The sequence below is a fragment of the Nocardia terrae genome (assembly GCF_009760405.1).
In the GTDB taxonomy this organism is placed as follows: Bacteria; Actinomycetota; Actinomycetes; order Mycobacteriales; family Mycobacteriaceae; genus Nocardia; species Nocardia terrae.
The window spans coordinates 1-57671 of record NZ_WRPP01000006.1; the positions used below are offsets into that span (position 1 = coordinate 1).

A 57671-nucleotide genomic window follows, 5' to 3' on the forward strand; every position below is an offset into this window, starting at 1 on the left:
CTGCGCCCGGGCGAGGAGAAGCTGGTGTTCAACCGCTTCTGGCGTTCGGACCCCTCGCGCATGCGGCGCTCCGGCGGCACCGGGCTGGGGCTGTCCATCAGCGTCGAGGACGCCAACCTGCACGAGGGCAAGCTCGAGGCGTGGGGCGAGATCGGCGTGGGCGCGAGCTTCCGGCTGACGCTGCCGCTGGTGCGGGGCAAGAAGCTGGGGATCAGCCCATTGTCGTTGGAGCCGCCCAAGATTCGCGGGACGGTGTCGCCGGAACAGCTGGCACTCGACATCGCGAGCTCGGACGCCACGCCCGAGGCCATCGCCTCGGCGGCGGCCGTACTCGAATCCGTGCCTGTCGCAACCGAACCCGAGCCCGCGGCAACCGAATCCGAGGACGGGACGCCGGCGGTCGAAAGCCCCAACGGGGAAGCCGGATTCGAGGCCATCGCACCGGAATTCCCGTCGGCCTCGGCCGCGGACGGGCAGTCATGAGGCAGCCCCTCACCGGCCTGCGACGGGCTCTGCTGGCGGTCGTCTGCCTCGTGACCCTGAGCGCCTGCGCCAGCCTGCCGGACTCCTCGGCGCCGCAGGCGCTCGGCAGCCTCGACCACCAGCCCACCAGCACCGCGCCGACCCCGCCCATCGCCGGGCGGGAACCCGAGCAGCTGCTGCTGGACTTCATGGCCGCCACCGCCGATCCGGCCAACCGGCACCAGGCCGCGCGGCAGTTCCTCTCGCCCGCGGCCAATGTGGCGTGGGACGACGCGGCCGGCACCACCATCGTGGACTCGCAGCCGAACACGCTGCGCGAGAGCCGCAACGGCGACGCCGCCACCTATGTCATCCGGGCGCGCAAGATCGGCGAACTCGCCACCGACGGCTCCTACCGGGCCGCCGACGGCACGCTGGAGACCAAGGTCGACATGGAGAAGATCGACGGCGAGTGGCGGATCAAGGATCTGCCCGCCGGCGTCATCGTGGAGGCCGCCTCGTTCGCCAAGTCCTACCACCGGTATTCGCTGTTCTTCCCCAACCTGGCCGGGACGGCCATGGTGCCCGACCTACGCTGGATCTCCGTGCGCAAGGACCAGCTGGCGCAGCGGCTGCTGAGTCTGCTGGGAGAGGGAACGCAGGCGGCGCTCGCGCCCGCCACCCACAATCCGATGGCCGCACCGGTCGCGCTGCGCGGGCCGATCACCAAGGCCAACGGCGATCCCGAGAACGTGGGCGTCGGTGGCGGCGGTGTGACCGTGGACTTCTCCGGCGCGACCCCGCTCGATCCGCCCACCCGCGACCTGATGGCCGCGCAGGTGGTGCTCACCCTGTCGAGTGCCGACGTCACCGGGCCCTACCTGATCGACGCCGACGGGAAGCCACTCAACGACAAGTTCGCCAACGGCTGGCAGCGTGCGGACGTCGAGGCCAAGAGCTCGGACGCCATCGCGCGAAATCGCGCCGGAATGCACGCCGTGCGCGACGGATCGCTGGTCGCGGTCGCCGACACCGGGATCACGCCCGCGCCCGGCTTCTTCGGCGCCACCCACACCCTGCAGTCGGTGGGCATCTCACCCGACGGGCAGCTGGTGGCCGCGGTCGCCAAGTCCGGCCGCCCCGATCCCGAACCCGAGCGCACCCTGATCATCGGAACCTATGACGGCCAGGGCTTCCCGGTCGCCACCGGCGGCACCTTCACCCGGCCCAGCTGGCCCGCGGACGGCGGTTCGGCCTGGTCGGTGGTGGACGGCGACCGGGTGATCCGGGCCGTCCACGACCGCACCACGGGCAATGTGTCGGTGCAGGACGTCGACATCTCGGAACTGGTGGCGGCGGCGGCCAATTCGTCGTCCCCGCGCACGCCCATCACCGAACTGCGCATCTCGCCGTCGGGCGCGCGGGCCGCGATCATCGCCAACGGCAAGGTGTACGTGGCCGTCGTGGTGCCGCAGCCGAACGGCAAGTTCTCGCTGACCTCGCCGCTGCCGCTGGCCATCGGATTGAGCACGCCCGCGGTGTCGCTGGACTGGCTCACCGACGAGAAGGTCATCGTGGCCCGCGACGGCAATGTGGACCCGGTGGCGGGGGTGCTGGTGGACGGGTCCGAATTCAAGCCGCAGACCTCCCAGAACCTCACCCCGCCGGTGCGGGTGGTGAGCGCCGCGCCCGATCAGGAGTACGTCGCCGACTCGCGCGCGGTGCTGGAGCTGACCCGCAATCCCGAAGGGCGCGAGGACTACTGGCGCGAAGTTCCGGGATTGGGGGCCAACGCGGTACCGGTCCTGCCCGGCTGAGCGCACACTGGGGTGATGGGGGAGCTGCTGGATCTCGTTCTGCCGCGCACCTGCGGTGGATGCGGGCGGGCCGGGACGGGGTGGTGCGCGGACTGCGCGGGCGCGCTGTCCGGGCCGCCGATCCGAATCCGGCCGCGGGCCGATCCCGGGGTGCCGTGCTGGGCGCTGGCGGCCTATCGGGGCGCGCCCAGGGCGGCCGTACTGGCCGTCAAGGAGCATTGCCGGTGGGATCTGACGAAGCCGTTGGGTGTCGCGTTGGCCAGGGGGCTGGATCATTTACGGGACACCGCGCGGCCCCTGATCCTGATTCCCGCGCCCACCAGGCGGTCCGCGGCGCGGCTGCGCGGCGGCGATCCGGTCGCGCGTTCCGCGATCGTCGCGGCGAGTTGGCTACCGGGTTGCCGACCGGTACGAATGTTGCGCATGCGACCAGGTGTGCGTGACTCGGTGGGCCTGGGGCGCAGCGATCGCCAGCACAATCTGCACGGGCGGATCATGGTAGCCACGACCCGGCCACCGGGTGTGCTGTTTCCGGCAAATGCCGAGGTAGTGCTCGTCGATGACGTGTTGACCACCGGCGTCACGATGCGCGAATCGGTGCGTGCGCTGGCTGATGCGGAAGTGACTGTTCGTGCCGTGCTGGTTACTTGCGTCGCTTGATTCTTCGAAATTTGCGTGAACACTGGCGGACAGGTCGCTGGCGCACTAGGTTGGCGATCAGACACCCGAACCGCAAGTTTGGAGGTGGCGCCTCGGACATATGTGCCGAGCGAATCATTCGATCGGCACACGTTTCAATCCCGCCGCACGAGCGGCTTGTGCGGCCAGATCCGGGAGGTACGCGTGACGACTACTTCACGACTCTCAGCGAAGAATGCAGACACCGCGGTGCTGCTCGATGACGACGTCGATCTCGACGACTCGCCCACTCGGGGCACCAATGCGGAGGTCGTGGTCAAGGGCAGGACCCTGGGCGAGGGCGGAGTGCCCGACCATTTCCGAATTCACGTGGCGGACAAGCTCTCTCGCCTGGAGCGTTTCGACCCCACCATTTACCTCTTCGACGTGGAGCTCACCCACGAACGCAACCGTCGTCAACGCAAGAACTGCCAGCGCATAGAGATCACCGCCCGCGGCAAGGGCCCCGTCGTGCGGGCCGAAGCCTGCGCGGACAGCTTCTACGCGGCCCTCGAGCTCGCAGTGGAGAAGCTGGAGAGCCGATTGCGCCGGCTCAAGGACCGCCGCCGCGTCCACCACGGGGACAAGACGCCGATCTCGGTGTCGCAAGCGACCGCGGGCCTGCTCGACGAATCCCTGTTCGCCTCGAACGGGGCCGTCGCCCACGATCATTCGGCCGAGGAGGACAGCGAATCCGCCGGTCCCGGCCATGTCGTGCGCGTCAAGCAGCACCCTGCGATCCCCATGACGGTCGATGACGCCCTCTATCAGATGGAGCTCGTCGGCCATGATTTCTTCATGTTCCAAGACAAGGAGACCGACCGACCGTCGGTCGTCTATCGTCGCCACGCCTTCGACTACGGGCTCATCAGGCTCGCCTAGTCAGCCGTAAAGGGACACCACCTTTTTCGACCGGGGTCTCGGGACAAGACCCCGGTCGCAGTACCGCCTCCCCGCGACTTTGGCGGACGGCTGAGAGCCGTCGGAGTCTCACGCCCGTGCCGGCGGTCGGGTGCCGAATCGATTCTGGCCGTACCCGGTGAGTTACCCCGGGCGCAGCGAAATCAGTGGTCGCGTTCCAAACGAACACAACTTGCTGTGACGCTGTGTATCAGTTAAAACTGGTCTCATGGCTACCAAGGGCGCTCGCCGTGCTGTCATCGTCGCCGGGGCGCGGACCCCGTTCGTGCGGGCATTCACCGACTTCACGCGGATGGACTCCATCGACCTCGCCGACACCGCGGTACGCGGGCTGTTGGAGCGGACGGGTCTGCCGAAACAGGATGTGCAGGCGATCGTCTGGGGCGGGGTGATCCTGCCCAGCGCCGCGCCGAACATCGCGCGTGAGATCGCGCTGGACCTGGGACTGGATCCGGGCTGCGAGGGGTACACCGTCACCCGCGCGTGTGCCTCCGGCCTGCAGGCCGTGGTGTCGGCGGCGGCCGCCATCGAGCGCGGCGAGTACGACATCATGGTCGCCGGCGGCAGTGACTCCACCAGCAATGCCGAGGTGAAACTGCCGCAGAAGCTGGTGCACGCCGCCGCGCCGCTGGCGCTCGGCAAGCCCAAGGCCAAGGACTACCTGTCCGCGGCAACGCAATTGGCGCCGTTCTTCGACCTGGTGCCGCGGCGGCCGCAGATCGCCGAGCGCACCACCGGCGAGGTCATGGGCGAGTCGGCCGAGAAGATGGCTCGCATCCACGGGATTTCGCGGGGCGCGCAGGACATGTTCGCGGCCACCTCGCACCACCGGGCCGCCGCGGCCATCGAATCCGGGCGCTTCGACCGCGAGGTGCTCAGCGTCTCCACACCCGACGGGCGCGCGGTCGCCCGTGACGGCCTCGTGCGACGCGACACCAGCCTGGCCAAATTGTCCAAGCTGGCACCGGTTTTCGAGGCGAACGGCACCGTCACCGCGGGCAACTCCAGCCCGCTCACCGACGGCGCGTCCGCGGTGCTGCTGATGAGCGAGGAGACGGCCCGGGCCCTGGGCTACACGCCCCTCGCGGCCTTCCGCTCCTGGAGCTTCGTCAGCGTCGACCCGCGCGACCAGGTCCTCATCGGCCCCGCCATCTCCATGCCCCGCGCCCTCGACAAGGCCGGAATGTCGCTGGCCGACATCGATTTCGTCGACATTCACGAGGCCTTCGCCGCCCAGACCCTCTCCGTCGTCTCGGCCCTGGCCAGTCACGAATGGGCCAAGACCCGCCTCGACCGCGACACCGCCGTCGGCGAGATCGACCCGGACATCCTGAACGTGCACGGCGGCTCGGTCTCCCTCGGCCACCCGTTCGGGGCCACCGGCGCGCGCATGGTCACCACCATGGCCAACGAACTCGCCCTCACCGGCAAGTCCACGGCCCTGCTCGGCATCTGCGCCGCGGGCGGCATCGGCGCCTCGGCGGTGCTGGAACGCATCTAGCGCCACCTCGGGACGCATTACGGGGGAAGCGCTCCCGCCCTTCCGACATGAATCCCGACCGAAACGGGCCGGGATGGCGGGAGAGATATCGCGCCCCCGGTCCGCAGTAGGCGCGGGCACCGGTCCTGTGCCGCGCGTCGTGGTGGCCGGCGGTCCGGCGGTTCGACGGATCTGCCGAAGCGGTAGCGGCCGTCACCGGGCGGTCGGTTGCCTTTATGCGCCGGTGCGCCGGGTGCGGCTCGATTGTGTCTTCGCGCAGTTCAGGTCACGGTTCGGGTGGCAGGTCCGCGTGTCTTGGTCGCCGCACTGTGTTTCCTTGGTGGTGAACCGGTCTCGAATGGGTATCCCCAGGGGGACGAGACGAGCGGAGGTGGATCATGGTCGGCACGACGATGATCGGTGCCGCGGCGATCGTGATCGCGGCGGGTACCGGTGTCGGCGGAATGGGAAGTGCTGTGGCACTGCCGCTTCCGGCGACCGGGTCGGATGGCGGGCAGACGGTGTCCGACCACGACCTGAATCAGCGACTGCGGGATGCCGGACAGCATGCCGGGGAAAAGGTTCCCGTGTACGGGCTGGTGTATTCGGACGCGGCGGTGTGGACACTGGCCTTCGTGCACGGCGGGCCGACCGACTATTACACCATCGACGGCACCCGGGTGGAGCTCGCCAGACCGGCCGGTGCCACCGTCGCGCAGGGAGACGTGTTCACCGGCACCATCACCATTACCGGCAAGCAGGATTCCGGGGATCCGGTGGTGACCCTGGACGACTTCTCGGTCGTCGGGCACCGTCCGGTCGAGGCACTGCGCTAGACGCGCCCGACCCTCTCGGAATGATTGCAGCCTGAAACACATTCGGGACACAATTTCCTCGTGGGATTCCGGGAGTGGAAGCAGGCGGTATCGCACGGCGACAGTGACCGGGCCATCGCCGCGCGGATGGGAACCAATCAGATGCGGGTCTCCCGGCATCTGAGCGGCGACTCTCCGGTCGCGGAAACGGTCATCGCGTTCAGCCGCACCTACGGTGCGAGTCCGGTCGAAGGGTTGGTCGCGGCCGGGTTCCTGACCCGCGAGGACGTGCAGCGCGCCTCGCTGCTCGAGGCCCTGCGGGAGGCGACCGGCGCGGAGCTGGCCGCCGAGGTGACCCGGCGGCTCGCCGAACCCCGGGACTAGCGGCTCGACTGCTCTGTCGGTCACATGTGATCGACAGAGCACTTTCGCGCGCCCGCATCGCGTCGACCGGGAGAAAGGCCGTTGGCAAACCCGCTTTTCATGGCCTGGGTCACGCGGTTTACTGAGTGCACTCATCTTGGGCAAACGACCAGTTATGTCTAACGTCGGGAGTGGATCCGGTGCGACCGCGATACCCCGCCCTCCACCGGACAAGTTCCCAAAAGATGAACTTTCCTCGAAAGCCGGTGTTATCCATGTCTGTACGCAAGATGGTCGTCTCCTCCGCGATCGCCCTTCCCGTCGCCGCCGCGGTGCTGCTCGCGGGAGCCGGAAATGCTTCCGCCGCAACCGTTTCGAATGACCCCGCCCCCGCGCCCGTGTCGGATGTGCAGCGCGATCCCACCACCGGAATCCCGGTCGACACCCTGAATCTCATGGGTCAGGACGCCGCCATCGGCGCCGGCGTCGGCGCTGTGGCCGGTGGTGTCGCGGGCGGTGTGGCCGGCGGCGTCGTGGGTCTGCCGCTCGGGCTGACCGGGGCGGCGATCGGCGCCGGCGCCGGCGCCGCGGTGGGCGCCGCGGTCGACGGCCCCGCGATGCTGGTCGGCGGCGCGCCGGTCGTGCTTCCGTTCACCGCCGCGAGCATCGTGACCGGTGCGGGCCTCGGCTTCGCCGCCGGTGAGGCCATTCCGGTGGCCGTCGGCGCCGCCGGTGGCGCGCTGGTCGGCGCGGGCGTCGGTGCCGGGATCGGCGCGGGCGTGGGTTACGCGACCGCTCCGCAGCACTGAGGCGTCACCGCTCTTCGGGTCTCTGCCGACGAAACCCCGATCCGCTTGTGCGGGTCGGGGTTTCGCGATTTCAGGGGATGCGTGCAGTCACACCGGTTCGATCAGCTGGACGCCGAGGGTCACGGTGAGGAGTTTGCCGATCAGGCCGCCGGAGTTGGGGCCGACGCCGAAAGCGGTGCGGTCGAAGCTGCCGGTCGCGGTGAAGCCGATGGAGTTGCGGCCGGTGACGGCGTGCGGGCGCAGGCCGTTCCAGGTGGTGGTGAGGGTGAGGGGGTGGGTCTGGCCGGCGTAGGTGACCTGGCCTGTCACGTCGAAGGATTCGCCGATGCGGACCGGGGCCGGGGCGCGGAAGGTCATGGTGGGGCGGTTCTCGACGTCGAGGAAGTCGGCGTTGCGGACGTGCTCGTCGCGCTTGGCGCTCTTGGTCTTGAAGGAGGCCAGGTGGACGGTGGCCTCGATGGCGGCCGCGCCGGAGTCGTCCACGACGAATTCGGTGTCGAAGCGCTGGAATTCGCCGTTGACGCGGAACAACCCGAGTTTGCGCACGGTGAAGCCGATGCTGGACTGGGTGGCGTCGAGGGTCCAGTGGCCGGGGGCGAGGGTGATGGCGGTCGAAGTCGTCATAAGTTGACTGTGGTCCGCTTTCGCCGCCCCAACCAGACCGGCTCGGTCCAGGGACCCCGGGTCCGTGGCTAATGGTCCGCGTGCGGCGTGAACTGTTCCCAGTGGATGGCGGACTCCAGCGGCCGGCGGGTGCGCCAGCCGAAGCGCTCCAGGTCGGGGACCCGCTGGAACTCGTGGACCGGGCCCACACACAGCCAGGCGACCGGCTTCACGCCCGCGGGCAGATCGAGCAGGTCGACCAGGAACGGCTCGTCGTAGAAGCTCACCCAGCCGACGCCAACGCCCTCGGCGGTGGCGGCCAGCCAGAGGTTCTGGATGGCGAGAATGGTCGAGTAGATGCCGGTTTCGGGGACGGTCGCGCGGCCCAGCACATGGGTGCCGCCGCGGGCCTGATTGTGGGTCACCACGATGCCGGTGCCGCTCTCGACGATCCCCTCGATCTTGATGGGGTTGAACGTCTCGGCGCGGTCCTCCGGGAGCGAATCGTGAAACTCCTGGCGCTTCTGCGCTACGTGATCGGCGAATTTGGTGAGGGTCGCCGGATCCCGCAGCACCACGAAGTCCCACGGCATGGAATTCCCGACGCTGGGAGCGCGATGCGCGGCCTCGAGAATTCGCAGCAGCGTCGCGTCGTCCACCACCTCGCCGGAGAATTCGGCGCGGACGTCACGGCGCAATTTGATGGCGTCGTAGACGCTCAGACATTCGGTGGGGCTTTCGGGACCTGCGGAACACACGGGGTCCAGTCAACCAAAACGCCCCCGCTGAATTTTCAGCGGGGGCGTCGGTGCATTTCGGCCGGGAAATCAGCTCGCCATGGCCGGTTCGCGACGGGCGAGCTTGCGGCGACCCTCGCGCAGCGCGGTGCGCAGGCCGCGGCGACGGCCGGTCATCGGGTCGACGGTCGACTCGCCGCCGAAGACCTTCTCCGACTTGGTTTCCGGGGCGTCATCGGTGCCGCGGCGCAGGTACTTGTTGGGCAGCGACAGCTTCATGATGGTGCGCCACGACTTCGCGTACTGCACCGGCAGCGAACCGGTGGTGTAGGGCAGGTCGTACTTCTCGCACAGGGCGCGCACCCGAACCGCGATGTCGGCGTAGTGGTTCGACGGAATATCCGGGAACAGGTGGTGCTCGATCTGGTGCGAGAGGTTGCCGGTCATGAAGTGCATCAGCGGGCCGCCGGAGATATTGGCCGAACCCAGCATCTGCCGCAGGTACCACTCGGGCTTGGTCTCGGTGTCGCAGTCGAACTTGGTGAACTTCTCCGCGCCGTCGGGGAAGTGGCCGCAGAAGATGACCGCGTTGGTCCACACATTGCGAACCACATTGGCGGCCAGGTTCGCGGTCAGCGTGCCCAGGAAGGCCGGGCCGGTGAGCAGCGGGAAGATCAGGTAGTCCTTGGCGGCCTGCTTGCCGATCTTCTTCAGCACGAGTCGGCGGTCCGCCTCGAACTGCTTGCGCTCGGGGGAATCCGGGGCCCACTTCTTCTTGGCGACCTTGCCGAGCTCCAGATGCTGTGCGGCGACTCCGTATTCGAAGAACATCTGCAGCAGCAGGTTGTAGACCGGCTGGCCCAGGTAGAACGGCGACCAGCGCTGATCGCGGGTGACGCGCAGCAGGCCGTAGCCGATGTCGTCGTCCATGCCGAGCACGTTGGTGTACTTGTGGTGCAGGAAGTTGTGGGTGATCTTCCAGTGTTCCGACGGGCCCGCGTTGTCCCATTCCCACTTGGTGGAGTGGATTTCCGGATCGTTCATCCAGTCCCACTGCCCGTGCATCACATTGTGGCCGATCTCCATGTTCTCGATGATCTTGGCGGTGCCCAGCAGGGCGACGCCGGCCAGCCACGCGGGCGGGAAGAGACTCGCGAAAAGCACTGCGCGGCCACTGATCTCGAGGCCGCGCTGGAGACGGATCACATTGCGGATGTAACGGGCATCCTTCTCGCCCAGGGACGATTCGACCTCACGGCGGATGGCGTCTAGCTCCGCCCCGATCGCTTCGACGTCCTCCGGGGTGAGGTGCGCGTATTCCTTGACATCCGAGATCGCCATGCCGGTTACAGTACCGTAAGTTACGGTCCCGTAGGTTGGCTGGAAACGAAACTTTAACGTGTCGAATGCCGCATTGTTTTCGCGACCCGACTCTGCTAGCGGTTGCGGCGAAGCTTACGCGAAAACCAACCGCCCCGTTGCGCTTTGTCGGCGAGCAATGCCTTTTCGGCCCTTGCCTTTTCCTGCAACGCGTCCTTGGCCTCGCGCAGCACCTGCTTCTCGTGCGCGGCCTTCTCCTTCAGCGCCACCTTGGCCTCCTGCATGGCCGAGCGCAGCCCGCGCCGCTCACCCGTCTCGGGGTCCAGACCCCAGTGCGGCTGATGCTCGGCCAGCCACTCGCTCGCGCTGTGCTCGGCCAGCCACTCACTGCCGTTCCACTGCGGCAGCGACGGCAGCGAGATGCCCGCGAACTTGCGCTCCGAGGAGGTCTCCGGCGCGTCGTCCGAGGTCCGCTTGAGCCACTGGTCCGGGAGCGCCAGCTTGTGAATCGTGCGGAACGCCAACAGGTATTGCTTGCCCAGCGAGCCGGTGGTGTACGGCAGGTCGTACTTGTCGCACAGCTCCCGCACCTTCACCGACACCTCGGGGTAGCGGTTGGACGGAATGTCCGGGAACAGGTGATGCTCGATCTGGTAGCTGAGATTGCCGCTCATGAAACCCATGACCGGACCCGCGTCGAAGTTCGCGCTGCCCAGCATCTGCCGCAGGTACCACTCGCCCTGCGTCTCGTTGTCGGCCTGCTCCTTGCCGAACTTCTCCGCGCCGTCGGGGAAATGGCCGCAGAAGATGACCGCGTAAGCCCACAGATTGCGCACCAGGTTCGCGGTGGCATTCGCCTTCAGCGTCGACTTCCAGGCGGGACCGGTGAGCGCCGGATAGATCACGAAATCCTTGGCGACCTGCTTGCCGGCCTTGCGCCAGAACGCCTTGTTCGGTTCGTTGACCAGGTGGCGCGGGGGGAACAGGCCGCTCGGCGGAATGCCCATCTGCTCCTTCTGGGCCGCCAGGTCGTGCAGCGCGATGCCCCACTCGAACAGTGCGGCCAGGATCAGATTCGCGAACGGCTGCACCAGATGGACCGGCCGCCATTCCTCGTCGCGCGTCATGCGCAGGATGCCGAAGCCCAGATCGTCATCCATGTCGAGGATGTTGGTGTACATGTGGTGCGAATAGTTGTGTGCGGCTTTCCACTGCCCGGACGTGCCCGTCATGTCCCACTCCCACGTGGTGGAGTGGATCTCCGGGTCGTTCATCCAATCCCATTGCCCGTGGCTGATGTTGTGCCCGAGCTCCATGTTCTCGATGATCTTGGCGACCGACAGCAGCGCGGTGCCGGTGATCCAGGCCCAGCGCTTCTTGGACGCGAACAGCGTGGCGCGGCCCGCCGCCTCGATAATCCGTTGCGCCGCAATGGTGCGTCGGATGTACTTGGCATCCTTCTCGCCGAGTGACAACTCGACATCGCGGCGAACCGTGTCGAGCTCGCGCCCGAGCGATTCGATATCCGCCTCCGAGAGATGGGCGAACGCCTTGATATCGGTGATGGCCACCGGCGGGTCCTTCCGTGGTTGATCTGCCTCGCACCGCTACCCGCGGCGGGGCGGTCCCGACTGGGACCGCGTTCAGGCTCGATTGCTATCGAGGGTAGCGGTTCTCGCGCGCAATGGTCTCAGCCAGTGTCACGTCACACTTCGACGGTGCAGTCGCCCGCGGCCACTGCGACGCAGGTCTGGATCTTGTCGCCCGCCCGATGCTCCTTGCCGTTGCGCAGATCCCGGGTGTGGCCCTCGGTGAGAGTCACGACACAGGTCTGGCAGATGCCCATGCGGCAGCCGAACGGCATCTGCACGCCCGCACCCTCACCGGCCTGCAGCAGCGTGGTCGCGCCATCGATCTCGGCGGTGCGGCCCGCCTTGGCGAAGGTGACCGTGCCGCCCTCGGCGGTCGCGTTGCGTTCGATCTCGAAGCGCTCCACGTGCAGGTGGTCCGCGAGTCCGGCGGCGGCCCAGTACTTCTCGATCTCGTCGAGCATGGGCAGCGGGCCGCAGGCCCACACCTGGCGCTCACGCCAGTCCGGGACCACCTCGTCCAGTTCGGTGAGTGCGAACTTGCCCTTGTCGCCGGTCAGGTGCACGTGCGCGGTGAAACCCGGTCGGCGGTCGTGCAAATCGCGCAGCTCGTCGCCGAACATGACGTCCTCGGCGGTGCGGGCGGAGTGCACGTGCACCACATCCGGGACCGCATTGCGGCGATCCATGGTGCGCAGCATGGCCATGACGGGGGTGATGCCCGAGCCGGCGGTGAGGAACAGGACCTTGCTCGGGGCCGGATCCGGCAGCACGAACCCGCCCTGCGGGGCGGCCAGCCGCACGATGGTCCCGGCGGGGACGCCGGAGACGATGTGGCTGGACAGGAAGCCCTCCGGCATCGCCTTCACCGCGATGGAGATGAGCCGCTTGCCCCTGTGCGAGCTGTCGCCGCTCCAATCCGGCGGGCAGGTCAGCGAATACGAGCGCCAGTGCCAGCGGCCGTCCACCAGCACGCCGATGCCGATGTACTGGCCCGGCTGGAACTTGAAGTCGAAACCCCAGCCCGGCTTGATCACCAGGGTGGCCGAATCGGCGGTCTCCTTGCGGACCTCCACGATGCGGCCGCGCAACTCGCGCGCGGACCAGAGCGGGTTGATCAGATGCGCGTAGTCGTCGGGCAGCAGGGGAGTGGTGATCCGGGCGGCCGCGCCGCGCAACGTGTCCAGCGGGGTCCGTCCGGCGTTGCCGCCTTCGGCCACGGGGGCCTCCAGCCAATTCCGCAGCCCACGCACGGAGAAGCCACTCTTCGAAGCCATGATCCGGAAACCGTTCCTATCGTCGTACCGCGTCCGTCACAGCTAGGTTACGGCATCGTAGGTTACGGCGCCGGAACTACCTCTCAGGGCTCTCGTGCCCCCGTTTCTTCGAAACGGGGGCACGAATCGAGAATTTGTGAGTTCTGAGCTCAGAGCAGCTCGAGGAGGAACGGGAGTTCCTGGGCGGCGTACCAGGCGAGCTGGTGATCCTCGGCGTCGCCGAGCACGAATTCGGCGTCGGTGTCGCCCATGTCGGCGGCGTCGATCACCTCGACGGCCTTCGACACCTCCGACTCGGCCTCGGCCAGATCCACGTGGATCGAGGCGATGCGGTCGTAGGGGATCGCGGCCGACAGCCGGACCACCGCGTCATCGAGATCCGGGCGCAGGGTCGCGTCGTCGACGTCGGCGGCGATGACCGCGCGCCGGAAGATCGGTCCCTTGGGGGCGGTGTCGGATTCGTCGCCCGCATCGCTGCCGCCCAGATCCGCGGCGGCCTGTTCCTCCGCGAGTAGTCGCAGCGAGGCGCGCGCGGCCTCGGCCATCGCCACCTCGGCGAGTTCTTCGTCGTCGCCGGAGGCGTACGCCTCGCGCAGCGCGGGTGTCACCGCGAAGGCCGTGTCGTTGAGCGCGCGGATCTCCCGGTCGGCGACCAGTTCCCGCAGCATCGGCACGGTGGCCGGGACATAGACCCGCAGCTTCTTCGACACGCGCGACGACTCACTGGACGCAGGCACCGAGCATCTCCTCCATCGACTCGTGCACCGAAGCGGTCAGCACCGCGATGTCGGCCATGGCGTCGCGATCGGCGGTGAGTCCGTAGAACACCCGTCCGTCGTAGGACGTGAGCCCGATGCTCAGAGCCTGAAAGCGCAGCAACGGCGACACCGGATACATCTCCAGCATCCGCGCGCCGCCGATGTACATGGGCTGCTGCGGACCCGGCGCGTTGGTGATCACCAGATTGAACGTGTGCTCTGCAAAAGTACTCGCCGACCGCACGCTCATGGCATGCAGGCTCGCCGGAGCGAATCCGGCCATGTGCACCAGGGTGCGCGCCCGCACCCCGCGCTGATGCCGGGCGTGCGCCTCGGTGGCGTGTTTGATGTGCGACATGCGGATCACCGGATTGGGTTCGCCCACCGGCAGATCCAGCAGCAGCGAGGTGACCTCGCCGGCCGGTTTGAGCTCGCCGTGCGGCCCGTCGGCGTAGACCGACATGGGCACGACCGCCCGCAGCGTGTCGGCCTCGGTGAGCACCTGCCCGCGTGAGAGCAGCCAGTTGCGCAGCGCACCCGTCACCACCGCCAGGATCACATCGTTGATGGAGCAGTCGAAGCGCTTGCGGATCTTGCGGTAGTCCTCGAGATCGGTGCGCACCACCTCGAAGCGGCGATTGCGCGAGGTCCGGGTGTTCAATGGGCTGTCGGGCGCGCCGATGGCCGCGGTGCGGACCATGGACACCAGCTTCTGCACGGCCTTGCCGGTGGCGTCGATCATGGAGAACGCCTCGGCCACGTGGTGGCGGGCCACCTCGAGTCCCTCGCGCGGCTGCGCGGCCAGATGCAGGACCGCGCCGACCAGCAGTTCCAGATCGGCGGGTTCGCGATGCGCGATCCAGGCGTCGTCGGCGACTTCGCGTGGGGCGGTGGAGGTGTCGAGGATCACATGTCCGATCTCGAGCGCGCTGTCGCCGTCCACCAGTGCGGAGTGGGTCTTGGTGAAGATGGCGCAGCGGCCCTCGGACAGGCCCTCGACCAGGTACATCTCCCACAGCGGCCGGGTGTGGTCGAGCGGGCGCGAGGCCAGCCGCGCCACCAGGTCCAGCAGCTGCTCGTCGGTGCCCGGCTCGGGCAGCGCGGAACGCCGGATGTGATAGGTGATGTCGAAGTGGCTGTCGTCCACCCAGACCGGGCGGCCCAGGGCGAACGGGATCTCCCGCACCTTGCGGCGGTAGAGCGGCACCAGCGGCAAGCGCGACTCGACCAGCGACACCAGGCGCTCGTAATCCAGCGGACCGTGCCCGGAATTCCGGGCCGGTGTGGAATTGCGCAGAATTGCCAGGGAGCCGATGTGCATCGGGTTGCTACTGGATTCCAACCGATAGAACGACGCGTCCTGCGGCGTCAGTCTGGTGATCACGCTGCCCGCTACTCCCTAATCACTGCCTGCGCCCGCAGTTTCCCCCTGCCAGGCGTCGGCACATCTACGGCATGAAGCCGTCCCGAGAGGCAAGCTATCGCAATCCGATCACCTGGGGGAATGGATGGGCGGCACTGCCCGAAATCCCACACCGTCGTCGGTGTCCCCTGCTCCGGGCGCGCGAGCGCAGACCATCGCACGCCGGACCCCCTACATGGTACTTCAGGGGTTTCGAAACAGCGTGGGACGCAAAGCCATTCGCTGAGAGGTCGCTGGGAGTCCGGGATCGATCCGCCCGCGGTTCCGCTGTGGGCGGATATCGTCCCCGCTGTCCGAGCATCGGCGCACCTCCGCGCCTATGCTGGGCACCGGATTACCATGGCTAGTGATTGCGCGCCCGCGCGCAGGCTTCCCGCCGTGGTGGGGGCTACCGACAACACCGACCAGAGGACTACAAGACCCGTGCCTGCGCTGAGTTTTTCAAGGTTGCTACGGATTGGTGAAGGTCGCACGGTCAAGCGGCTGGCTGCCCTGGCGGACGAGGTTATCGCCCTCGACGAGGAGTTCACGGCGTTGTCCGACGCCGAGTTGCAGGCCAAGACCGCCGAGTTCCAGCAGCGCTACGCCGACGGCGAGAGCCTCGACGAGCTGCTGCTGGAGGCGTTCGCGACCGCGCGCGAAGCGTCCTGGCGAGTGCTCAACCAGAAGCACTACAAGGTGCAGATCATGGGCGGCGGCGCCCTGCACATCGGCAATGTGGCGGAGATGAAGACCGGTGAGGGCAAGACCCTGACCTGTGTGCTGCCCGCCTACCTCAACGCCATCTCCGGCGAGGGCGTGCACGTCGTCACCGTCAACGACTACCTCGCCAAGCGCGACGCCGAGTGGATGGGCCGCGTGCACCGCTTCCTCGGTCTCGAGGTCGGCGTGATCCTGGGCGGCATGACCCCGGCCGAGCGCCGCGAGGCCTACGCCGCGGACATCACCTACGGCACGAACAACGAGTTCGGCTTCGACTACCTGCGCGACAACATGACCCACTCGCTGGAGGATCTGGTCCAGCGCGGGCACAACTTCGCCATCGTCGACGAGGTCGACTCCATCCTCATCGACGAGGCCCGCACCCCGCTGATCATCTCGGGCCCGGCCGACGCCTCCTCGAAGTGGTACGCGGAGTTCGCGCGCATCGCGCCGCTGCTGAAGAAGGACCTGCACTACGAGGTCGACATCAAGAAGCGCACCATCGGTGTGCACGAGGCCGGCGTCGAGTTCGTCGAGGACCAGCTGGGCATCGACAACCTCTACGAGGCCGCGAACTCGCCGCTGGTGAGCTACCTGAACAACGCCATCAAGGCCAAGGAGCTCTACACCAAGGACAAGGACTACATCGTCCGCAACGGCGAGGTCATCATCGTCGACGAGTTCACCGGCCGCATCCTGGTGGGCCGCCGCTACAACGAGGGCATGCACCAGGCCATCGAGGCCAAGGAAGGCGTCGAGATCCAGCCGGAGAACCAGACGCTGGCCACGATCACGCTGCAGAACTACTTCCGTCTGTACGACAAGCTGTCGGGCATGACCGGTACCGCCGAGACCGAGGCGGCCGAGCTGCACCAGACCTACGGCCTGGGCGTGGTGCCGATCCCGACCAACAAGCCGATGATCCGCCAGGATCAGTCCGACCTGATCTACAAGACCGAAGAGGCCAAGTACGCCGCGGTCGCCGACGACATCCAGGAGAAGCATGAGCAGGGCCAGCCGGTCCTGGTCGGCACCACCTCCGTCGAGCGCTCGGAGTACCTGTCCAAGCTGCTGACCAAGCGCGGCATCGCGCACAACGTGCTGAACGCCAAGTTCCACGAGCAGGAAGCGCAGATCGTCGCCGAGGCCGGTCGCCCGGGCGCGGTCACCGTGGCCACCAATATGGCCGGTCGTGGTACCGACATCGTGTTGGGCGGCAACCCGGACATCATCGCCGACCTGCTGCTGCGCCGGCAGGGCCTGGACCCGGTCGAGACTCCGGACGAGTACGAGGCCCAGTGGCACCCGACCCTGGAACGGGTCAAGGAGCAGGTCGACGAGGACGCCGACACCGTGCGCGACGCGGGCGGCCTGTACGTGCTGGGCACCGAGCGTCACGAGTCGCGGCGCATCGACAACCAGCTGCGCGGTCGTTCCGGCCGTCAGGGCGACCCGGGCGAGTCCCGCTTCTACCTGTCGCTGGGTGACGAGTTGATGCGGCGCTTCAACGGCGCGGCGCTGGAGTCGATCATGACCCGGCTCAACCTGCCCGACGATGTGCCGATCGAGGCCAAGATGGTCTCGCGCGCCATCAAGTCCGCGCAGACCCAGGTCGAGCAGCAGAACTTCGAGATCCGCAAGAACGTCCTCAAGTACGACGAGGTCATGAACCAGCAGCGCAAGGTGATCTACGCCGAGCGCGCCCGCATCCTCAACGGTGAGGACATGGAGGGCCAGGTGCAGGAGATGATCACCGACGTGATCACCGCCTACGTCAATGGCGCCACCGCCGAGGGCTATGTCGAGGACTGGGATCTGGCCAAGCTGTGGGGCGCGCTGAAGACGCTGTACCCCATCGGCATCGACTACAAGGACCTCACCGGCGAGAACGAGAACGGCGAGGTCGGTGAGCTGTCCCGCGAGGAACTGCTGGAAGCCGTCCTCGAGGACGCCCACGCCGCCTACGAGAACCGTGAGAACGAGATCGACGGTCTCGCGGGCGAGGGCAGCATGCGCAAGCTGGAACACCAGATCCTGCTGAGCGTGCTGGACCGCAAGTGGCGCGAGCACCTCTACGAGATGGACTACCTCAAGGAGGGCATCGGCCTGCGCGCCATGGCGCAGCGCGACCCGCTGGTCGAGTACCAGCGCGAGGGCTTCGACATGTTCGCGGCGATGCTCGACGGCCTCAAGGAGGAGTCGGTCGGCTTCCTGTTCAACCTCCAGGTCGAGGTGCAGCAGCCGCAGCCGGTCGGCGTGAACGTGGCCGCGGGCCTGCAGTCGCCGGTCGGCAACCGCCCGCTGCCCACCGAGGAGGACGCGGCCCTGGGCGGCAACGGCAATGGCGCTCCGGCGGCCCTGCGCGCCAAGGGAATCGACGAGTCCGGTCCGCGCGCGCTGTCCTACAGCGGTCCCGACGAGGGCGGTCACGCCGCCATTCGCAGCGACAGCGACGAGTACGGCAACGAGGACCAGGGCGGCACTCGCCGCGAGCGCCGCGAGGCCCAGCGCGCCCAGGGCAAGCAGGATCGCGCCCCGCGCAGCAAACGTCGCCACTAGATAGGCGAAATACGGTGAGCCCCGGGTGTTTTACATCCGGGGCTCTCTCGTTTCCGGCCGCTACCAGCGCTTTTCGCTCGGTCATGAAACAGTCATGATCGATTGGATGAAATGGTTCCAGTCCGGTCGCCGAGGGGTGATCGAGAAGGAAAGAGGAATCACATCATGCGCAAGACCTTCGCTGTGACCGCCATGGCCCTGGGCATCGCCGGATTCGGCACCGCCGTCGCGCACGCCGAGTCCTACTTCGGCGGCAACTACGCCACCATGGACGCGTGTGTCGCGGACGGCTCGAAGGGCTCCTGGACCACCCCGGACGGCGTCTCGATCGACGGCGGCCAGGGCTGGCAGTACAGCTGCGACCCGCAGGCCGACGGCACGGTCAACCTGACCCTGTTCCGCTGATACTCATCGGCTTCCGAAGTGCTCCCGGCGAATTCGCCGGGAGCACTTCTGTTTTCGGATATAGAGCTCGCGCGCATCCGGCCCGCCGGACTCGGGGCCGGCGGTGCCCACCGTGTACCCGTGTTCGGTGAATTCCCAATGCGGGTGACTCAATTCGGGCCACCGGAATCCGGTCGGCCATCCGGTCGCGGCGTGTGGTCGGCAGGTTCGCGGATGCGAAAGATACTGTCGGCCTGAATGTTTCGGTGCCTTGGCGGGGCGGCCGGGATGTCGTGGGGGCGCCCGAGAATCATATTCGCGCTATTTTCACTTCTGGTTCCTGTGAAAAGTGACAGGGGATATCGCGCGAACATCCTTGTGCGTTAGTAAATTACGCGACTCGAGTTTGTGATCTGCGTCATTCAAGGGACATTTTGTGCCAGTTGCGAGACCCGGCTTGGTTGCAGGCTATTAGCTAGTCTAAATTTCGGAGTGTGTGGGAGGAGCGAATGATTTATGGGCGGGAACGAGAACTGATCCAATTGGATCGCATTCTCGAGGCGGCGCGGTCCGGACGCGGTTCCGGACTGGTGCTGTACGGGGATCCCGCCATCGGTAAGACCGCGCTGCTGCGCGCCGCGGTCGAACACGCCACCGGCTTCCGGGTGCTGCGCTGCCAGGGAATTCGGACCGAATCGGAATTGCGGTTCGCGGCTCTGCACGAACTGCTGCTCCCGGTCGCCGACCGGGTGGCGCGACTCGCGCCGACCCAGGCCCGGGCGCTGCGCACGGTGCTCGGCCTGGACAGCGGGCCCGCCGACCCCTTCCTCGTCGGGGCCGCGCTGGTGCGGCTGCTGACCGTGCTGGCCGCCGATCGGCCGGTGCTGCTGGTGGTCGACGAGGCCCGGCTGGTGGATCCGGAGTCGGCGCAGTCGCTGATCTTCGCCATTCGACGCCTGTCCGCGGTGCCGGTCGCGCTGCTGGTCGCGCTGCGCGACGACCCGGCCGACACCGTCTGGCGCGAGCTGCCCGCCCTGCCCGTCACCGGCCTGCCCGACGCCGAGGCGCGCCGGCTGATCGCCGATCGGCACGGACCGCTCGGCGCGCAGCGGCTGGCCCGGATCCTCGCCGTCGCGGGCGGCAACCCGCTCGCCCTGCACGAGTTGCCCGGCGTGGTAGGCGAACTCGGGGGCACCGCGCCCGAACCGATGGCGCTGGGCCCCGGCCTGCGGGCGGCCTTCCGCGATCGCGTGGCGGACCTGCGCGCGGACGTACGGGTCCTGCTGACCGTGGCCGCCACCGAGACGCGCGGCGTGCTCGGCACGGTGACCGATGCCGCCGCCGCGCTCGGGGCCGGACCCACCGCCTGGGAGTACGCCACCGGAGCGGGCCTGCTCGAGATCGGCGACGGCCGGGTGGAACGCACCCACGCGCTGCTGTGCGCCGCCGTCCACGATGCCGCCGCGCCCGCCGAGCGCCGCGCCGCGCAGCTCGCGGTGTCGGCCGCACTGACCGGACTGGACGAGGCTGATCTGCGGATCTGGCATCGGGCCATGGCCTCCGACCGTCCCGACGAACAACTGGCCGCGACGCTGTCCGAGCGGGCCGAGAACTCGGGCCACGGACCGCTGGCGGCCGCCGCCATGTTGCGCCAGGCCGCCGCCATCACGCCCGACCCGGTGCGGGCCGGGGAGCGGCTGGCCATGGCGGGCCGATTCGCCTGGGCCAGTGGCGATATCGCCTCGGCGCGCGGGCTGCTTGACCGCGCCACCAGCCGCTTGGGCACGGAGCGGGCCGCGGTCGCCGGCCGCGGTCTGGCGGGTCTGCTGGAATTCGTCGCGGGCGAACCGGAACGGGCGATCCGGCTGCTGCTGCGCGACGCCGAACTGGTGGATCCGGCCACCGCGGTGAATCTGCGGGTCGACGCCGACCGGGCCCGCTGGGCCGCCGGGCACGGCATCCTCGATCTGGATCCGGCGGAATTCGCCGTGCACGATGGTATTTCGCGCTTCCACACCATGATCCGGCCGCTGCCGCCCGCGCCGCTGGTGCTGCTGTGGGGCCTGGCGGATCAGGCCCTCGAGCCTTACACCCAGGCCGCGGCGCGACTGCGGGGCAGCGCCGCCCCGGCCGCGGTGTCGCTGCTGCCGCAGTTGGCGATCATCCAGTTCGCCAACGGCCGCTTCCCGGCGGCCGAACAGACCCTGGCCGAGGCCTTCGAGCTCGCCACGGCGGGCGGCGTGGAGAACCTGCTGGCGCACTGCTGGTCGCTGCGCACGAAAATCGAAGCGCTGCGCGGCAATTCGGACGAGGTGCTGGAGGCCGCGGAACGGGCGCTGGCGCTGGCGCGGCCCCGCCGGGCCCGCTCGCTGATCGCGTCCGTGCACTGGCATCTCGGCTTCCACGCGCTCAGCATGGGCGATCCGGAGACGGCCTATCTGCGGCTGCGCACGCTCGCGCAACCGGGGAACGACGGCTGCCATCCGACCTATGCGCGGCTGGCCGCACTGGATCTGGTCGAGGCCGCCACCCGGGTGGGCCGCCACGAGGAGGCGCTCGGGTATTACGCGGACATCCGCGACTGGGCCGTGCGCTCCCGCGCCGACTGGGCGGTCTCGGCCGCCTATGCCTGCCGGGCGCTGGTGTGCGCCGATGATCGTGCCGACCACTACTTCCGGCGTGCCCTGGCCGCCCGGCGCAGTCGCCACGACCTGAATCATGTTCGCGTCCAGCTGCTCTATGGCAAGTGGCTGCGCCGCGTGCGCCGGCGTGCGGACGCCGGCGAGCAATTGCGCATGGCCGCCGAGGCTTTCGAGCGCATGGGCGCGAACCAGTGGGCGCTGCGGGCCCGGCAGGAGCTGGAACTCACCGGGCGGCGGGCCTCGCCCGTCACCGCGCACGGTGAGACCTCGGTGCTCACGGCGCAGGAGCTGCGGGTGGCGCGGCTGGCCGCCCAGGGTCTCACCAACCGGGAGATCGGGACCGAACTGTTCCTGAGCCCGCGCACGGTGGGGCATCACCTGTCGCGGGTGTTCGGCAAGCTGGGGCTCAGCGGCAGGGCCGACCTGGTCGACGTCGATTTCGACAATGGCATGCGAATCGTGCGGCCGCGCTGAGGCTCTCGGCGTTCACTCCAGGTGCACCGACTCGCCCCAGTAGCGCGGGTCCCAGTTGATGAGGATCATGCCGGCCACACTGCCCGCGCAGTTCCCGCAGGCGTGGACCTCGATCAGGCTGTCCACATCGGTGTCGCCGGCCAGCACCGCCCGGGTGGAAAGCCACACCGCCCGCAGGTGCAGGGTGGCCGGTCGGCCGCAGCGCACACACTCCGGCAGCCCGGTCGCCGGATCGTTGCGCCCTATCCGGACTTCCGGGGTGACGGGTGCGCCGGGGCCGAGAGCATCATCGAGGAGCGGCGAGAATTCCTTGCGCTCACTGTCTTCCACCTCGGCAGGCTAGCTATTTCCGGCGAGGTCCGCATCCCTTGCGGCGCACGGGATCGGCGGCCCCCTTCGGCGTCGATCCCGGTCGCCGCACGGGATCTCCTCGGGCCGAACCAATCAGCGAAATTTCCGCTGACGCCGAATGGTTTATCACGCGATCTTCTGGGAATGCAATGGAAGGCGTCGGTAGGGCGCCAGTTTTCAAATCCGTCGCTGAATCCGTCGCTGAATCGGTCATCGAATCTGTCATTGGATGAAAGGTTCGGAATCGTATATCCCCCATGTGATCTCGGTCGCACAGACATACAGTTCTCGTATTTGTCCGCCTCTCACACGGCGGGGTAGCTTGCGATGTGCGCGAGATCCCGGTGCTGCATGGCAGAGAACGAGAACAGGCTGAACTTTCTCGCGTCCTGGCCGAGGCTCGCGCGGGTCGTGGCGGCGGAATACTGCTGTCGGGTGAACCGGGGATCGGGAAAACCGCGCTGCTGCGCGATACGGAACTGCGTGCCAACGATTTCCAGGTGATCGCGTGCCGTGGATTTCCCGCCGAATCCGAACTCGATTTCGCCGCCCTGCACGAACTGGTGATTCCGCTGGCGGATCGCATCGCGGAACTGCCCGCCCCGCAGTCCTACGCACTGGGCGCGGCCATCGGCCGCGACCCGGGCCCGGCCGACCGCTTCCTGGTCGGCGCGGCACTGGTGACCCTGCTGGCGCTGGCCGCCGCGGAGCGCCCGGTGCTGCTGGTGGTCGACGACGCCCAGTGGGCGGACGCGGCGACCGCGCACGCCCTCACCTTCGCCCTGCGCCGGCTGAGCGGCAGCAGGGTGGCGCTGCTGGCCGCGGCGCGGGACTGCCCGGCCACCTCGGTGTGGCGGGCGCTGCCGATGCTCGCCGTGGACCGCCTGGCGGACGAGCCCGCGCGGCAGTTGCTCTCGCGGCGGGTGCGGGTACTCGGCGCGCCCCGGGCCGCCCGCATCCTGCGCATGGCCGACGGCAATCCGATGGCCCTGCGGGAACTGCCGATCGAGGCCGAGGAGTTCGCCGGAATCGGCTGGGGCCCGGTCCCGTTCGGCTCCGGGCTGCGCGCCGCCTTCGCCGACCGGCTGGCCGAGCTGAAGGAGCCGGTGCGGACCCTGCTCACGGTGGTGGCCGCGGAGGAGCTGGGCATGCTGGGCATGGTCACCGCGGCCGCGGGCGAGCTCGGCGTCACGGCCGCGGATTGGGAGTCGGCCCTGGACGCGGGGCTGCTGACGGTCATCGACGGCCACGTGGAGCGAAGCAACCGGTTGCTCTGCGGCGCGGCCTACGACGCCGCCACCCCGGCGCACCGCCGTGCCGTCCACCTGGCCCTGGCCGACGCCGTCCCCGGTGCCGAGCATCGCGAGCTGCGCACCTGGCATCTGGCCGCCGTCGTCGACGGGTCGGATGCGGAGTTGGCACAGGCTCTTTCGGCGGGCGCGGAGCGCGTCCACGCGCATGCCGGGGCGCTGGCCGCGGCGGCCGTGCTGCGCCGCGCGGCCGCCATCACCCCCGATCCGGTGGCGGCCGGGGTGCGGCTGGCCACCGCGTCCCGATACGCCTTCGACGGTGGGGATCTGGAATCCGCGCGGCGGCTGCTCGCGCTCGCCGAGATGCGCACACCCCTGGCCGACACCGCGCTGGCGAGCCCCGGCCTGGGCGGTCTGCTCGAGCTCTTCGCCGGCGAACCGGCCGAGGCCTACAACCTGCTGACGCGTGACGCCGCGGCCATCGAGGCGCGCGATCCCGCCGGGGCGGGCGTGCTGCGGCTGCTGACCGAGCGGGTGGGCTGGGTGCTGGGCCGCGACGAGGACCCCGCGGTCGTGCGGGAACTCGACGACCTGGACGCCGCCCCGTCGCCCGCCGCGGCGTCGCGACTGCTGCTGCCCGCCGCGCAACTGGTGGAGTGGGGGCTGGCGGGACGCGCGCTGGAGCCGTATCTGGCGGTGGCGGCGGGTCTGCGCGACAGCGGTACCCCCGCCTCCGCGCTGGGCCTGCTGCCGCAGGTGGCGATTGTGCAATTCGCCTGTGGCCGTTGGGAAGCGGGGGAGCAGACCCTGTCGGAGGCGTTCGACCTGGCGCGCGACGCGGGCGCGGAGAACGTGCTCGCCGAGTGCTGGAGCCTGCGGGCCCGCCTGGCCGCGCAACGCGGCGAGGCGGAGGTGGTCGCCGACAGTGTCGAGCGGTCGCTGGCGATATCGCGGTCGCACGGGATCCCCTCGCTGATCGCGGACGCCTACTGGCACCACGGATTCCACGCGCTCACCACCGGCGACGCCGAGTCCGCCTATCGCCGCCTGCGCGCGCTGTATCTGCCGGGGCACGAGGCCGCGCATCCGACGGTGGCCCGGCTGGCCGCGGTCGACATGGTCGAGGCGGCCTGCCGCGTGGGTCGTTTCGAGGAGGGCGCCGCGCGCGCCGAGGTGATCGCGTCCTGGGCGCGGCATTCCCGGACCCGCTGGGCGCTCGCGGCCGCCTACACCTGCCGCGCCCTGCTGGCCGAGGAGGACAGCGCCGAGCACTACTACCGCCGCGCCCTCGCGGTCGGCGAGGACCGACATACCAGCTTCGGCCGCGCTCGCACCCTCTTGCTCTACGGCAAGTGGCTGCGCCGGGTCCGGCGTCGTCGCGACGCGGCCGAGGAATTGCGCACCGCGGCCGAGTCCTTCGACCACATCGGCGCGACCGCCTGGGCGGCGCGCGCCCGCACCGAGCTCGAGCTCACGGGTACCGGCGCCAAGCCGGCGGGTTCGGCCGCCACGCCGCTCACCGCGCAGGAGTCACAGGTCGCCAAGCTGGCCGCGCAGGGGCTGACCAATCGCGAGATCGGCGCGGAGCTGTTCCTGAGCCCGCGCACGGTCGGGCACCACATGTCCCGCATTCTCGAAAAACTGGGCCTCACCAGCCGTTCCGAATTGCGCGGCGTCGACTTCGACAACGGGATGCGCCTGACCCGGCCGCGCTGATCCGGCTCCCACAGCAGCGAATTGTCGGCAAATTCAGATTCGGGTGAGCTCGAAGATCCGGAACCGGCGCTCGCCCGCGAGCCGCTGCTCCATGGCGTAGCCCGGCCAGAAATCCAGCGCCCGCCGCCAGGCCCGATCGCGATCGCCGCCGGTCAACTGCCGCACCAGGACCGGGAAGTACTCCTCGCGCACCTGGAGCCAGGCGTGGTCGGTGCTGCGCAGATTGGCGGACCAGGCGGGCTGCTCGGGCCGCCCCCAGTTCGAGGCGACGATCAGGAACCGCTTCTCGTCGCCGGGATCGGGAACGTAGAGCAGGGTGACCGTGCGCGGTATCCCGGTCCGGCGGCCGGGCACCGTCAGCTGCAGCGCCGGCAGCCCGGCGACGTCCAGTATTCCCTTGCGGCCCTTGGTTACCCGGCGCGTGAACCGCTCCAGCACGAAGACCGCGGGCGCGATGCGCATGGTCGTGCGGCGACGGGCCAGGCCGCGGCCGAGCCGGGGCAGCGGATTCCAGCGGGCGCGCGCGCCGGGTCGACGACGCCATTCACCGAATGCCATCCACCGATTATGTTGCTACTTCGCCCTCAGGGGGCCCAACGTGCCCGATCCCACTCGTCGGTCCAATCGTGCGGATCGGCCGGCGAGCGGTCCTCGTCGTTCTCCCGCGGCAACTGCGTGGCCTTGTCCCGTGCGGCCTTGGCAATGCGATGCCGCCGCTCGCTGGTCGGCGGCTCTTCGGGGATCTGTTCGCCCATGACGTCCCTTCGTGCCGGTTATGCACAAAAGGTATCGAATGGGCGATTTCTCAGCTACCTCAGGTCTCGGTATTTCCCCGAAACCACGGGTCGTTGGAATTCAGGGCGGTGAGCAACCGGCGAATGGCGGCCACCCGCGCCTCCTTCCCGGGCAGCTGATCCAGCGCGCACTCCGGGTCGGCGGGCGGCCCCAGGTGTGTGCAGCCGCGCGGGCAGTCCTCGATGGCGTCGGCCAGATCCGAGAACGCCTGGATGACATCGTCGGGCGTGATGTGGGCCAGACCGAAAGAGCGGACGCCCGGGGTGTCGATGACCCAGCCGCCGTCGGGCAGCGGCAACGCCACCGACTGGGTCGAGGTATGCCGGCCCTTGCCGACGCCGGAGACCACGCCGACAGCGCGCTCGGCGTCCGGCACCAGCCGGTTCACCAGTGTCGACTTGCCGACCCCGGAGTGCCCGATGAGTGCGGTGAGCTTGTCGTCGAGCAGCTCCAGCACCGGCTCGAGCGGGTCCTCGATGCCGCCGTAGACGATGGTCAGATCCAAATCCTCGAAGGCCGCGGCGAATTCGGATTCGGCCGCCAGATCGTGTTTGGTCAGGCACAGGATCGGTTGCAGCCCACCGACATACGCCGCCACCATGGCGCGTTCCACGAATCCGGTGCGCGGCGGTGGGTCGGCCAGCGCCACCACGATGAACAGCTGCTCGGCATTGGCCACCACCACCCGCTCGAACGGATCGGTGTCATCGGCGGTGCGGCGCAACACCGTTCGCCGATCCGATACCCGCACGATGCGGGCCAGGCTGTCGGGTTTGCCGGACAGGTCGCCGACCAGGTCCACCTGATCGCCGACCACGATCGGGGTGCGACCCAGCTCGCGTGCCCGCATGGCCACCACCGGCCGATCGGGATCGTCGTCGAGCACGCACCCCCAGCGCCCGCGGTCCACCGAAACCACCATGGCCGCTTCGGCATCCAGATGCTGCGGCCGGGTCTTGGTGCGCGGGCGCGAGCCCTTGCCCGGGCGCACCCGGACGTCGGACTCGTCGTACTCCCGGCGCCTCAGCGTCCGGCTCCCGGCTCGCCGTGGCGGTCCACTCCTGACTGGTCGAGCATGCTCTCCCAGAGCTCGACGAAGTTCGGCAGCGTCTTGGCCGTGGTGCCGATGTCCTCGATCTCCACGCCCGGCGTCACGAGGCCGATGATCGCGCCCGCGGTCGCCATGCGGTGATCGGCGTAGGAGCGCCACTGCCCGCCCGCGAGCGGGTTCGGCACGATGGTCAGCCCGTCCTCGGTCTCGGTGACCTTGCCGCCGAGCCGGTTGATCTCGGTGGCGAGGGCCGCCAGCCGGTCGGTCTCGTGCCCGCGCAGGTGCGCGATCCCGCGCAGCCGCGACGGCGAATCCGCCAGCGCCGCAAGGGCGGCCACGGTCGGCGTCAGCTCGCCCACGTCGTGCAGGTCGATGTCGATGCCCGCCAGCCGTTCCGGGCCGCGCACGGTCAGCACGTTGTCGTAGAAGCGCGCCTCCGCGCCCATGCGCACCAGGATCTCGCGGATCACGTCGCCGGGCTGGGTGGTGTACCGCGGCCAGTGCGGAATGCTCACCTCGCCGCCGGTGACGGCCGCGGCCGCCAGGAACGGGGTGGCGTTGGACAGATCGGGCTCGACCTCCCAGTCCACCGCCCGGATCTTGCCCGGCGCGACGGTCCAGGTCTGCGCCTTGCGCGGATCGGTGGGCGCCTCGACGCGAACATCGGCCCGCCGCAACATCTCCACGGTCATCTCGATGTGCGGCATGGACGGCAACTGCCCGCCGTCGTGGTTCACGGTGACGCCCTGCTCGAACCGCGCCGCCGACAGCAGCAGCCCCGACACGAACTGCGAGGAGCCCGACGCGTCGATGGTGACCGGCCCGCCGCGCAGCGCACCCGTGCCGTGTACCACGAAGGGCAGCTGGTTGCCGTCGATGTCGAGGCCCAGCGTCCGCAGCGCGTCCAGGATGGTGCCCAGCGGCCGCACCCGCGCCTGCTCGTCACCGTCGAAGGCCACATCGCCGTGCGCCAGCGCCGCCACCGGCGGCAGGAACCGCATGATGGTGCCCGCCAGCCCGCAATCGACCATGGCACTGGTGAATTCGGCGGGCGGAGTGACCGTGAGCGTCGTGTCCTCGCCCTCGATCGTGGTGCCCATGGCCCGCAGCGCCTCGATCATCAGATTGGTGTCGCGGCTGCGCAGCGCGCCGGTGAGGGTGGACGGCCGATCCGCCAGCGCGGCGAGGATCAGCGCCCGATTGGTGATGGATTTGGACCCGGGCAGGGTCACGGTCGCGTGGACGGGAACTCGGACATGGGGCGCGGGCCAGAAAGTCACAAGCACCATCCTCCCAAACGATCGGGGCGTTGCGGGGCTTGCGTCCCTTTCGGAGGTGCATCGATCCACGCTGGACGTATACGTATATAGGTACGTATACTCACTTCCGTGATCGATCCCTTCAGCCTCGCCATCGGGGGCGCGCTCGTCGGTGGCGGGTGGCTCATCGGCCGATTCGGGTCCCGTAGAACGAAGTCCGAGACCGCGCAGACGCCCGCCGTGTGCGGGTGCGGCCACGACCTGGCCCTGCACGACCGCGAAGCAGGCCACTGTCACGCCGAGACGTTCCGCAAGACCGGCGTCGGCATCAAGGCTTGGTCGCGCTGCAACTGCCAGCGCTACACGGGTCCGACTCCGCTCGAGGAGTTCTTCGCCCCGACTCCGCTGCCGCCGACCCAATAAAAACCCCGAATGCCGGTCTCTCACAAGGAGACCGGCATTCGTGAGCGTCAATTCACTTGGCGCGTCCGTGCACCAGCGGCACGATCTTGCGCAGCAGCTTCATGGTGCGGTCGGTGCGCGTGTAGGACAGCAGCGCCATGCCCGGAATCGTGAAGCGCTGCACCGCGATCGAGTGCGGGCGCGAGAATTCCATGAGGCCCGGCGCGCCGTGGATGCGGCCGATGCCCGAATCGCGGACGCCGCCGAAGGGCAGGCCCGAGATCGCGGCATAGGACAGCACCGAGTTCACCGAGGTGCAGCCGACCTCGAGGCGCCGGGCGATCTCCATGCCCTGCTTCTTGGAGTACACCGCCGAGCCGAGCCCGTACTTGCTCTTGTTGGCCAGCTCCACGGCCTCGTCGACGCCGTTGACCGTGCGAATGGTGACGGTCGGCCCGAAGGTCTCCTCGCACACCGCGTCCGAGGACTCGTCGGTGTCCACCAGCACGACCGGTTCGATATAGGGGCCCTTGACGGATTCGGGGCCGCCGAGCACGGCCTTGCCGCCGCTCTTGATGGCGTCCTCGATGTGCCGGCGCACGATGTCGATCTGGCTGGGCATGGTCATCGGGCCGTAGGCGGCCTTGGCGTCCGAGCCCGGCTTGATGTCGGTGAGGATGCGCTTGACCTCGGCGATGAACTCGTCGGCGACGGACTTGTCCACGTAGACGCGTTCGACGCCCGCGCAGGTCTGGCCGGAGTTGGCGGTCGCGCCCCAAGCGACCGCGTCGGCGGCGGCCTTGATGTCGGCGTCGGCGGCCACGATCACCGCGTCCTTGCCGCCGCACTCGAGCAGCACCGGGGTCAGGGTCTCGGCCGCCGAGGCCATGATCTTCTTGCCGGTCGCGGTGGATCCGGTGAAGGCCAGCTTGTCGACGCCGGACTTGACCAGCGCCGCGCCGGTCGCACCGAAGCCGTTGACGGTGACGAAGACCCCGTCGGGCAGTTCCGGATTCGCCTCGGCGAACGCCGCGGCCACGAAATTGCCGATGCCGGTGGAGAATTCACTCGGCTTGAAGACCACGCAGTTGCCCGCGGCCAGCGCGTAGGCGATCGAGCCGTTGGGCGTGTAGACCGGGTAGTTCCACGGGCCGATGATGCCGACGACGCCGAGCGGGCGGTATTCCAGGTGCGCGGCGAAGTTCGCCATGAACGCGCCCGGCGCGACCTTGCGGGCCTTGAGCACCTTCTCGGCATTGGAGGCGGCCCACTTGATGTGTTCCAGGGCGAGCATCAGTTCGAGGAACGCGTCGTCGAGGGGCTTGCCGTTCTCGGCGTGGATCAGCTCGCACAGCTGATCGGACTTCTCGACCAGCTTGGAACCCCAGCGCAGAATGTGGCGCTTGCGCTCCGCGTAGCTCAACGCGCCCCAGGTGGCGGCGGCGGTACGGGCCTTGGCGACGGCCGCTTGCACCGCAGCCTCATCATCGATCTTGTACGTGGCGAGCGTCTCGCCGGTGGCGGGGTTGACCGAAGTCAGCGTGTCGGCCTGATCGAGCGGGGCGGTTTCGGTTGCAGTCATGATTGGCGGCGATCCCTTGAGGATGAGAGTGTGATGAGACGAACGTCTCACACCACCCAACTGATGTCAATTGCCATCACATTGTGGGCGATTCGGTTTCGGCATGGCTTGGCTGGAGAGTGTCGGACCTCGGTGGCAGCATGGTCGACATGTGCGGTAGGTACGCGACAACGACGAATCCCGCGAAGCTGGCCGTCGAACTCGACGCTATCGACGAGACCGACGACAAGGGTTTCAACCCGAATTACAACGTGGCCCCGACCAATCAGGTGCTCACCGTGGTGGAACGCCACGACCGCGACCACCCGGAGGACCCGGCCACCCTGCGCATCCGGGCCATGCGGTGGGGCCTGATCCCGGTGTGGACCAAGGCCGCCGAGCCCGGCGTGCCGGTCAAGGGCAAGCCGCTGTTCAATGCCCGCGCCGACAAGGCCACCACCACGGCCTCATTCCGAGACGCGGTGAAGAAGCGGCGCTGCCTGGTGCCCATGGACGGCTGGTACGAGTGGGTCACCGAGGCCGATTCGCTCGGAAAGGCCGTCAAGCGGCCGTATTTCATGTCGAAATCCGACGGCGGACGGCTCTATATGGCCGGACTCTGGTCGGTCTGGCGTGATCGCAGCCTGGGTGACGAGGCGAAACCGCTGCTGTCGTGCACGATTCTGACCACCGATTCGGTCGGCGATCTGACCAAGATCCACGACCGCATGCCGCTACCGATGCCGCGCGAGCACTGGGACGCCTGGCTGGACCCGGATCATCCGGCTCCGGAAGAACTGCTGGAAACGCCGTCGCCGGAAGCCGTTTCGGACATCCTCATGCGCGAGGTGCCGTCGCTGGTCAACAGCGTCAAGAACAATGGCCCCGAACTATTGGGCCAGGTAGACGAACAGGCCGGTCAGATCAGCCTGATCTGATCCTTTCCTCCTCATCCATGGCCGTGCCCCGCTGCGGAACGCAGCGGGGCACGGAAGGCTGGAGAGTCGGGATCAGCCGCACTTGACGGTGGGGAGCGGGATGTTCAGCGTGCACTTGAGCGTGTCGGCCGCCGAATCGATCATCTTGGTGATCAGCCCGCCGCCGAGCTTCTCGGCCTTGTCGAGGTGTTCATCCTTCTTCGGCTGCTGCCCGTTGTCCGGTGCTCCCGGGTTGGGGAAGCTCGGGTTGGGTGCGGCGGTCGCGGTGGCGGCCAGTATCGGGGCGGTTCCCAGGGCCAGTGCCAGCGTTCCTGCCGCGACAGCGGTGCGAATGGACAACCTCATCACATCCTCGGGTTCGAATCGGACCTTGCGGACAAAGGGTTCACAACAAGCTCACTGCTCGCTCACAAGTAACTCACAGAAAACCGCCCGAATTGTGAAATGACAGTGCCCCCGTCGCGTCATCGCGGCGGGGGCACTCGCATCTCTGCGACAAAGATGCCGTCTGTTCGGTTGTCGGTCCGGGTCAGAGCGCCGCGGCGTCCGCCTCTTCGACGGCTTCCTTGCGGGCCTGGATGCCGCCCGCGGTCCGCAGCGGCACTTCCTTCCAGAACAGCACCAGGATGAAGCCGATCAGCGCCACGAAGGTGGCCGAGAGGAACACCCGGTCCATGGACTTGGCGAAGCCCTCCTTGAAGGGGTGCGCCAGATCGGGGTTCAGCTTCTGGATGACCGAGCTGTCATTGAGCACCTGGCCGACCGCTCCCGGCGCGGTGGCCGGATTCGACAGCTCCAGGACGACCTTCTTGTCGACCGTGTTGTCGGGGCTCTTCACGGCTTGCTCGGCGGCGACCGAGAAGGAGCTGCCCGGCTGCTTGGCCTCTTCCAGCGAGCTGGTGATGTTCGGGGCCAGCTGCGTGAACAGCACCGACAGGAACACCGCCACACCGAGCGTGCCGCCGATCTGCCGGAAGAAGGTCGCGGCCGCGGTGGACACGCCCATGTCCTTGGGCGGCAGGGCGTTCTGCAGCGCCAGGGTCAGCGGCTGCATCAGGTTGCCCAGGCCGAAGCCGGTGATGGCCATGAAGATCATGACGATCCACAGCTTCGTATCGGCCGAAACCAGGTGCAGCAGGAACAGGCCCGAGGTCAGCAGCGCCGCGCCCACCGGCGGGAAGTACTTGTACCGCCCGGTCTTGGAGATCAGCTGGCCGGCCAGGATCGAGCCGGTCATCATGCCCGCCACCAGCGGCAGCATGAGCAGACCCGCCTTGGTCGGGCTCGCGCCCTGCACCACCTGCAGGTACTGCGGCAGCAGGGTGATGCCGCCGAACATGGCCGCACCGACCACCACCGAGATGACCACGCCGAGGGCGAAGGTGGAGTTCTTGAACATGCGCAGCGGGATCAGCGCCGCGTCGCCCTGCTTGGCCTCGACGGCGATGAAACTCAGTACGCCGATCGCGCCCAGGATGTAGCAGAACAGGGAATGTCCACTGGTCCAACCCCATTCGCGGCCCTGCTCGGCCACCACCAGCAGCGGCACCAGGCCGACGATCAGCGCCGAGATGCCCATCCAGTCGATCGGCACCTTGGTGACGGGACGCTTGGGCAGGTGCAGCACGCGGGTCACCACGGCCAGCGCGATGATGCCGACCGGCACGTTCACCAGGAACACCCAGCGCCAGCCGGTGACGCCCAGGATCTGGTCGGTGCCCGACAGCAGGCCGCCGACGACCGGGCCGACGACGCTCGAGGTGCCGAACACGGCCAGGAAGTAACCCTGGTAGCGGGCGCGCTCACGGGGAGACACGATGTCGCCCATGATCGTCAGCGCCAGCGACATCAGACCGCCCGCGCCCAGGCCCTGGAAGGCCCGGAAGGCGGCCAGCTCGTACATGGAGGTCGCCATCGAGCAGGCCAGCGAGCCGACCACGAAGATGGAGATGGCGGCCAGGTAGAACGGCTTGCGGCCGTACATGTCCGAGAGCTTGCCGTAGAGCGGCGTGGCCAGGGTCGAGGTGATCAGGTAGGCGGTGGTCACCCACGCCTGCGCCGAATAGCCGTGCAGCTCATCGGCGATGGTGCGAATGGAGGTCGACACGATGGTCTGATCCAGGGCGGCCAGCAGCATGCCCATGATCAGGCCGCTCATGATGACCAGGATCTGCTTGTGGGTGAAGCCCGCCGAATTGACTTCGGGCTCCGCCGCTTCGACTTGTGTAGTCACGAATTGCTCTCCGCGGGTGCGTAATAGGACTGAAGGTCTTTGTGGGCCGCGATATCGGCCAGCATGCGCTGCCGGGTCACCTCGTAGCCGTCGACGAAGCGGTGCAGCTGCGTCGAGAAGGTGTCCAGCTCCTCGGGCGTCCAGTCCGCGAGCATCCGGCGCAGCGACTCGTTGCGGCGGGCCCGGATCTGGGTGGCCACCGCCCGTCCGGCGGCGGTCACGTCCAGGACGCTGACGCGTCCGTCGGCCGGGTCGGCGCGGCGTTCGATGAGTCCGCGCTTGACCAGGCTCGCCACCTGCCGGCTGATGGTCGAGGCATCCGAATACAGGGCCTCGGCCAGTGCGCCCGAGCGCACCGGGCCGCTGTGGATCAGCTGGAACAGGATGGCGTAGGCCGCGGGCTCGATCTCGCCCTCGGTAATGGCCGCGATCTGGGCGTTGGTGCGATCGCGCAGTTTGGTGAGCCGGGCGATCTCGTAAGCGATGGCGTCGACAAGGCCGTCGTCGATATCGGTGTGGGTAATCGCCGGGTCATCGTCGGTCACGGTCGGTCTCACCTCCTTGCGTCGGGCAACTTCTTGTAAGCCTCAACTAGTTGTACGACGCAAGTATTCCCATTCAGTTGTGGAAAGGCAAGTTAAATCCGGAGGTTGTGTCTCCGCTCACGCCTGAGCGACGGGAGCGGTCACCGCGTTCGTGAGTCGTACCAGGTCAGCGGGGGCGAGCTCGATTTCGAGCCCGCGCTTGCCCGCACTGCACAGCACCCGATCCCACGCCAGGGCCGACTCGTCGACCACCGTCGGCAGCCGCTTCTTCTGCCCCAGCGGCGAAACCCCGCCCAGCACATAGCCGGTCGTGCGTTCGGCCTTCGCCTTGTCGGCCATGGCGGCCTTCCCGCCGCCCAGCGCCGCGGCCGCCGCCTTCAACGACAGTTTGGTCGGGACCGGCAGCACCGCCACCGCGAGCACCCCCGAACCCAGCTCGATCACCAGCGTCTTGAAAATCTGCTCGGCGGTAACCCCGAGATCCGCGGCCAGCGCCTCGACCGCCTCCGCGCCGTACGAATCACTGCGCGGGTCATGGGTATACGCGTGTACCCGGTGATCCACCTTCGCCTGCACCAATGCCTTGATCGCCGGGGTAGAAGCAGCCATGCGGCTCACCCTAAACGCCCCTCGCAACCCGTTTTTCCAGCGCGCGGGAACAGGTCGACCACCCGGCCTGTTGAACGCGATACGCGCTTCGCAGCAACCGCAGGGCCCACGGTTGCCGGGCGCACGATGTCAATCACGAAGGAGGAGTCGGTGACCGTTCTGGTCGAAGAGCCCCCGGTGCGGACCGGGCCGCCACTGATCCGCAGGGGAGCTTCAGACGTCGCGCCCCCGGCCGGTTTCCTGGCCGAATCCCTGTTCGCGGTAGATTCAATGGCTACGGCGATCGAAGGGATTAGCGTGACGAGCGACGACGAGATGGTCGATCGCCTGCGTGATGACGACTCGGGCAGCGAGGGCATCGACGCCGGTGACGACCAAGGGGTCGACTACGACGAAGTGAGCGAATCCGGTGCCAGGAGCACCGAATCCGCTGCGGAACTGGCCGCGCGGTTCGAGCGTGACGCGCTCCCGCTGCTGGACCAGCTCTACGGCGCGGCGTTGCGCATGACCCGCAACCCGGCCGATGCCGAGGACTTGGTGCAGGAGACCTTCGCCAAGGCGTACCAGGGCTTCAAGTCCTTCCGCGAGGGCACCAACCTGCGGGCCTGGCTGTACCGCATCCTCACCAACACCTACATCAACTCGTATCGGAAGAAGCAGCGCCAGCCCGCGCAGTATCCGACCGACGAGATCACCGACTGGCAGCTGGCCTCCACCGCCGAGCACACCTCGCAGGGTCTGCGCTCGGCGGAGATGGAGGCGCTCGAGGCGCTGCCGGACGACGACATCAAGGCCGCTCTGCAGGAACTGCCCGAGGAATTCCGGATGGCGGTGTACTACGCCGACGTGGAGGGCTTCCCCTACAAGGAAATCGCCGAGATCATGGGAACTCCCATCGGTACCGTCATGTCCCGGCTGCACCGCGGACGCAAGCAGCTCAAGGGACTGCTGGCGGATGTGGCGCGGGAACGCGGATTCAATCGAGACGGGGACAACTCGAACCGCTCTGCGGGGGCTGCTCGTGAGGAGGTAAACCAGTGAGCGACGAGATGGACGATCTGGACTGCTCGGCGGTGCTCGCCGATGTCTGGCTGCTCCTGGACAACGAGTGCGACGCGGCCGTGAAGGACCGGCTGCGCGAGCACATCGACCGCTGCTCGCCGTGCATCGAGGCCTACGGCCTGGAGGAGAAGCTCAAGTCGCTGCTGAACCGCAAGTGCGGTGGCGACCGTGCGCCGGACTCCCTGCGGCAGCGCCTGACGATGGAGATCCGGACCAGCTATAGCGTGGTCGAGTCCCGGGCCGAAAGCGCCGAATAGGACATACCTATATACAACTGAGCGGCACCTGTTCCCGATGGGAACTGGTGCCGCTCAGTAGTTTTCGAGCTTATCGAGCTAGCTCAGGCGTTCGGCCGCTTGCCGTGGTTGGCGGCATTCTTCTTGCGGCCACGCTTCTTACGTCCACGCTTACCCATAGGTAATCTCCCTTCAGTCGTCGCCATTCTTTCATGTGTGGTTGGCTGTACCGTCAGGGGCTACGGGTCCACGAAGCGAGAGGTGTTCATGGCTGAGGAAGTCAAGGCCGAGATGGTGTCGACCGTGCAGGAGATCCTGGTCTCCGTCGGCGACGAGGTGAAGGTCGACGACCCGGTCGTCATGCTCGAGTCGATGAAGATGGAGATCCCCGTCATCGTCGAGACCGCGGGCACCGTCTCCTCGATCAACGTCAAGCCGGGCGACGTCCTCCAGCCGGGCGACCTCATCGCCGTCATCTCCTAGACAGCAGCCCCCCGACCCGCCGCTGACGCATACCGCCCCGACCGCGTGGGAACATACCTTCGACGTGGGAACAGAGGAGCGTGGGTGAATGTCGACACTGAGTGATCTACTGGCCGAACATACCGATCTACCGGGTGCGGCCGTCGACCATTTGCAGCGGGTGGTGGGGGACTGGCAGCTGCTGGCGGATCTGTCGTTCGCGGATCTGCTGCTCTGGGTGGGGACCGGCCCGATCAGCGAGGGCGCGGAGGTGGTGTGCGTGTCGCAGTGCCGGCCCACCACCGCGCCGACCGTGCATCCCGAGGACCTGGTCGGCAGCCTCGCCACCAAAGAGGCGAATCCGCACGTGTTCGAGGCGCTGATGAACGCCGATATCGTGCGCTACGAGACCGACACCGATCTCACCGGCGTCTACCACCCGCATCCCGTGCACGCCGTGCGCGAGGCCATCCCGGTGCGGGTCGGCGACGACATCATCGCGGTGCTGGGCCGCGACACCGATGTGCAGCGCCGCAAGATGCGTTCCAGCCTGGAGATCGCCTACATGTCCTGCGCGGACGACCTGTGCCAGATGGTCGCCGACGGCACCTGGCCCGCGCTCGAGGACCGCACCGGCGCGCATTCCAGCCCGCGCGCGGGCGACGGTTTCATTCGCCTCGACACCGAGGGCACCGTCGTCTACGCCAGCCCCAACGCGCTCTCGGCCTATCACCGCATGGGATTGCAGAACGATCTGGTCGGCCAGGATCTGGCCCTGACCACGCGCTCCCTGATCACCGACCCGTTCGACGCGCAGGAGGTGGTCGGCGATATCCAGGCGGCCCTGGCCGGAAAGGCCGGTCGCCGAATGGAAGTCGAGGCGCGCGGCGCGACCGTGCTGCTGCGCACCCTGGTGCTGCGCCCGCACGGCGAGCTCGCCGGGGCGGCGGTGCTGGTCCGCGATGTCACCGAGGTGAAGCGGCGCGACCGCGCGCTGCTGTCCAAGGACGCGACCATCCGCGAGATCCACCACCGGGTGAAGAACAACCTGCAGACGGTGGCGGCGCTGTTGCGCCTGCAAGCCCGCCGCACCGAGAACGAAGAGGCCCGCCTGGCCTTGACCGAATCGGTCCGCCGCGTCACCTCGATCGCGTCGGTGCACGAAATGTTGTCGATGTCGGTTGACGAAGAGGTCGATCTGGACGAGGTGGTGGACCGCCTGCTGCCGATCATGGCCGACGTGGCGACCGTCCACACCGCCCGCATCAAAGTGCGCCGCGCCGGATCACTGGGCGTCTTCTCCGCCGAACGTGCGACGCCGCTGGTCATGGTGCTGACCGAGCTGGTGCAGAACGCCATCGAGCACGCTTTCGACGCGGGCGAGAACGGTACTGTCACAATCCGTTCCGAGCGTTCGGCGCGCTGGCTCGACGTGATCATCAGTGACGACGGCCGCGGTTTGCCGGACGGTTTCAGCCTGGAGGCTTCCGACCGGTTGGGCCTGCAAATCGTCCGCACACTCGTCACGGCGGAATTGGGCGGTTCGATCGGATTGCATCCGGGAGCCGATGTGGGAACCGACGCCGTCCTGCGCGTTCCCCTGGGACGCCGCTCCGCCCGTTGATCGAAATATATTGCCGGACGCATAAGTTCGGACATAGTGAAAAATCTGTGTCCGAACTTTCGTTCGAAGACGGAAACGCTCTTGGGGGGGTCGGGGGCGAAGCCCCTGAGAGTTACGAGAGTTGTTCTTTACACACATAAGCCCGGCACCTGTATTGGTGCCGGGCCGAATTGCGTTGCGGCCCCGAGGCTGGGATGGGCCGTAACGCCTGTCGTCTTGGCTGCTAGACGACGGTGCGGGTACGCGTGCGCGCGTTGCGGCGCTTCAGCGCGCGACGCTCGTCTTCGCTCATCCCACCCCACACGCCGGCGTCCTGGCCCGACTTCAGGGCCCAGGAAAGGCAGTCAGCGGTGACGGGGCAGCGAGCGCAGACCAGCTTGGCATCGGCAATCTGCGCGAGCGCCGGACCACTGTTTCCCACCGGGAAGAACAGCTCGGGGTCCTCGTCGCGACAGATGGCCTTGTGGCGCCAGTCCATTCCTCTGCTCCTTTGCTAGGGCGCGCATGGCGCTGCCCCTTAGGTTTGTGGTCCGTTCACTTGTGCGACTCGAATGTTTCCGCACGGTTGCTTGTGAATGCTTTCACGAACACCGTAGATGTCAATAGATACCTGGTGCACCGTGGGGAAGCTCACGCTGTAAGACCCCTACATGGGGGTCCGCCGTGTCATTTGTACTCGGTCGAGCGGGTTTTCGCAGCGCAACAGCGATTGTTCTCAGGTGTGTCGAACCGGCTAGGGCTTCGGCGCGACCACATCGAGGATATCCGGGACGGCTGTGAAATTCACCATGTTGCGTCGCCCGATGAAGTCGCCGTCGATTTGCAAGCCGATCGGTTCCTCCGCCGTGATGGTGACGGCCGGAACGTCGTCCTCGCGAAACAATTTGTGGCCCTTGGGATCCGCGTCGGCCGACAGCAACTGCCGCGCGATCATGAGGGTGGGCAGGACGCCCATGGTGCGCATGGCAAACACCCCGAGACCCGATTCGAACGCGGTACCCGGGTTGGTGACCACGGGCGTGTTGTCGAGATAAGTCCAGGGACTGGCATTGGTCACGAATGCGTAATGCACGTCCGTGACCGGTTCGTGACCTGGAATGTTCAAGGTCACTTGCGGGGTATGGCGTTTGGTCCGGAAGAACTGCTTGACCGTGGTGCGCAGATAGCGAGCGGGCGTGGCGGCCTTACCGTTCGCGCGCTTGTCGTCGATGGCCTCGCACACATCCGCGTCCAAGCCGACGCCCGCGCTGAAGGTGAACCAGCGGTCGTCGGCGACGCCGAGCCCGATGCGGCGATCGGCTTCGTCGGCGACGAGATCGATGAGCTGATTGGTGGCGGTCACCGGATCCGGCTCGATGCCGAGCGAGCGGGCGAACACATTCGCCGAACCGCCGGGAATGACGCCGAGCCGCGGCAGCCATTCGCGCTGCGGTTCGCCGGGCAACGGCAGGAAGCCGTTGATGGTCTCGTTCACGGTGCCGTCGCCGCCGTGCACCACGATCAGATCCATCCGGGTGTCGGCGGCCCAGCGCGCCAGCTCGGCGGCGTGCCCCCGGTGCTCGGTCTGGCGGACGGTCAGCTGAGTGCGGCTTTCCAGCGCGTGAGCGAGCAGATCGCGAGTGGACCGAGTGGTCGAAGTGGCATTCGGATTCACGATCAGCAGGGTCCGCACACCCGCAGCCTACTTAGGTCCGTCGCGACACGACTGCCCGAGTCCTCCCGGAAAGACGTGGGCGGGTCCAGGATTCGGCAACGACGCTCGGTCGTAGGCTGGGACCGTGGCTGAGCAGAACAAAGGCGAGCAGAAGTCGGCGGGCGAGACCGAGGTCGTGCCGACGACCGTGCGCGTGGCGGGTGCGCTGGTCGCGTTCGAGGGCGCGCTGGGGCTGGTCGCGATGGTGGTGCTGATCGTCGTCGGCGCCGACGGCTCGGCGCAGAGCCCGAAGAACAGCTATCTCACCGCCGGGTACGCGGCCATCCTGGGCGGCGCGGTGCTGGCCGCGGGGATCGGGCTGATGCGGGGGAAGCGGTGGGGGCGGGCCATCGCGACGCTGACGCAGCTGTTGCTGCTGGGTGTCGCGTACTACATGTTCACCTCCGACCGGCCCGAATTCGGCGCGCCGCTCGGGTTGCTGGCGCTGGGTGCGCTGGGCTCGTTGTTCGCGCCCGCGTCGAACCGGTGGATGGCCGCCGGGTACGGGTCGATCGAGGAGTAGGCCGTTCGGGCGGCTCAGTGGCCCGGAGAGCGATTTTTGGACGCCCGCCCACCAATGGGTGAGCGAGCGCTTTTCGGGAGGGGTCTGCGGCCGGTTCAGTCGTCGGCGTGCGACGCGAGCCGCTCGAGGGCGGAGCCTGCCAGGCGGTAGCCCGTCCACTCGTGCTGGTTCACCGCACCGATGGATTCGTAGAAGTCGATGCTCGGGGTGTTCCAGGTCAGCACCGACCATTCGAAGCGGGCGTAGCCCTGCTCGACGCATTCGCGGGCCAGCGCTGCGAGCAGGTCCCGGCCCAGGCCGTGGCCGCGGGCCTCGGGCTTGACGTAGAGATCCTCGAGGAAGATCCCGTGCACGCCCTTCCAGGTGGAGTAGTTCAGGAACCAGATGGCGCAGCCGACTATGCCCTGGTCGTTCTCGGCCACGTGCGCGTATACCGCCGGTTTCGGGCCGAAGAGGGCCTGCTCCAACTGCTCCGCCGTCACCACGCACTCCTCGCGCAGCTTCTCGTATTCGGCCAGGTCGTAGACCAGGTCGACGAGGGCCGGGATATCGGCGGGGGTGGCGCGGCGGATCATCGGTCGGCCTCTTCCTAGGGTTCGAGCGGCGGAACCAGGTTGTGGGTGAGCACGGTTCGCGCCTGATGGTCGTGTCCCAAAACCGTAACCGCGGCCGTGGACATGAAGAACCGGCGGCCTTCGATCACGTCGAACTCGCACCAGCGGGCGATGAGCGCGCGGGAGAAGTGGCCGTGGCCGACGAGGACCACGTCGCGGGTCGACAGCTCCGGGAGGACGGTGGCCAGCACGTGATCGGCGCGCTGCTGGACGTGCTCGGCGGTCTCGCCGCCGGGGGTCGCGCCGGTGAAGATGGTCCAGCCGGGGGAGGTCTGCTGGATCTCGGGGGTGGTGAGGCCCTCGTAGTCGCCGTAATCCCATTCGACCAGGTCGTCGTCGATCACGGCGCCGGTGAGACCGGCCAGCTCGGCGGTGCGGACCGCGCGCTGGCGGGGACTGGTCAGCACCGTGGGGTTCCGCAAGTCCAAGCCCGCCAACAGTTTTCCGGCGGCGACCGCCTGCTCCTCGCCGACCTCGGTGAGCGGGCAGTCGGTGCGGCCGGTGTGGCGGCGCGCGGCCGACCACTCCGTCTCGCCGTGCCGCAGCAGTATCAACCGGAATTCGCCACCACTCATGGCGTCGATCATGCCGGACGCTCGGTCCGATGCCTCAGGAGGTGGGCGCGCCCACGCCGTAGACCTGGCCGCCGCGCCGTTCCAGGAACATCGCGCCGGACACCGCCAGCGAGATGGGCTCGTTGTGGTAGTCGCTGCGCTGCACCGGGATTCGGCCGACCTGCGCGCCGGTATTGGGATCCAGCGTGGCCAGTCCGTCGGCGACCGGGACGATGAGCTGCCCGGCCATGATCGCGGGAGTGCCGAGCACGTGCTGGGCGCCCCACAGCGGGTCCAGGGAGGTGGGGTTGAGGGCGATCAGGTTCTCGCCGGTGAAGACGAAGAAGCCGGTGGACAGCCGCGCGACCATGGCGTCGGGCGCGAGCGGGCCCGAAAGCTGGTGGGTGGCAAGCAGATTACCGTTCACGTCGTAGACGGTCAGCGCCGGCGCGGCGGTCTTGTCGCCGGGCACGTAGAGCGCGATCCGGCTGTCGGACACCGCGATCACCCGCGCCGCGTCCGACGCGCCGCCCGGCTCGTTGAGCACGTGCGAGCTGTACTCCTCGGGCACCGTGCTGTCCTTGGGTGCGGGATTGAGGATGGACAGCCGGTCGGCATTGTCGTTCGGGCAGCGTTCCAGCACCGCCACCCGGCTGGGCGCGGACCCGGCCGACAGCAGCTTGCAGTCGCCGCGCTGCGGCTGGGTGTGCGGATTCACCGGGGCGTCCACATAACCGAATTCGAGGGTGCGGACCAGATCCGAGCGCCACATCTCGAGCCGGTCCGGGCCGAGGGCGAGCACGTAGGTGCCGTCGGGCCACAGCGTGACCTGCTTGTCCATGTAGCTGGACCGCGCGGTCACCCGGGTGCCGGTCTGGGCGTTGAGCAGGGTGGTCTGACTGCAACCGCGGTCATCGCGATAGGTCGCGATGACGGTCCCGAACTGAACTTCCACCGCGCACAGCGGAATATCGCGCTCGTATTTCCAGACCTGTTCGCCGGTGCGCGGATCCCGCCCGCTGACGGTCTCGCCGTCGGCGGTGACCGCCACCCCGCCCACCACGAGCGACCGCATGGCCGCCGCGTCCGCCTGATGCCACAGCTCCTTGGCCTGGGCGGGCACCGGCCCGCTCACGCTCGGCGCGGTCAGATCGACGGTGGCGGATTGCGCGTGCGTCCCGCGCACCCCACTGGTCAACACCACAACGACTGTCGCGATCGCCACCAGAGCGGCGATCGCGACAGCGGTGAGAATATCGGCGCGCGTCCGCCGCTCCGGTGCGAGCACGACAGCGAGACTAGCCGATCCGCGCGACTGGGCCGAGGCGGCCGACCACGCTCAGCACCGCACCCGACTCGCCAACCTCCGCGACACCCCTGCGCGATTGCGACGCCGCGCAGGCAGGCCGGTGGTGACGTACGCATGCCACGGACGCCGTGGCCGGTGTCATTACGACTGTCGCGATCGCCACCGGAGCGGCGATCGCGACAGGGTGTGAATCTCGGCGCGGTCAGGCCGAGGCGGCGACCACGTCGTCGGTCGCGACCACGGCGGGCTCGACCTTCCGCAGCGTCCGCTTCACCGGCGGCCTCGGAAACCTTTTGCGGCGGTGCCCGACTCGGCGACCTCCGCTACGACCCTGCGGGATTGCCGAATGCGACGTGGGCAGGTCGGCGGCGGCGTTTGCGCATGCGTGCCGTGGATTCGGCCGACGGTGCCCTGACCACTGTCGCGATCGCCGCCGGAGCGGCGATCGCGACAGGGTGTGAATCTCGGCGCGGTCAGGCCGAGGCAGCGACCGCGTCGTCGGTCGCGACCACGGTGGTCTCGACCTTCTTGCGCCGCGTCCGCTTCACCGGGGCCGCCTCGGCGGTCTCGGAACCGTTTGCGCCGGCACCCGACTCGACGGCCTCGACGGCGGCCTTGGCCGCCTTGCGAACCCGCTTCTTCGGCGCCTCGGCGGCCTCGACCGCGCCATCGGTGGACTCGGTCTCCGCGACGGCTTTACGAGTGCGCTTGCGGGCCGGAGCCTTCGGCGCGTCGGCGACCTCCACCACGGCCGCACCCGCGGCCGCTTCGGTTGCGCTCGCGGCCTTCGTAGCGCGCTTGCGAGTCGCCTTCTTCGGCGCTTCCTCGGCGCTGACGGCCCCGGTGCTCGCGGCCTCGACACTCGCCGCCTTGGCGGCGCGCTTACGCGGAGCCTTCAGCACGGGCTCGGCCGAATCGCCTTCGGCAGCAGCCGATTCCACGGGGGCCGCGACCTCTGCGGCGGCCTTGGTGCGGCGGGTGCGCTTGCGCGGAGTCGCGGCGACCATGTCGGACGCCGACGCGTCGTTCGCGACGGCCGAACCGTCCACGCTCGACTCGGCCGCGGTGGCCTCGGTCGCGGTGGCCTTGGCGGTCTCGGCGCTGCGGCGGGTGCGCTTGCGCGGCGCGTCCGCAACGGTCTCGGCGCTCTCCGCGACGGCCTCGGCGCTCGAACCCTCCACGGTCGCTTCGGTTTCGGCGGCCTTGGTGGTGCGGCGGGTGCGCTTGCGCGGTGCCTCGGCGGTGGCCGCTTCGGTGCCGGTCGGCTCGGCGGTAACCGGCTCGGCGACTGCCTCGACGGGCGCGGTGGCGCTCGCCACGGGGGTTTCGGCGTGCGAGAACAGCCCGGCCGGTGCGACGGTCCGAGGAGCGGCCTCGGCGGAACCGTTGGTCTCGGCCGAACCCCGGCCGCGGCGGTTGCGCGTGCGGTTGCGTCGCGAGCCGTTGCCGCTTTCGGTCGAGGAATCGTCGGAAACTGCCGCGGGGGCGTCGGTTTCCACCTCGGTCTCGGTGGTGGCGACCCCGGCCTCGACCGGGGTGTTGCCGCCCTTGCCGCGACGGCGGCGGCGACGGCGGCGGCCGGACTTCTCCGGGTCGCCGGGGGTCGAATCGCCTTCGGAGGCAACCGTTTCGGTAGTGGTTTCCACCGTAGTGGCCTCGCCGCCCTCCGCCTTGCCGCCGCGGGTGCGGCGGCGGTTGCGGGTGCGCGGGGTGCGGGCCTCGCGTTCGACGACGACCGCGTCGTCGTCGCGTTCGGCCTTCGGCTTGCGGATAACGCCGGTGACGCCCTCGGGGATGCCGAGTTCCTCGTACAGGTGCGGGGACCGCGAGTAGGTCTCGACCGGTTCGGGGATGCCGAGTTCGAGGGCCTTGTCGATCATGGCCCAGCGGTTCAGCTCGTCCCAGTCGACCAGGGTGACCGCGACACCGGTCTTGCCCGCGCGCCCGGTGCGCCCGATGCGGTGGACGTAGGTCTTCTCGTCCTCGGGGCACTGGTAGTTGACGACGTGGGTGACGTCGTCGATATCGATGCCGCGGGCGGCCACGTCGGTGGCGACCAGCACGTCGATCTTGCCCTCGCGGAACTTCTTGAGCGCCTTCTCACGGGCGATCTGCCCGAGGTCGCCGTGCACCGCGCCGACGGCGAAGCCGCGCTCGGCCAGATCGTCGGCGACCTTCTGCGCGGTCCGCTTGGTGCGCGCGAAAATCATTGTCGCGCCGCGGGTCTCGGCCTGCAGGATGCGGGCCACCAGCTCGCTCTTGTCCAGCGCGTGCGCGCGATAGACGAACTGCGCGATGCGATCGTGCACCGCGGACTCGTGGTGCTCCTCGGCGCGGATGTGCGTCGGCCGGCTCAGGAAGGTGCGGGCCAGGGTGATGATCGGGCCCGGCATGGTGGCCGAGAACAGCATGGTCTGGCGCTGCTCGGGAACCATGGTGAGGATGCGCTCGATATCGGGCAGGAAGCCCAGGTCGAGCATTTCGTCGGCCTCGTCGAGCACCAGCACCTGAACCTTGCCCAGGATCAGGTGGTTCTGCTGCGCCAGGTCCAGCAGCCGGCCGGGCGTGCCGACGACCACGTCGACCCCGGCGCGCAGGGCCGCGATCTGGGTGTCGTAGGGGCGGCCGCCGTAGATGGCGTGGACTCGGACCTTGGTGCCGGTCTCGTCCTTCAGGTACTTGCTGGCGTTCTCGAGGTCCTGGGTGACCTGCATGCACAGTTCGCGCGTCGGCACGATGATCAGCGCGCGCGGGGTGCCGTCGAGGGTCATGGTGCCGGAGTCGCCGGTGGCGATGCGGTGCAGCAGCGGCACGCCGAAGCCGAAGGTCTTACCCATACCGGTGCGGGCCTGGCCGATGAGATCCTCACCGGCCAGCGCGAGCGGCAGGGTGAGTTCCTGAATGGCGAAAGTGCGTTCGATGCCGATCTCGGACAGGGCCCGGACGATTTCCGGCCGCACGCCCAATTCGGCGAAAGAAGGGGCGAGGTGGGTGTCGTCGAGTTCCGCGGTCAGCAGCGTGTCCGCCACACCCGGTTCCTGCTCTACGGTGATCTTGCTCAGGTTCTTGCCTTTCCTCGTTTATCGCGTCTCGCGCGCACGAGGCGTGGGGCGGACCCGGACGGTCCGCGACGACCACTTGATCCGTTCTTCTCTCGCCGCTGCGGGATGCCTCTCCGGTGGATGGGCGTCGACCTGGCGCGGCGGTGCAGTGCTGCGGATCGGAGTGCGCGCACATTTTCCGTGGACTACGGGCATGAGAATTTCCGCCGTCCGCGGAGATTGTAGCGTGATACGGCCTTCGCCCTGATTTCCGGCACCGCTAATGTGCAGCGTTATTACGCTGGTAGGCGCGCTTATCGGTACGCCGGCGACCGCGATGCGCGGTTTCGCATTGCCGTTAATGATTGCGGCGCACCATAATTCGGGTGGGGGCAACCACGCGGACCGCTCGGCGGACAGTTGAGTTGCTCACATGTGTGTTACACCGTGTACCACTATCTGCGAAGGTTGTGCCGTGAGCTTGGCAGACACCGTGACTACCGCGGCCCAGAACCTGTGGGCCCTGACCTTCGGCGAAGGCATCGCAGCCCCCGAACCGACCCCGTCGACGGTGCTGTCCGACGCGCCGCACCGGGAACTGCGCCGCTACGACGGCGCGGGCCCCGATGATCCGGCCGTGCTGCTGGTGCCGCCGCTGGCCGCGCCCGCCTTCTGCTTCGACCTGAGCCGTGAGCAGAGCCTGGCCCGGTTCCTGCTGGAGTCCGGCCGCGCCCCCTACCTGGTCGACTATGGCGACATCACCTTCGACGACCGCCGCATGGGCTTCGAGACCTGGATCGACGACATCCTGCCCGAGGCCATCCGTCAGGTGTCGGCCGATCGCGGCGGCCGCCCGGTCGATCTGGTGGGCTGGTCCATCGGCGGCACGCTGGCCCTGCTGACCGCCGCGGCCGATCAGACGCTGCCGATCCGCTCGGTCACCGCCGTCGGCGCGCCGCTGAGCTACGACCACATGTTCGGCGCGCGGGAGCTGCGCACCCTGGCCCGGATCGACGGCGGCCGCACCGCGACCGCCGCCATTCGAGCGGTAGGCGGCGTCTCGGCGCAGCTGACCCGGATCGCCTATCGCGCCACCGCCTGGGATCGGGAACTCAAGCGGCCCTACTTCATTGCCAGCAATCTCACGGACACCGCGACGCTGGCCCGGATGGAGACCATCGACCGGTTCCAGAACGCCATGCCCGGTTACCCTGGGCGCTTCTACAACCAGCTGTGGGGCCGGTTCATCCTCAACAACGACATCGGCAAGGGCGTTGTGCGCCTGGCCGATCGGGAGATCGTGCTGGCCGATCTCACCCAGCCGGTGCTGCTGGTCGGCGGGCCCACCGACGCGATCACCGCGGCGGCGGCCGTGGAGCACGGGACGAAGACGCTGACCGGGGCCGCGGAGGTGCGGTACGAGACCGCACCCGGTTCTCACCTGGGCATCCTCATCGCCCGCGACACCACGTGGACGTACTTGGACAAGTTCCTGCGCGACCTGGCCTGATCACGCGTTCGGGAAGGGGCGCTTGGCCGGCCAGGTCTGCTGGTTCAAGCGTCCCAGCGTGTACTTGGTCAGCAGCACATCGGCGATCTGCCGGGCGATGAGCTCGTAGACCGCCTCGGTCGGATGCGCGAGATCGCTGGTCGTGAGGGCGCGGCGCAGCTTCGGCGGGAGCGTGTCCTGCGCGCCGAGATACTTGACCGGCCCGTTGAGCTGGGCCAGCGGAGTCAGGTCGAAGTACTCCGGATGATCGGACACCCGCTGCATGAAGGCCGACATCTGGACCAGCGTGATGTTGGCCGGATCGGCGCCGAGCTTCGCCGGAGCGTTCGCATCCTGTTCGGGTGCGGGCCAATACCTCGCCAGGTAGAGCAGCAGGTCGTTGTAGCGGCGCACCTTCTGTGCGACCTCGGTGACAGCGGCGCCGCCCTTGTCGGCGATCTTGTCCTGGAAGCGCACGGCGACACCCGGATCCGGGAGATCGACGAGGATGAAGTGTTCGTGGTTGCGGGTCGCGGGGAAGGCGTCGGCGATGCGGTTGAGTTGTTCGTTGACCTCCTCGGCCATGGGTGTGATGCCGGTGCCGGGCTTGTCCTTCTTGCTCGACGGCACCTGGTAGACGCCGCCCGCGGACACCGCGCGCGGTTCCATGAGCAGCCCTTCGGGGCGTTCGGCGGTGACGATGTCGTTCAGTCCGATCCAGACGATGTGCAGCGTGTCGCCGGTGTACCAGTCGCGCAAGGCTTTCCGGGCCTCGATGTAGCTGGTGACCTGGTCCTTGATGTAGCCCAGCGCACCGGCCTTGGGTTTCCAGTCGGAGGTGGCGATGGCCCCGCCCTCGGCGTAGTCGGCGAACAGGAGCGGGCGCAGCGGGGTCGCGTCGGTGCCGAGGAGCAGGGACCGCTCGGTCAGGCTGCGGTAGGGCGCGGTGGCGGCCTCGGTCTCGGCTCGGCTCGCGCGGACGAGGGGCTCGGAACCGGCCCATTCGACCAGAAAATCGACCCAGTTCTTGCCGTCGCTGTAGCGGCCGATCTCGTTGGTGCGCATCATTCCGGCGGCACGGGCGAACATTCCGGCCGGTGTTTCGCGTTTGATGCCGATATCGGAGAGGCTGTCGCCGAGGATGACCAGGTTCTGAATGGGGACGGGCATGGTTGACTCCGCGCGGGATAGTGCCTACCGGAAAGCCCCGAGTCGACCGGTAGGTTTGTGAATATCTAAGTGGCACAAGGCCATTCGAGCTTTTCGAGCGTACGACTCATGACATGTCGCCGATGGGTGAATGCGCGTCATTTTCTGCGGCTAGGGTGGGGACCCATGGGAGCAAACTCGTCCACCGCGCTCGGCGCTGCCTCGGAGTCTTCCGACGGTCACATCTCCGCCCAACATCCCGGAGTCACCGATCTGTTCGCGGTTCTCGCCTACGGTGAGATTTCCGCCTTCTACCGTCTCGCCGAAGAGGCCAAGCTCTCGCCCACGCTGCGCGGCCGGGTGGCCGTGGCCAAGATGGCCGGCAACGAGATGGAACATTTCAGGACCCTCGAGCAGGCGCTGGCCGATCGCGGCGTGGATGTCTTCGACGGCATGGCCCCGTTCGTGCGCGCGCTGGACGCCTATCACGCCTCCACCGACCCCTCCACGTGGCTGGAGTCGATGGTGAAGTTCTACGTCGGCGACGGCATCGCCGCCGACTTCTACACCGAGATCGCCGGCGCCCTGGCTCCCGAGGTCGCCGACGTGGTGCGCGATGTGCTGGCCGAGACCAGCCACTCCGAGTTCGTGATCGAGGAGGTGCGGACCGCGGTCGCGCAGAACCGCTCCGAGCGCGACCGGCTGGCGCTGTGGGGACGCCGCCTGCTGGGCGAGGCCATCACCCAGGCGCAGTACGTGATGGCCCAGCGCGACGAGCTCACCGAGCTGGTGCTCGGCGCGACCGGCGACCTGAACGGCATCGCCACCCTGTTCGAGCACATGCAGAACTCCCATGCGGAGCGCATGCGCGTGCTGGGCTTGGCCTGAGGCCCTCGCTCCCGCGCTGTTCGCTGACAGCGCAGGCGGTCGCGGTCGGACGCTGTCCCGGCTGCACTAGCCTGATCAAGACAGCACAGGACTCTAGGTTCGGAGGTTGGCCGTGGAGGTCAAGATCGGCATTTCGGATAGCCCGCGTGAGCTCGTGATCAACAGCTCGCAGACCCCTGCCGAGGTCGAGGCGGCCGTGACCGGTGCGCTGCAGGGTGAGGGCGGCGTCGTGTCGCTGACCGACGAGAAGGGACGCAAGTTCCTCATCCAGGCGAGCAAGGTCGCCTACGTCGAGATCGGCACCCCCTCCTCGGGCCGCGTCGGCTTCGCCGCCGTCTAGTCGGCTTCGCCGCCGGCTGATCTTTCGAACACGGCAACGTTTGAACGAAAGAAATTGCCCCGCCGAGTAACTCGGCGGGGCAATTTCTATTTGATTGAGCGAGAGAGCTTTTCTCTCAATCGATCGGGTGCAGCGGCACGTGCTTGAGCCCGCCCCAGCACAACGCGACGGTCGTATCGACGGCGTCGTCCTTCGGAATCGGGCGATCGGCCTCGAGCCAATAGCGCGCGCTGAGCTGGCTCGCGCCCACCAGGCCGACGGCGAGCACGCGGGCGCGGTACGGATCCAGGCCCGAGTCGTGCGCCACCAGGTCGAAGACCGCGTCCACGCACGCCTCGGTGGCCTGCTCGACGCGGCGCTGCACCTGCGGCTCGTTGGTCAGATCGGATTCGAAAACCAGTCGGAACCCCTGGGTTTCGTGGTCCACGAAGTCGAAGTACGCCTGCACGGCGGCGCGCACTCGCTGCTTGTTGTCGGTGGTGGAGCGCAGTGCCTGGCGCACGCTCGACACCAGCGCGTCGACGTAGTTCTGCAGCACCGCCAGGTAGAGCTCGAGCTTGCTCGAGAAGTGCTGGTAGAGCACCGGTTTGCTGACTCCCGCGCACTGCGAGATCTCATCCATTCCGGAGGCGTGATAGCCGCGCTGCACGAAGACTTCGCTCGCGGCGGCGAGTAGCTGCGCACGGCGCGCCTCGCGAGGCAGGCGGGTGCCGCGCTTGCTCGTCGCCTCGGATGACATGCGGTGCGAAGTCATCCGGTCCACGAGGTCAGTCATTTCCGATCTCCCAGTTGATTCCCGGCGGGAAGGATGTCACCGGGCGGTATCCACCGAACGATACTCGCTCGGAGGGCCGGTGCCGATCCAGGTTCCGAATATTGTGGCGTCGATTATGCGAGGCCGATCACAACTGTGTAGCACATGTTCCGATATGTGAGATCTGCCGCATTCGGGTGAGAAATCTCGCAGCAATGTGAGCGGGCGCTACGGCGCTCGAGTGCGCGCGGCCACATTGTGAGAGTCTGTCAGGCGTGACGGACGACGGGGGCAAGCGACTCGGAAGACCCACCGGGCCGATCTACGATCCGCTCGGTTTGTACTCCGAGGGCGACGCATCGCGGACCGGTCCGTCGGTATCTACCCAGCAAGCGGTCGATCCGCATCAACCGCTGCGGGCCCGCTGGGATCCCACCGCCCCGCCCGCCGACGGCCCCAACCGACAGCGCCCGGACCGCGAGGCCAAGAAACAGAGTCCGCTCGGCCGCTTCGTGCACACCTACGGCTGGCGCGCCTACGCCCTGCCCGTGCTGCTGGTGATCACCGTCCTGGTGGCCGTGGACGCCGTGCGCCACACCGGCGGCAGCAGTTCGGGGCTGCCCGGTTTCGGCCCCCTCAGCGACCACAACAGCAAGCCCAGCAAGATCATCGGCGGTGCGCCCGGCGGGGACGGGAAGTACGCCGTGGACCTGCCCTCGGGCGCGGTTCCCGCGGGCGGCTCCTACACCGACACCGGCAAGGGCACCTGGCATGTGGTGCCGGGTGCAACCGGGCAGGTGGGCACCGGCTCCGAGCACGTCTTCAGCTACACCGTCGAGATCGAGGACGGCGTGGACACCGCCACCCTCGGCGGCGACGACGCCATCGGCAAGATGATCGACGCGACGCTCGCCAATCCCAAGTCCTGGACCCATGATCCGCGCTTCGCCTTCCATCGCGTCGACACCGGCAATCCGGACTTCCGCATCTCGCTCACCTCGCGCGACACCACCCGCAAGTCCTGCGGTTTCGAGATCCCGATCGACTCCTCCTGCTACAACCCCGATCTCGACCGCGTGCTGCTCTCGGAGGTGCGCTGGGTGCGTGGCGCGCTCTCGGACGAAGGGGATATCGGGTCCTACCGGCAGTACCAGATCAATCACGAAGTGGGACATGCCATCGGCTATCACGAGCATCAGCCGTGCGAGACCGACGGCGGGCTGGCCCCGGTGATGATGCAGCAGACCTTCGGGATCAAGAACAACGACATCGCGAAGCTGGACCCGGAGGGCGTGGTGCCCATGGACGGCAAGACCTGCAAGTTCAACCCCTGGCCGTACCCGCGCGGCTGACCGTCCGACCACGCGCATTTCCCGCCATCCCGGTCACCCCGGCCGCCCCCGACATCCCCGGCATACCTTCGTCATTCCGGCGCGCTTTTGGCCGGAATCCACCCTGTCGCAGTGGATTCCGGCCAAACCCATGCCGGATGACGAAGGTCGACCCGCGGACGAGGGTTACTTCGTGCGGGCTACCTCGTGTGGCTACCCCGCGGGGACCGGTGCCGGTTGCGCCGAGGTCGTCCGTGAACTCCGCTGCCGCGCAACGACTCCCAGTCCCGCCAGCGCGCCGAGGCCCGCGCTCGCCGCCGCGGTCAGCACCGCCGCGCGGAACCCGTGCTCGACCGCCGTGGTGCTGGTGTAGCCGCCGTTGACGGTGAAAACCGCCGAGGTGACCGCGATTCCGAAGCTGCCGCCCAGCTGGCGCATCGTGTTGTAGATGCCCGAGGCGGTGCCGATGGCTTCGGGTTCGACCGAGCTGATGGACGCGTTCTGGACGGCGGGCATGGCGGCCGAGACGCCGACGCCGGCCAGCACCATGGGCACGATCAGCGCCGGATAGGCGGCCCCGGTGCCGGCGGCCAGGGCTATCCAGCCGAAGCCCACGGCGGCGAGCAGCAGTCCGCCCACGATCAGCGGCCGTTCACCGATCTGCCGCATGCGCGCGCCGGCGATCGGCGCGACCACGAAAAGCGTTGCGGTCCAGGGCAGCAGGCGCAGGCCCGAGCCGAGCGGGCTGTAATGCAGTCCGGCCTGCAGGTATTGGGCGAAGAAGAACGCCGTGCCGAACAGCGCGCCGGTCATGAGCAGGCCCGCGAGATTGGCGGCGCCGAAACCGCGGTGGGTGAACAGCCGCATCGGGACCATGGGCTGCGCGGTGCGCAGTTCCCAGGCCACGAACGCCGCCAGCAGCACCGCGCCGCCGATCAGCGAGGCGAGGATCTCGGGACTGGTCCAGCCGCTGGTATTGCCGCGCACCAGGCCCAGCACCAGCCCGAGCACGCCGAGACCGGACAGCGCGACGCCGAGCAGGTCGACTCCCCGTGCGGGACCGGTGCTCTCGGCGACGAACCGCTGCGCCAGCGGGATGAGCGCCAGCCCGATGGGCACGTTCAGCCAGAAGATCCACTCCCAGGTCAGGCCCTGCACGACCGCGCCGCCGACCACGGGCCCGCCGAGAATGGCCAGGCCGGTGACCCCGGCGAAGATGCCCATGGCCTTGCCCCGCTGTTCGGGCGGGAAGGCCGTGCCGACCAGGGCGAACGCGGCGGGCATGACCATCGCCGCGCCGACGCCCTGCACGGTCCGGGCGGTGATGAGCCAGCCGATGTCGGTGGACAGCGCGCAGGCGGCGGAGGCCGCGGTGAACACCGCGAGCCCGATGACGAGCAGCCGGCGGCGGCCGATCCGGTCGCCGATGACCGCGGCGGTGAGCAGCAGCACCGCGAAGGCGAGGGTGTAGGCGTTGAAGGTCCAGCCGAGCGCCTCGAGCGAGGCGCCGAGCTGGACGCGAATGGTGTTGAGCGCGGTGGTGACGACGAGCGCGTCGAGCCCCACCATGAGGGACGCCACCGAGGTGAGGGCGAGCGTCCAGCGCTGATGCGTGGTCATTGGGGAGTGCCTTTCGGGGCGGAACGTGGAGTGTCACCGGTACGTACTCACCGGCCCGCGAAAACTCATCGCTCGACTGCGCGCTTGCATCGTGCTAGCAAGGTGAGATGACCGCCACCGTCGACGACGTGGTCGCCGTCGCAGATTCACACCGCTCCGAACTGCTCGCCTACTGCTATCGCATGACCGGCTCGCTGCACGATGCCGAGGATCTGGTGCAGGAGATCCAGGTGCGGGCCTGGAAGGCGGCGGAATCCTATGACCCGCAACGGGCTTCGCTGCGCACCTGGCTGTACCGGATCGCCACCAATGTCTGCCTGACCGCGTTGAAGAGCGCCGAGCGGCGCGCGCTGCCGGTGGATCTGTCGCAACCCAATCCCGTGGTCGGCGCCGACCCGCTGCCCAGGCATCACGAACTGCCTTGGCTGGAGCCGTTTCCGGACGCCCTGCTCGGTGAGGGCGATCCGGCGGCCGTGGTCGCGGTCCGGGAGAGCGTCCGGCTGGCGTTCGTGGCCGCGCTGCAACATCTTCCGCCGCTGCAGCGCGCGGTGCTGATCCTGCGTGATGTGCTGGCCCTGCGGGCGAACGAGGTGGCCGGTCTGCTCGATACCAGCACCGCGGCCGTCAACAGCGCGCTGCAGCGGGCGCACGCCCAGCTGTCCGGTGTGGACGCCGGTCCGGCGGAGCTCACCGACGCCGAGCAGCGGGACCTGCTGAACCGCTATGTCGAAGCCTTCGAGTCCATGGACGTGGACGCACTCAAGCGGATCCTGCGCGAGGACGCGCTGCTGCAGATGCCGCCGATCCTGGCCTGGTTCCTCGGCCGCGACGCCGTCACCGCCTTCCTGGCCCGGGTCTTCGGCCGCGGCGAGGCCTTCCGCCTGCTGCCCACCCGGGCCAACGACCGCCCGGCGCTGGCCGCCTACGTCCGGCGCGACGGCGGCGTCTTCGAGGCCGCCAACCTGCACGTCCTCACCCTCGACACGGGCGGCGTCGCGCGGATGGACATCTTCCACGACCCCGACCTGTTCCGCGTCTTCGGCCTGCCCGACCGGCTGTGACCACCTCCCGTCCGGCAGAGGCTTCGGGGGCGTCAGCCCCTGAGAGTGACCTCCATCGTCCGAGTGGGTTTCAGCGGCGTCAGCCCTGAGAGTGACCTCCATCGTCCGAGCGGGTTTCAGGGGCGTCAGCCCCGAGAGTGACCTTCACCGTCCGAGGGGGTTTCAGGGGCGTCAGCCCCTGCGGGTTTCGAGAGTTGAACTCTTCTCTAGGCTGGGGGAAGAACGGCCCGGCTCGCGGTGTTGCAGGAGTGGCCGCGAGTATCCGGCGAATTCGATTGAGGAGTCCGAAGACGTGTCATCGCATCCCTCCCTGCCGCCCCTGGTGGAGCCGGCGGCGGAGCTGACCCGCGACGAGGTCGCCCGCTACAGCCGCCATCTGATCATTCCCGACCTGGGTACGGTCGGGCAGAAACGCTTGAAGAACGCGCGCGTGCTGGTGATCGGCGCGGGCGGGCTCGGTTCCCCGGCGCTGCTGTATCTGGCCGCCGCCGGTGTCGGCACCCTCGGCATCGTGGAGTTCGACGAGGTCGACGCCTCGAATCTGCAGCGCCAGATCATTCACGGCGAATCCGATATCGGCCGCTCCAAGGCCGACAGCGCCCGCGACTCGATTCTGGAGATCAACTCCGGAATCACCGTGGAGCTGCACAAGATTCGCCTCGAGCCCGACAACGCGGTCGAGTTGTTCAGCCGCTACGACCTGATCGTGGACGGCACCGACAACTTCGCCACCCGCTACCTGGTCAACGACGCCGCCGTGCTCGCCGGGAAGCCGTACGTGTGGGGTTCCATCTACCGGTTCGAGGGCCAGGTCTCGGTCTTCTGGGAGGACGCCCCCGACGGCCGCGGTATCAACTACCGCGACCTCTACCCCGAGGCCCCGCCGCCGGGCATGGTGCCCTCCTGCGCCGAGGGCGGCGTGCTGGGCGTGCTGTGCGCGTCGATCGGCTCGATCATGGTGACCGAGGCCATCAAGCTGATCACCGGCACCGGCGAGCCGCTGCTCGGCCGGCTCATGGTCTACGACGCACTGGACATGAACTACCGCACGATCAAGCTGCGCCGTGATCCCGAGCGTCAGCCGATCGTCGAGCTCATCGACTACGACGCCTTCTGCGGCGTGGTCTCCGAGGAGGGCCAGGCGGCCGCGATCGGATCGACCATCACCGCGCGGGATCTCAAGGAGATGCTCGACGCCGGTAAGGATGTCGCGATCATCGACGTGCGCGAGCCGGTGGAGTGGGAGATCGTCCGCATCGAGGGCGCGACCTTGATCCCCAAGGACCGGATCCTGTCCGGTGAGGCGCTGGCCGAGCTGCCGCAGAACACCCCGATCGTGTTGCACTGCAAGACCGGTATCCGTTCGGCGGAGGCGCTGGCCGCGTTGAAGAATGCCGGTTTCTCCGATGCCACGCATTTGCAGGGCGGAATCATCGCCTGGGCCAACCAGGTTGACCCCTCACTGCCCGTTTACTGAGTGAACGAGGGGTTCGGAAACCTGCTTTCGAACCCCTCGTTCCGACTCTGCACCAGCCGGTCTGTTATTCGGTGTGGCGTCGGATTCTCGCCACTTGTCGGCGGTACCGTACGCGCGTGACCATGACTGCTGTGGAACCTCCTGAACACGTGCGCTCGACCTTCGGGTTGCGTGAGGAAGCGCCGGTTCCGCTGGGGAACTGGGACGGCGGATGGCGGCTGGGCGATGTGGTCCTCAGCCCGGTGACCGACCATGCGCGTGCCGCGTGGTCGGCCAAGGTTCGGGAGACGCTGCGGGTGGACGGGTTGCGCCTGGCGCGCCCGGTACGCGCCACCGATGGGCGCTATGTCGTATCCGGTTGGCGTGCCGACACTTATCTCGAGGGCGTGCCCGAGCCGCGGCACGACGAGGTGGTGTCGCTGTCGCTGCGATTACATCAGGTGACCGAGCGCCTGGAGCGCCCGCGTTTCCTGGCCGCGCAGCCGGTCGCGCCGTGGGTGGACGTGGATGTCTTCGCCGCCGCGGATCGCGCTGCGTGGGAAGCGGTTCCGCTGCGCACCCTCAAGATGGGCGGCGCGCTGCCCGCCACCTCGCCGGACGGCGACCGCAGCCTGACCCTGATCACACAGCTCTCGACGCTGCGCAAGCCGATCACCACGCCCGCGCAGCTGGTGCACGGCGATCTGTTCGGAACCGTGCTGTTCTCGGGCAATTTCGCGCCCGGCCTCACCGACATCACCCCGTACTGGCGGCCCGCCCCGTGGGCCGCGGCGGTGATCGTGGTGGACGCGCTGTCGTGGGGCGGGGGCGACGACGGCCTGCTCGAGCGCTGGGGCGACCTGCCCGAATGGCCGCAGATGCTGGTGCGCGCGGTCATGTTCCGGCTGGCGGTGCATGCCCTGCACCCGCGTTCGACGCCGGAGGCGTTCCCGGGCCTGGCCCGCACCGCCGACATGATCCGGCTGATGCTCTGAGCCGCACCCGATCGCGCTGAGCCGCACGCGATTCCGGCGCGAAAATACGCGAAGGCCGTGCCGGGCGACGAATCCGGCACGACCTTCGCGCGCTCCCCGACGGGTGGGGAACCTTTGGAAGCGCGGCTCCGGCAACCCTCAGGGATCCGTGGCGGGCCCTGAGAGTCGCAGGTCCCAAAGTCCTCAGGGATTCCGTAGCACTCCCTGAGCAGCCGCTGCTTCCAAAGCTCTGGGTAGGAGGGGAGTTCCTACACGTTGGCGTGCGCCAGCGAGGGCGCCCGGCCGACCGCGAACGACGACCGCAGGTAGAACCACCAGGTGGCCGCGCCCATGGCCAGGAACGCACCGGCGTAGGCCCAGAACGCCGGATTCATGCTGTGGTAGTGCACGTTCGACAGCCGGAGCGCCTGCTGCAGCACCCAGCCGCCGCTCGCGCCCACCGCGCCGACGACGCCGATGGCCGCACCGGCCTGGCGTTTCGCGGAGGTCAGCGCCTCGCTGATGTCCTGTCCGGTCTCCGCCGCCCGCTTGCGCGCCTCGGCGGTGAAGATCATGGGGATCATCCGGTAGGTCGATCCGTTGCCGATGCCGGTGAGCACGAACAGCAGCAGGAACGAGATCAGGTACAGCGGGAAGCTCTTGGCGGACAAGGACGCCACGATGAGCGCGGTGGCGATGGCCATGCCACCGAAGACATACACGGTGATCTTCGCGCCGGTGAACTTGTCGGCGATCCAGCCGCCGAAGGGACGGCTCATGGAACCGACCAGCGCGCCGAGGAAGGCCAGGTTGCCCAGCGTGCCCATCCAGCCGATCTTGGCCAGGCTGGGGAAGTTGGCCTTGAGCAGGGTCGGGAAGGCGAAGGAGAATCCGATGAACGAGCCGAAGGTGCCGATGTAGAGGATGGCCATCACCCAGGTGTGATGGTTCTTCAGGGCCAGCTTGTA

53 protein-coding genes and 1 pseudogene (1 of these 54 running past the window's edge) are annotated in these 57671 nt (G+C 68.3%); 26 read left to right on the forward strand and 28 right to left on the reverse strand.

What is annotated here, in order from left to right:
- The 8 genes from GPX89_RS44880 to GPX89_RS27885 all read left to right on the forward strand — a co-directional run.
- On the forward strand, positions 1-483 hold a 483-nt coding region (locus GPX89_RS44880; protein ID WP_235948291.1), incomplete at its 5' end, for an ATP-binding protein.
- The gene (gene lpqB, locus GPX89_RS27855) at positions 480-2279 is read left to right on the forward strand and encodes an MtrAB system accessory lipoprotein LpqB (RefSeq protein WP_157390706.1); all 1800 of its coding nucleotides are present in this window, start codon (positions 480-482) and stop codon (positions 2277-2279) included. The genes GPX89_RS44880 and lpqB, both read left to right, overlap by 4 nt.
- A gap of 15 nt (positions 2280-2294) precedes the next feature.
- Positions 2295-2939 carry a ComF family protein gene (locus GPX89_RS27860; RefSeq protein WP_157390707.1) on the forward strand — a complete coding sequence of 215 codons (645 nt, stop codon included), beginning with the start codon at positions 2295-2297 and terminating at the stop codon, positions 2937-2939.
- 231 nt (positions 2940-3170) lie between these two features.
- Entirely contained in the window at positions 3171-3839 is a 669-nt protein-coding gene (hpf, locus tag GPX89_RS27865) for a ribosome hibernation-promoting factor, HPF/YfiA family (protein WP_157391166.1), read from the forward strand.
- Between the two features lie 247 nt (positions 3840-4086).
- The gene (locus GPX89_RS27870; protein WP_157390708.1) at positions 4087-5379 is read left to right on the forward strand and encodes an acetyl-CoA C-acyltransferase; all 1293 of its coding nucleotides are present in this window, start codon (positions 4087-4089) and stop codon (positions 5377-5379) included.
- 377 nt (positions 5380-5756) lie between these two features.
- Positions 5757-6194 carry a hypothetical protein gene (locus tag GPX89_RS27875; protein ID WP_157390709.1) on the forward strand — a complete coding sequence of 146 codons (438 nt, stop codon included), beginning with the start codon at positions 5757-5759 and terminating at the stop codon, positions 6192-6194.
- A 60-nt stretch (positions 6195-6254) separates the two neighbouring features.
- Entirely contained in the window at positions 6255-6557 is a 303-nt protein-coding gene (locus GPX89_RS27880; protein WP_157390710.1) for a hypothetical protein, read from the forward strand.
- A gap of 254 nt (positions 6558-6811) precedes the next feature.
- Positions 6812-7345, forward strand: a complete 534-nt coding sequence (locus GPX89_RS27885; protein WP_157390711.1) for a hypothetical protein — start codon at positions 6812-6814, stop codon at positions 7343-7345.
- A gap of 87 nt (positions 7346-7432) precedes the next feature.
- On the opposite strand, the gene GPX89_RS27890 is transcribed toward GPX89_RS27885, so the two are convergent.
- From GPX89_RS27890 to GPX89_RS27920, 7 genes are all read right to left on the reverse strand, one after another.
- Positions 7433-7969, reverse strand: a complete 537-nt coding sequence (locus GPX89_RS27890; protein WP_157390712.1) for a YceI family protein — start codon at positions 7967-7969, stop codon at positions 7433-7435.
- Between the two features lie 68 nt (positions 7970-8037).
- Positions 8038-8670, reverse strand: a complete 633-nt coding sequence (bluB, locus tag GPX89_RS27895) for a 5,6-dimethylbenzimidazole synthase (protein WP_157391167.1) — start codon at positions 8668-8670, stop codon at positions 8038-8040.
- 105 nt (positions 8671-8775) lie between these two features.
- Complete coding sequence (locus tag GPX89_RS27900; protein ID WP_157390713.1) at positions 8776-10026, reverse strand: fatty acid desaturase family protein; 1251 nt, start codon at positions 10024-10026, stop codon at positions 8776-8778.
- A gap of 95 nt (positions 10027-10121) precedes the next feature.
- Entirely contained in the window at positions 10122-11576 is a 1455-nt protein-coding gene (locus tag GPX89_RS27905; RefSeq protein WP_328602385.1) for a fatty acid desaturase family protein, read from the reverse strand.
- A 134-nt stretch (positions 11577-11710) separates the two neighbouring features.
- Entirely contained in the window at positions 11711-12871 is a 1161-nt protein-coding gene (locus GPX89_RS27910) for a ferredoxin reductase (RefSeq protein WP_157390714.1), read from the reverse strand.
- Positions 12872-13020: 149 nt separating this feature from the next.
- Positions 13021-13569, reverse strand: a complete 549-nt coding sequence (locus GPX89_RS27915; RefSeq protein WP_157391168.1) for a DUF6912 family protein — start codon at positions 13567-13569, stop codon at positions 13021-13023.
- A 22-nt stretch (positions 13570-13591) separates the two neighbouring features.
- On the reverse strand, positions 13592-15013 hold the full coding sequence (locus GPX89_RS27920; protein ID WP_328602386.1) for a WS/DGAT/MGAT family O-acyltransferase: 1422 nt from the start codon (positions 15011-15013) through the stop codon (positions 13592-13594).
- Between the two features lie 462 nt (positions 15014-15475).
- On the opposite strand from GPX89_RS27920, the gene secA reads away from it, so the two are divergent.
- The 3 genes from secA to GPX89_RS27935 all read left to right on the forward strand — a co-directional run bounded on the left by secA (position 15476) and on the right by GPX89_RS27935 (position 21813).
- Positions 15476-18313 carry a preprotein translocase subunit SecA gene (gene secA / locus GPX89_RS27925; RefSeq protein WP_328602387.1) on the forward strand — a complete coding sequence of 946 codons (2838 nt, stop codon included), beginning with the start codon at positions 15476-15478 and terminating at the stop codon, positions 18311-18313.
- Positions 18314-18478: 165 nt separating this feature from the next.
- Positions 18479-18718 carry a hypothetical protein gene (locus tag GPX89_RS27930; RefSeq protein ID WP_157390716.1) on the forward strand — a complete coding sequence of 80 codons (240 nt, stop codon included), beginning with the start codon at positions 18479-18481 and terminating at the stop codon, positions 18716-18718.
- Between the two features lie 488 nt (positions 18719-19206).
- Complete coding sequence (locus GPX89_RS27935) at positions 19207-21813, forward strand: helix-turn-helix transcriptional regulator (protein WP_157390717.1); 2607 nt, start codon at positions 19207-19209, stop codon at positions 21811-21813.
- A 12-nt stretch (positions 21814-21825) separates the two neighbouring features.
- Here the strand turns inward: GPX89_RS27935 and GPX89_RS27940 are convergent, their stop codons facing one another.
- On the reverse strand, positions 21826-22143 hold the full coding sequence (locus tag GPX89_RS27940; protein WP_157390718.1) for a hypothetical protein: 318 nt from the start codon (positions 22141-22143) through the stop codon (positions 21826-21828).
- A gap of 350 nt (positions 22144-22493) precedes the next feature.
- Here GPX89_RS27940 and GPX89_RS27945 point away from each other — a divergent pair, with 350 nt between their 5' ends.
- Complete coding sequence (locus GPX89_RS27945) at positions 22494-25130, forward strand: AAA family ATPase (protein ID WP_157390719.1); 2637 nt, start codon at positions 22494-22496, stop codon at positions 25128-25130.
- Positions 25131-25163: 33 nt separating this feature from the next.
- Here GPX89_RS27945 and GPX89_RS27950 read toward each other — a convergent pair whose 3' ends face one another.
- From GPX89_RS27950 to aroA, 4 genes are read right to left on the reverse strand one after another with little or no spacing between them, the layout of a single operon-like run.
- Entirely contained in the window at positions 25164-25688 is a 525-nt protein-coding gene (locus tag GPX89_RS27950) for a nitroreductase family deazaflavin-dependent oxidoreductase (RefSeq protein WP_157390720.1), read from the reverse strand.
- Positions 25689-25714: 26 nt separating this feature from the next.
- Complete coding sequence (locus GPX89_RS27955; protein ID WP_157390721.1) at positions 25715-25885, reverse strand: hypothetical protein; 171 nt, start codon at positions 25883-25885, stop codon at positions 25715-25717.
- Between the two features lie 59 nt (positions 25886-25944).
- Positions 25945-26952, reverse strand: a complete 1008-nt coding sequence (gene rsgA, locus GPX89_RS27960) for a ribosome small subunit-dependent GTPase A (protein ID WP_157391170.1) — start codon at positions 26950-26952, stop codon at positions 25945-25947.
- Positions 26949-28265, reverse strand: coding sequence for a 3-phosphoshikimate 1-carboxyvinyltransferase (gene aroA, locus GPX89_RS27965; RefSeq protein ID WP_157390722.1), 1317 nt, complete (start codon positions 28263-28265; stop codon positions 26949-26951). Before aroA ends, rsgA begins: the two co-directional genes overlap by 4 nt.
- 99 nt (positions 28266-28364) lie before the next feature.
- Here aroA and GPX89_RS27970 point away from each other — a divergent pair, with 99 nt between their 5' ends.
- Positions 28365-28658 (forward strand): hypothetical protein, encoded by a 294-nt coding sequence (locus GPX89_RS27970; RefSeq protein WP_198347635.1) that lies wholly within the window; start codon positions 28365-28367, stop codon positions 28656-28658.
- 52 nt (positions 28659-28710) lie between these two features.
- On the opposite strand, the gene GPX89_RS27975 is transcribed toward GPX89_RS27970, so the two are convergent.
- Positions 28711-30219, reverse strand: a complete 1509-nt coding sequence (locus tag GPX89_RS27975) for an aldehyde dehydrogenase family protein (RefSeq protein WP_157390723.1) — start codon at positions 30217-30219, stop codon at positions 28711-28713.
- Between the two features lie 149 nt (positions 30220-30368).
- Between GPX89_RS27975 and GPX89_RS27980 the strand changes: the two genes are divergently transcribed.
- A complete protein-coding gene (locus GPX89_RS27980; protein WP_157390724.1) occupies positions 30369-31136 on the forward strand; it encodes an SOS response-associated peptidase in 768 nt (255 codons plus the stop codon).
- Positions 31137-31208: 72 nt separating this feature from the next.
- On the opposite strand, the gene GPX89_RS27985 is transcribed toward GPX89_RS27980, so the two are convergent.
- The 4 genes from GPX89_RS27985 to ybaK form a co-directional block, all read right to left on the reverse strand.
- Entirely contained in the window at positions 31209-31481 is a 273-nt protein-coding gene (locus GPX89_RS27985) for a hypothetical protein (RefSeq protein ID WP_157390725.1), read from the reverse strand.
- A gap of 184 nt (positions 31482-31665) precedes the next feature.
- Positions 31666-33294, reverse strand: a complete 1629-nt coding sequence (locus GPX89_RS27990; RefSeq protein ID WP_157391171.1) for an MDR family MFS transporter — start codon at positions 33292-33294, stop codon at positions 31666-31668.
- 71 nt (positions 33295-33365) lie between these two features.
- The gene (locus tag GPX89_RS27995; RefSeq protein WP_328602389.1) at positions 33366-33914 is read right to left on the reverse strand and encodes a MarR family winged helix-turn-helix transcriptional regulator; all 549 of its coding nucleotides are present in this window, start codon (positions 33912-33914) and stop codon (positions 33366-33368) included.
- A gap of 117 nt (positions 33915-34031) precedes the next feature.
- Entirely contained in the window at positions 34032-34523 is a 492-nt protein-coding gene (ybaK, locus tag GPX89_RS28000) for a Cys-tRNA(Pro) deacylase (RefSeq protein ID WP_157390726.1), read from the reverse strand.
- Between the two features lie 315 nt (positions 34524-34838).
- Between ybaK and GPX89_RS28005 the strand changes: the two genes are divergently transcribed.
- Together GPX89_RS28005 and rsrA are read left to right on the forward strand one after the other, a co-directional pair.
- The gene (locus GPX89_RS28005) at positions 34839-35564 is read left to right on the forward strand and encodes a sigma-70 family RNA polymerase sigma factor (protein ID WP_157391173.1); all 726 of its coding nucleotides are present in this window, start codon (positions 34839-34841) and stop codon (positions 35562-35564) included.
- Between the two features lie 8 nt (positions 35565-35572).
- Complete coding sequence (gene rsrA / locus GPX89_RS28010) at positions 35573-35842, forward strand: mycothiol system anti-sigma-R factor (protein WP_157391174.1); 270 nt, start codon at positions 35573-35575, stop codon at positions 35840-35842.
- 83 nt (positions 35843-35925) lie between these two features.
- Here the strand turns inward: rsrA and GPX89_RS46295 are convergent, their stop codons facing one another.
- Positions 35926-36000: a 50S ribosomal protein bL37 gene (locus tag GPX89_RS46295; RefSeq protein WP_153805149.1), complete on the reverse strand. Its 75-nt coding sequence runs from the start codon at positions 35998-36000 to the stop codon at positions 35926-35928.
- Positions 36001-36088: 88 nt separating this feature from the next.
- On the opposite strand from GPX89_RS46295, the gene GPX89_RS28020 reads away from it, so the two are divergent.
- On the forward strand, positions 36089-36304 hold the full coding sequence (locus GPX89_RS28020; protein ID WP_157390727.1) for a biotin/lipoyl-binding carrier protein: 216 nt from the start codon (positions 36089-36091) through the stop codon (positions 36302-36304).
- An 88-nt stretch (positions 36305-36392) separates the two neighbouring features.
- Positions 36393-37907 (forward strand): sensor histidine kinase, encoded by a 1515-nt coding sequence (locus GPX89_RS28025; protein WP_157390728.1) that lies wholly within the window; start codon positions 36393-36395, stop codon positions 37905-37907.
- A gap of 223 nt (positions 37908-38130) precedes the next feature.
- Here the strand turns inward: GPX89_RS28025 and GPX89_RS28030 are convergent, their stop codons facing one another.
- Both GPX89_RS28030 and GPX89_RS28035 read right to left on the reverse strand, forming a co-directional pair.
- A complete protein-coding gene (locus tag GPX89_RS28030) occupies positions 38131-38385 on the reverse strand; it encodes a WhiB family transcriptional regulator (protein WP_011211115.1) in 255 nt (84 codons plus the stop codon).
- 255 nt (positions 38386-38640) lie between these two features.
- Complete coding sequence (locus tag GPX89_RS28035; protein WP_328602390.1) at positions 38641-39579, reverse strand: diacylglycerol/lipid kinase family protein; 939 nt, start codon at positions 39577-39579, stop codon at positions 38641-38643.
- A 106-nt stretch (positions 39580-39685) separates the two neighbouring features.
- Here GPX89_RS28035 and GPX89_RS28040 point away from each other — a divergent pair, with 106 nt between their 5' ends.
- Positions 39686-40123, forward strand: coding sequence for a hypothetical protein (locus GPX89_RS28040; RefSeq protein WP_328602391.1), 438 nt, complete (start codon positions 39686-39688; stop codon positions 40121-40123).
- Between the two features lie 95 nt (positions 40124-40218).
- Here GPX89_RS28040 and GPX89_RS28045 read toward each other — a convergent pair whose 3' ends face one another.
- From GPX89_RS28045 to GPX89_RS28060, 4 genes and pseudogenes are all read right to left on the reverse strand, one after another.
- Positions 40219-40698 carry a GNAT family N-acetyltransferase gene (locus tag GPX89_RS28045; protein WP_157390729.1) on the reverse strand — a complete coding sequence of 160 codons (480 nt, stop codon included), beginning with the start codon at positions 40696-40698 and terminating at the stop codon, positions 40219-40221.
- A gap of 14 nt (positions 40699-40712) precedes the next feature.
- Positions 40713-41312, reverse strand: a complete 600-nt coding sequence (locus GPX89_RS28050; RefSeq protein ID WP_235948294.1) for an acid phosphatase — start codon at positions 41310-41312, stop codon at positions 40713-40715.
- A 34-nt stretch (positions 41313-41346) separates the two neighbouring features.
- On the reverse strand, positions 41347-42579 hold the full coding sequence (locus GPX89_RS28055; protein ID WP_328602392.1) for an Rv3212 family protein: 1233 nt from the start codon (positions 42577-42579) through the stop codon (positions 41347-41349).
- A gap of 1523 nt (positions 42580-44102) precedes the next feature.
- Positions 44103-45629, reverse strand: a pseudogene (locus tag GPX89_RS28060) (DEAD/DEAH box helicase); the annotation flags it as partial.
- 487 nt (positions 45630-46116) lie between these two features.
- Here GPX89_RS28060 and GPX89_RS28065 point away from each other — a divergent pair.
- The gene (locus GPX89_RS28065) at positions 46117-47151 is read left to right on the forward strand and encodes an alpha/beta fold hydrolase (RefSeq protein ID WP_328602393.1); all 1035 of its coding nucleotides are present in this window, start codon (positions 46117-46119) and stop codon (positions 47149-47151) included.
- Here GPX89_RS28065 and GPX89_RS28070 read toward each other — a convergent pair whose 3' ends face one another.
- Positions 47152-48300 carry an SGNH/GDSL hydrolase family protein gene (locus GPX89_RS28070; protein WP_157390732.1) on the reverse strand — a complete coding sequence of 383 codons (1149 nt, stop codon included), beginning with the start codon at positions 48298-48300 and terminating at the stop codon, positions 47152-47154.
- Between the two features lie 165 nt (positions 48301-48465).
- On the opposite strand from GPX89_RS28070, the gene GPX89_RS28075 reads away from it, so the two are divergent.
- Together GPX89_RS28075 and GPX89_RS28080 are read left to right on the forward strand one after the other, a co-directional pair.
- A complete protein-coding gene (locus GPX89_RS28075; protein ID WP_157390733.1) occupies positions 48466-49167 on the forward strand; it encodes a ferritin-like fold-containing protein in 702 nt (233 codons plus the stop codon).
- 112 nt (positions 49168-49279) lie between these two features.
- The gene (locus GPX89_RS28080; RefSeq protein ID WP_328602394.1) at positions 49280-49507 is read left to right on the forward strand and encodes a DUF3107 domain-containing protein; all 228 of its coding nucleotides are present in this window, start codon (positions 49280-49282) and stop codon (positions 49505-49507) included.
- Positions 49508-49622: 115 nt separating this feature from the next.
- Here GPX89_RS28080 and GPX89_RS28085 read toward each other — a convergent pair whose 3' ends face one another.
- On the reverse strand, positions 49623-50282 hold the full coding sequence (locus tag GPX89_RS28085) for a TetR/AcrR family transcriptional regulator (RefSeq protein WP_040811791.1): 660 nt from the start codon (positions 50280-50282) through the stop codon (positions 49623-49625).
- 254 nt (positions 50283-50536) lie between these two features.
- Here GPX89_RS28085 and GPX89_RS28090 point away from each other — a divergent pair, with 254 nt between their 5' ends.
- The gene (locus GPX89_RS28090; protein ID WP_328602395.1) at positions 50537-51613 is read left to right on the forward strand and encodes a DUF3152 domain-containing protein; all 1077 of its coding nucleotides are present in this window, start codon (positions 50537-50539) and stop codon (positions 51611-51613) included.
- A gap of 192 nt (positions 51614-51805) precedes the next feature.
- On the opposite strand, the gene GPX89_RS28095 is transcribed toward GPX89_RS28090, so the two are convergent.
- Positions 51806-53212, reverse strand: a complete 1407-nt coding sequence (locus GPX89_RS28095) for a DHA2 family efflux MFS transporter permease subunit (RefSeq protein ID WP_157390735.1) — start codon at positions 53210-53212, stop codon at positions 51806-51808.
- Positions 53213-53319: 107 nt separating this feature from the next.
- Between GPX89_RS28095 and GPX89_RS28100 the strand changes: the two genes are divergently transcribed.
- From GPX89_RS28100 to GPX89_RS28110, 3 genes are all read left to right on the forward strand, one after another.
- A complete protein-coding gene (locus GPX89_RS28100; RefSeq protein WP_157390736.1) occupies positions 53320-54273 on the forward strand; it encodes a sigma-70 family RNA polymerase sigma factor in 954 nt (317 codons plus the stop codon).
- A 292-nt stretch (positions 54274-54565) separates the two neighbouring features.
- Positions 54566-55750 (forward strand): adenylyltransferase/sulfurtransferase MoeZ, encoded by a 1185-nt coding sequence (moeZ, locus tag GPX89_RS28105; protein ID WP_328602396.1) that lies wholly within the window; start codon positions 54566-54568, stop codon positions 55748-55750.
- A gap of 122 nt (positions 55751-55872) precedes the next feature.
- Positions 55873-56724, forward strand: a complete 852-nt coding sequence (locus GPX89_RS28110; protein WP_157391180.1) for a TIGR02569 family protein — start codon at positions 55873-55875, stop codon at positions 56722-56724.
- A 248-nt stretch (positions 56725-56972) separates the two neighbouring features.
- On the opposite strand, the gene GPX89_RS28115 is transcribed toward GPX89_RS28110, so the two are convergent.
- Positions 56973-57671: the 3' end of an MFS transporter gene (locus tag GPX89_RS28115; RefSeq protein ID WP_157390737.1), read on the reverse strand. It continues 762 nt past the right edge of the window; 699 of the gene's 1461 nt are visible here — the last part of the coding sequence; its start codon lies off the right edge, out of view; it ends in the stop codon at positions 56973-56975.

Coding starts and splice junctions, on each gene's coding strand:
- lpqB (WP_157390706.1), top strand. CDS start 480: ATGAGGCAGCCCCTCACCGGCCTGCGACGGGCTCTGCTGGCGGTCGTC.
- GPX89_RS27860 (WP_157390707.1), top strand. CDS start 2,295: ATGGGGGAGCTGCTGGATCTCGTTCTGCCGCGCACCTGCGGTGGATGC.
- GPX89_RS27870 (WP_157390708.1), top strand. CDS start 4,087: ATGGCTACCAAGGGCGCTCGCCGTGCTGTCATCGTCGCCGGGGCGCGG.
- GPX89_RS27875 (WP_157390709.1), top strand. CDS start 5,757: ATGGTCGGCACGACGATGATCGGTGCCGCGGCGATCGTGATCGCGGCG.
- GPX89_RS27885 (WP_157390711.1), top strand. CDS start 6,812: ATGTCTGTACGCAAGATGGTCGTCTCCTCCGCGATCGCCCTTCCCGTC.
- GPX89_RS27890 (WP_157390712.1), bottom strand. CDS start 7,969: ATGACGACTTCGACCGCCATCACCCTCGCCCCCGGCCACTGGACCCTC.
- GPX89_RS27900 (WP_157390713.1), bottom strand. CDS start 10,026: ATGGCGATCTCGGATGTCAAGGAATACGCGCACCTCACCCCGGAGGAC.
- GPX89_RS27910 (WP_157390714.1), bottom strand. CDS start 12,871: ATGGCTTCGAAGAGTGGCTTCTCCGTGCGTGGGCTGCGGAATTGGCTG.
- GPX89_RS27930 (WP_157390716.1), top strand. CDS start 18,479: ATGCGCAAGACCTTCGCTGTGACCGCCATGGCCCTGGGCATCGCCGGA.
- GPX89_RS27935 (WP_157390717.1), top strand. CDS start 19,207: ATGATTTATGGGCGGGAACGAGAACTGATCCAATTGGATCGCATTCTC.
- GPX89_RS27950 (WP_157390720.1), bottom strand. CDS start 25,688: ATGGCATTCGGTGAATGGCGTCGTCGACCCGGCGCGCGCGCCCGCTGG.
- GPX89_RS27955 (WP_157390721.1), bottom strand. CDS start 25,885: ATGGGCGAACAGATCCCCGAAGAGCCGCCGACCAGCGAGCGGCGGCAT.
- aroA (WP_157390722.1), bottom strand. CDS start 28,265: ATGGTGCTTGTGACTTTCTGGCCCGCGCCCCATGTCCGAGTTCCCGTC.
- GPX89_RS27975 (WP_157390723.1), bottom strand. CDS start 30,219: ATGACTGCAACCGAAACCGCCCCGCTCGATCAGGCCGACACGCTGACT.
- GPX89_RS27980 (WP_157390724.1), top strand. CDS start 30,369: ATGTGCGGTAGGTACGCGACAACGACGAATCCCGCGAAGCTGGCCGTC.
- GPX89_RS27985 (WP_157390725.1), bottom strand. CDS start 31,481: ATGAGGTTGTCCATTCGCACCGCTGTCGCGGCAGGAACGCTGGCACTG.
- GPX89_RS27990 (WP_157391171.1), bottom strand. CDS start 33,294: ATGAGCGGCCTGATCATGGGCATGCTGCTGGCCGCCCTGGATCAGACC.
- ybaK (WP_157390726.1), bottom strand. CDS start 34,523: ATGGCTGCTTCTACCCCGGCGATCAAGGCATTGGTGCAGGCGAAGGTG.
- GPX89_RS28005 (WP_157391173.1), top strand. CDS start 34,839: ATGGTCGATCGCCTGCGTGATGACGACTCGGGCAGCGAGGGCATCGAC.
- rsrA (WP_157391174.1), top strand. CDS start 35,573: ATGGACGATCTGGACTGCTCGGCGGTGCTCGCCGATGTCTGGCTGCTC.
- GPX89_RS28020 (WP_157390727.1), top strand. CDS start 36,089: ATGGCTGAGGAAGTCAAGGCCGAGATGGTGTCGACCGTGCAGGAGATC.
- GPX89_RS28025 (WP_157390728.1), top strand. CDS start 36,393: ATGTCGACACTGAGTGATCTACTGGCCGAACATACCGATCTACCGGGT.
- GPX89_RS28030 (WP_011211115.1), bottom strand. CDS start 38,385: ATGGACTGGCGCCACAAGGCCATCTGTCGCGACGAGGACCCCGAGCTG.
- GPX89_RS28045 (WP_157390729.1), bottom strand. CDS start 40,698: ATGATCCGCCGCGCCACCCCCGCCGATATCCCGGCCCTCGTCGACCTG.
- GPX89_RS28050 (WP_235948294.1), bottom strand. CDS start 41,312: ATGAGTGGTGGCGAATTCCGGTTGATACTGCTGCGGCACGGCGAGACG.
- GPX89_RS28070 (WP_157390732.1), bottom strand. CDS start 48,300: ATGCCCGTCCCCATTCAGAACCTGGTCATCCTCGGCGACAGCCTCTCC.
- GPX89_RS28075 (WP_157390733.1), top strand. CDS start 48,466: ATGGGAGCAAACTCGTCCACCGCGCTCGGCGCTGCCTCGGAGTCTTCC.
- GPX89_RS28085 (WP_040811791.1), bottom strand. CDS start 50,282: ATGACTGACCTCGTGGACCGGATGACTTCGCACCGCATGTCATCCGAG.
- GPX89_RS28095 (WP_157390735.1), bottom strand. CDS start 53,212: ATGACCACGCATCAGCGCTGGACGCTCGCCCTCACCTCGGTGGCGTCC.
- GPX89_RS28100 (WP_157390736.1), top strand. CDS start 53,320: ATGACCGCCACCGTCGACGACGTGGTCGCCGTCGCAGATTCACACCGC.
- GPX89_RS28110 (WP_157391180.1), top strand. CDS start 55,873: ATGACTGCTGTGGAACCTCCTGAACACGTGCGCTCGACCTTCGGGTTG.